The sequence below is a fragment of the Gallibacterium genomosp. 3 genome, assembly GCF_001678475.1.
Lineage (GTDB): Bacteria > Pseudomonadota > Gammaproteobacteria > Enterobacterales > Pasteurellaceae > Gallibacterium > Gallibacterium faecale.
Genome location: NZ_JTJR01000010.1, coordinates 1 through 57,671, shown reverse-complemented (window position 1 = coordinate 57,671; position 57,671 = coordinate 1). Strand labels below are relative to the sequence as shown.

Genomic DNA, 57,671 nt, shown 5'->3' with positions numbered 1-57,671 from the left:
TTTTTAGTAATGAATTACTTCCTTTACAAGTATTACGTCATGTTGGGCTAATTTCCCTCAGCCAGTGTGCAACATTACGCCATACTTTTGTGCAACCAACGTTAGGACGGATTTAATGAAAAGTTTTGATATAGTCATTATTGGTGGTGGTATGGTGGGGCTTGCTTTAGCGCAAGCATTAAAAGACACTACGTGTTCGATTGCGATAGTAGAAGCGAAACAACCGCAATTTCAGCTAGAACAGATCGCCAACCGCGTCAGTGCATTAAATCTTTCTTCGGAAGCAATGTTACGCCAATTTGGTGTGTGGCAACAGATTCAAGATTGGCGAGCAACAGCTTATGCCAAAATGCAGGTGTGGGAAAAAGATAGCTTTGCACGGATTGAATTAGATACGCAAAACTTAGGTATCAGTCATCTTGGACATATCGTAGAAAATCCAATTATTCGTCAGGTATTATATCAATCGGTATTACAACAGCCGAACGCAGAGTTTGTATTAGCCACTCCAATAGCACTGGGCGTCAATGAACAAAATGCCGTATTAACCTTAGCTAATGGCGAAATCCTCGTCGCAAAATTGGTAGTTGGTGCAGATGGTGCAAACTCTTGGTTACGAGAGCAGATGAAAATTCCATTAAATTTTCGGGATTACCAACATTCTGCTTTAGTGTGTAATGTCGAAACGACTGAACCTCACCAACAGATATGCCGACAAATTTTTGCCCCAGATTCAATCTTAGCCTTTTTACCTTTACATCAACCTAATTTAAGCTCGATTGTTTGGTCGCAGGATCCAATTAAAGCTAAGACGTTGGCTGAATGTGATGAAGAGAGTTTTAACCGTCAATTAGCGACAGCATTTGATACTCAATTAGGAGTGTGTCGAGTAGTGAGTGCACGTCATGTTTATCCATTGCGAGCGAGATTTGCACGCGATTTTATTCAGCAACGTATCGCCTTAATTGGTGATGCTGCCCATACTATCCATCCATTGGCGGGATTAGGTGTTAATCTTGGCTTTATGGATGCATTAGCGTTAGCACAAGAAATTGAAACTAACTTAGCACAAGATAAAGATATCGGTGCTTATCGTCATTTACGTCATTATGAACGTTGGCGGAAAACAGAGGCGATGAAAATGTTGGTGGCAATGCAAGGCTTTAAGGATCTTTTCGCTGGCGATTTTCCGTTGAAGAAATTAGTACGTGGCATTGGAATGTCAGTCACAGATAAGTTATTACCAGTAAAACAGCAGTTGATTGCACAAGCGACAGGATTAAGCGGAGATTTACCACAACGTGTTAAACGTTTAGATCTTTTTAGTTTGGAATAACGGTTGCCAACGAAAAAAGATTGATCCACTTCACATTTTTATTGGAATCCATCCCTAGCGGATGGATTTTATCTTGAAACTGCGATGAAAGCTTCTTATCATTAGAAGAAATTTATTTTTTGTGTCTATAAATTATATAATATCTAAAATTCCACAGTCTAAAAGGACAAGTATGCAACCAATCAGCACTATTGATCACCTTGATCAACAAATTTTGCGTGTTTTAACACAAGATGCACGTACACCTTATGCAGAAATGGCAAAAAATTTTGGCGTAAGTCCGGGAACAATTCATGTCCGAGTCGAAAAAATGCGTCAATCCGGAATTATTGAAGGGACCAAAGTTAAAATTAATGAAAGACGACTAGGCTATGATGTTTGTTGTTTTATCGGCATTATTCTAAAAAGTGCAAAAGATTATGAAAAAGTCATTGCTAAGCTGCAAGAATTTGATGAAGTTGTGGAAGCGTATTACACCACAGGAAATTATTCGATTTTTATTAAAGTGATGACTCATACTATCGAAGAGTTACATCACGTATTAGCAACGAAAATTCAGCTAATTGATGAAATTCAATCAACTGAAACCTTAATTTCGATGCAAAATCCTATTCTCCGAGATATAAAACCATAATAAAGGAGGGCATTATGTCGGATGTATTTCACTTAGGTCTTAAAAAAGTGATTTAGACGGAGCGAGTTTAGCGATTGTTCCGGGTGCACCAGAGCGTGTTCCGGTGATTGCTAAATTATTAGATAATCCGAAATTTTTAGTGGCTACCAGAGAATTTACCTCTTGGTTAGGTTATTTAAATGGTAAAGCCGTTGTTGTGTGTTCAACGGGTATTGGCGGACCATCAGTATCGATTGCAGTGGAAGAGCTTGCACAATTAGGTGTAAGAACATTTTTGCGTATCGGTACGACAGGTGCAATTCAGCCAGATATCAATGTTGGTGACGTATTAATTACCACTGGTGCAGTACGTTTAGATGGTGCAAGCCAACACTTTGCACCATTAGAGTACCCAGCAGTTGCGAACTTTGAATGTACCACTGCATTGTATCGTGCTGCACAAGAGTTAAATCCTAATAAGACATATGTTGGGATTATAGCATCATCAGATACCTTCTATCCGGGACAAGAACGTTACGATACCTATTCTGGTAAAGTTTGGCGTCGTTTCCAAGGCTCATTAAAACAGTGGCAAGAACTTAATGTGATGAACTTTGAAATGGAATCTGCGACCTTGTTTACTATGTGTTCAGCTTTAGGTTTACGTGCGGGTATGGTTGCGGGCGCGATTGTAAATCGTACTCAACAAGAGATCCCGAATGAAGCTACTATGAAAGCTACCGAAGAAAATGCAGTAAAAATTGTCGTTAAAGCAGCAAGTTATTTACTGTAATCCAATAAAAAATAAGGTTTTGCCTTAGGTAAAACCTTATTTATCTTATAGTAGTTTTTTATCGCTTAATGTGCCTGATCCCAATTATCCCCTGAATTCACTTCCACAATTAAAGGCACAGTCAATTTCACTGCATTTTCCATTACTTGTTTTATTAATGTTTGATATTCAGCGACTTTCTCTTCTTTTACTTCAAATACTAATTCATCGTGAACCTGCATTACCATACGAATGTCCTCTTTATCAGTAATTAAGCGATCGAGATCAATCATTGCTTTTTTGATAATATCCGCTGCGGTACCCTGCATTGGCGCATTAATTGCCACACGTTCTGCGGCTTTACGGCGAATCGCATTACTTGAGGTGATTTCTGGCAAATATAAGCGGCGACCAAGCAATGTTTCTACATAACCTTGTTGTTTCGCTTGTTCTTGAATATCAGACATAAATTGTTTTACACCTGGGTAGCGTTGGAAATAGCGATCAATATACGTTTGGGCTTCGTTACGAGGAATGCCAAGCTGACGTGACAAACCAAAAGCACTCATTCCATAAATTAAACCAAAGTTAATCGCTTTAGCGCTATAGCGTTGTTGAGCCGTTACTTGTTCAATTGGCGTTTCAAACATCTCTGCTGCGGTAGAGCGGTGAACATCTAAACCATGTGAGAAGGCATAAGCTAACCCAGCATCACCAGAGAGGTGAGCCATAATCCGTAACTCAATTTGTGAATAGTCAGCTGCCACCACTTTATAACCTTTTGGTGCAATAAAGGCTTGGCGAATTTTACGTCCATCTTCACTGCGTGTTGGAATATTCTGTAAGTTTGGATCAGAAGAAGATAAACGACCAGTAATGGTAACGGCTTGATGATATGAAGTATGTACTCGCCCTGTATCTGGATCGATCATCTGTGGCAATTTATCGGTATAAGTCGATTTTAATTTGCTGAGACCGCGATGTTCGACCAACAATTTTGGCAAATCGTGTTCATATGCCAACTCTTCTAATACTTCTTCATTAGTTGATGGCGCACCTTTTGGTGTTTTCTTTAATACGGGTAAACCTAATTTTTCAAATAAAATTTCTTGTAATTGCTTAGTTGAAGCAAGGTTAAAAGGTTGGCCAGCTAATTGGTGAGCTTGTTGTTCTAATTGAATTAATCTGGCACTAATTTCTTGAGATTGTTGATAGAGTAAATCGCTATCAATTAACACGCCATGACGTTCCATTCGTGCTAATACTTGTGATAGTGGCAATTCAACATCAGTGAATAACTGTGCCAGTTTAGTTTGCGGTTGTAGCTGTTGCCATAACACTTGATGTAATTTCATTGTAATATCAGCATCTTCTGCCGCATATTCTGCTGCCTTTTCGATCTCAATTTGATCAAAAGTGAGCTGGGTTTTGCCTTTACCTGCAATATCTTCAAAATGAATGGTATCGTGGTTAAGATGGCGTTTAGCCAGATCGTCCATATTATGGCGACCTGTGCTATCAAGCGTATAAGACTCGAGCATTGTATCAAACGCAATTCCCGCTAATTGGATACCGTGGCGTGCCAAAATAGTGACATCATATTTTAGGTTTTGTCCGACTTTTTTAATGGCTGGATTTTCTAGCACATCTTTTAATGTAGTCAGTACCTGATTGATATCTAGTTGTGGTGGGCAATCTAAATAATGATGTTGTAATGGTAAATATGCAGCTTCGCCATTTTCTAACGCAAAAGATAAACCAACTAATTTTGCCTGCATATAATTTAGACTATTGGTTTCTGTATCAATCGCAAATAGCGTAGCATTCGCTAATTTCTGATGCCATTCAGCTAATTGTGATTCGGTTAAAATGGTTTGATAGGCAGAGCGATCAACCTCAACGCTAACTGTATTATGCACAGCAGCTTTTGGCATAGTTGCACTAGCGATTGGTGTCGCCGCAGCTGTATGGCTAGTCTGTTCATCAGATAATAGTTCATTCAGCCAACGTTTAAATTCATAACGACCATAATATTCAATTAATTGATCACGATTCTCAGGGCGTAAGGTTAATTGATCAAAAGTGGTATCTAACACCACGTCCGTTTTAATGGTGGCTAAACGATAGGAAAGATCTGCATCTTGTTTCGCGGCAACTAATTTTTCGGCTAAGGTTTTCGCACCACGCACCGATAAAGAGGCAACTTTATCCAGATTGGCATAAATCGTCTTAATATCACCAATACCTTGTAATAAACCTTGTGCGGTTTTTTCGCCTACACCGGGTACGCCGGGAATGTTATCTGAGCTGTCGCCCATCAGTGCGAGAAAATCAATAATTAACTCTGGTGGTACACCATATTTTTCAATGACACCTTCACGATCTAAGATGGTATTGGTCATAGTATTAATCAGCGTAATGCGATCATCAACCAATTGAGCCATATCTTTATCGCCAGTACTAATTAAAACATCTCGACCTTGTGCGGATGCTTGTTTAGCCAGTGTACCAATCACATCATCTGCCTCAACACCTTCCACAATTAATAATGGTAAGCCTAAGGCTTCAATCATTTGGTGCAAGGGCTGAATTTGTTGGCGTAAATCCTCAGGCATCGGTGGACGGTGGGATTTATATTGTTCAAACATCTCATCACGGAAAGTTTTCCCTTTCGCATCAAAGACCACGGCAATATGGGTAGGTTGTACTTGTTTCAGTAAGCTCTTTAACATATTCAATACGCCATACATCGCTCCAGTAGGTTCGCCTGCAGAGTTGGATAAACCTAAACGGAAGTTAGCATGATAAGCACGATAGAGATAAGATGAACCGTCAACAAGGACGAAAGGATTGTCTGCAATTTGTGGCATAGTGATCTCGATATAGTGATGAAATTATGTTGATTAGTACGCAAGAAAAATCAGGCACTAATCGGATTAATCTAATTCAAAAGGCTTCATTCTAAGGCGTGAGATTGAAAATGCAACCATCAACGTTTTAAAAAAGAAAGAACCCGTTTGGGGACGGGTTCTTGTCTGGGGTGATACACATTACCGTGTATGTCTATTTGGAATTATTTATTTAATTTCGCTTTGTATGTTGGATTCATCAAGTTTTCAACAGAAAGAATATCGTTAAGTTCTTCTTCTGTGAGTAAACCTAATTCAAGTACAACATCTTTCACGCCTTTACCAGTTTTCGCACAAATCTTACCAACTTTATCACCGTTGTGGTGACCAATGAATGGGTTGAGGTAAGTTACAATACCGATAGAGTTAAATACATAGTTTTCACAAACTTCTTTATTTACGGTAATGCCATCTACACATTTATCGCGAAGATTTACGCAAGCATTGGTTAAGATGCTGATAGATTCAAACATCGCTTGACCAATCACAGGTTCCATTACGTTAAGTTGTAATTGACCAGCTTCAGAGGCCATAGTCACAGTAATATCATTACCCATTACTTTAAAACATACTTGGTTTACAACTTCAGGTACAACTGGATTGACTTTCGCTGGCATAATAGAAGAACCAGCTTGTAATTCTGGTAAGTTGATTTCATTTAACCCAGCACGTGGACCAGAAGAGAGTAAACGCAAGTCGTTACATACTTTAGAAAGTTTCACCGCAGTACGTTTTAATGCACCGTGAACCATTACATAAGCACCACAGTCAGACGTTGCTTCAATTAAGTTTTCTGCTTTTACACAAGGTAAACCAGTTACTTTTGCCAAGTTTTCCACAACTAAATCAGTATAGCCTTTTGGTGTATTTAATGCAGTACCGATTGCAGTCGCACCAAGGTTAACTTCTAATAACAATGCAGCAGTTTTGAGTAAGTTTTTAATTTCTTCATCAAGCAATACAGCGAAAGCTTTGAACTCTTGTCCTACTGTCATAGGTACAGCATCTTGTAATTGAGTACGACCCATTTTTAATACATTAGCGAACTCAATAGATTTCTTCTCAAATCCATCGTGTAAATATTGGATTTTATCAATAAGTTTCAAAATGCTGTTGTAAACCGCAATACGGAAACCTGTTGGATAGGTATCGTTAGTTGATTGGCTAGCGTTTACGTGATCCATTGGATCTAAGTATTGATATTCACCTTTTTTGTGGCCTAATTTTTCTAATGCAATGTTAGCAACAACTTCATTAGTATTCATATTCACAGAAGTACCTGCGCCACCTTGGTAAACATCAGATGGGAATTGATCCATACATTTACCTGTTGTAAGGATCTCATCACAAGCAGCCATGATAGCATCAGCAATATTTTGTGGAATTGCACCAAGTTCGCCGTTAGTCATCGCGGTAGCTTTCTTAACCATCACCATACCACGAACAAACTCAGGAATATCAGAGATCGTATTATTAGAAATATTAAAATTTTTGATCGCTCTAAGGGTATGAATTCCCCAATATACATCGGCTGGAATATCTCTTTCACCTAGTAAATCAACTTCTTTACGGAATTCGCTCATAAGACACCTCAATTAATTTAATTTTATAATAAAAATCAAAATGATAAGAAAATAAAAAATCTATTTTTTATCATCGTTTAATAACTTAATTGCCGCCTATTATAGAGAGAGTTTTTCGCAAATTTTGTGATATGGATCATAAAATTAAATTTACCAAATAGGAGTTATTTTTATCTTATTCATTAGTTTTTTTTATAGGTTAAAAAGGCAAAAATTTTTTCTTCTTTTCCCCTTGAAAGCGATTGAGTGATCCCCATTTCTAGAGCCGTTGTCGAAATGGGGTAACCCAAACACATATATTTAGCTAAACATAGATAGGAGTACTTTTATTATGAATATTCGTCCATTACACGACCGTGTAATTTTAAAACGTGAAGAAGTAGAAACCAGATCAGCTGGTGGTATCGTTTTAACTGGTTCAGCAGCACAAAAATCTACGCGTGGTAAAGTGTTAGCCGTAGGTAAAGGTCGTATTTTAGAAAATGGTCAAGTACAACCGCTTGATGTAAAAGTAGGTGATGTAGTGATTTTTAACGACGGATATGGCGTGAAATCAGAAAAAATTGATGGTGAAGAAGTATTAATCATCTCTGAAAGCGACATTTTAGCGATTGTAGAATAATTAGATAGAGAATAAGGAAGCAAAACAATGGCAGCAAAAGACGTAAAATTTGGTAATGACGCACGTGTTAAAATGTTAAAAGGCGTGAACGTATTAGCCGACGCAGTAAAAGTAACATTAGGCCCTAAAGGTCGTAACGTTGTATTAGATAAATCTTTCGGTGCACCAACCATTACTAAAGATGGTGTATCAGTTGCACGTGAAATCGAATTAGAAGATAAATTTGAAAATATGGGTGCACAAATGGTGAAAGAAGTTGCTTCTAAAGCCAATGATGCAGCAGGTGATGGTACAACAACCGCAACTGTATTAGCCCAAGCTATCGTTAATGAAGGTTTAAAAGCTGTTGCCGCAGGTATGAATCCAATGGATTTAAAACGTGGTATTGATAAAGCTGTTGCTGAAGTAGTTGCAGAATTAAAAAATCTTTCTAAACCATGCGAAACTTCAAAAGAAATTGAACAAGTAGGTACAATCTCTGCAAACTCTGATAGCGTAGTAGGACAAATCATTGCTCAAGCAATGGAAAAAGTAGGTAAAGAAGGCGTTATCACTGTTGAAGATGGTACAGGTTTAGAAGATGAATTAGCAGTAGTAGAAGGGATGCAATTCGATCGTGGTTACCTCTCTCCATACTTCATCAATAAACCAGAAACTGCAACAGTAGAATTTGATAGCCCATATATCCTACTTGTTGATAAAAAAGTTTCTAACATTCGTGAAATGTTGCCTGTATTAGAAGCAGTAGCAAAAGCAGGTAAACCATTACTTATCATTGCTGAAGATGTAGAAGGCGAAGCACTTGCAACTTTAGTGGTGAATACAATGCGTGGTATTGTGAAAGTAGCTGCTGTAAAAGCACCGGGCTTTGGTGATCGCCGTAAAGCAATGTTACAAGATATTGCAATCTTAACTGCGGGTACTGTGATTTCTGAAGAAATCGGTATGGAATTAGAAAAAGCAACTTTAGAAGATCTTGGTCAAGCGAAACGTGTTGTAATTTCTAAAGACAATACCACTATCATTGACGGTATTGGTGATGAAGCACAAATCCAAGGTCGCGTTGCGCAAATTCGCCAACAAATCGAAGAATCAACTTCTGATTACGACAAAGAAAAACTTCAAGAACGTGTGGCTAAATTAGCTGGCGGTGTAGCAGTAATTAAAGTCGGTGCTGCAACTGAAGTTGAAATGAAAGAGAAAAAAGCACGTGTAGAAGATGCTTTACACGCAACTCGCGCCGCTGTTGAAGAAGGTATCGTCCCAGGAGGTGGTGTTGCATTAATTCGTGCAGCAAGCAAAGTTGCAGATAAACTTGCAGGCGAAAACGAAGATCAAAATGTAGGTATCAAACTTGCATTACGTGCAATGGAAGCACCATTACGTCAAATTGTGACTAACGCAGGTGAAGAAGCGTCTGTGGTAGCAAGCAAAGTGAAATCAGGTGAAGGTAACTTTGGTTATAACGCAGGTGCAGAAGTTTATGGTGATATGCTTGAAATGGGTATCTTAGATCCAACTAAAGTAACTCGTTCTGCATTACAATTCGCTTCATCAATCGCAGGATTAATGATCACGACTGAATGTATGGTAACTGAATTACCAAAAGATGAAAAAGCGGATTTAGGTGCTGCTGGTATGGGCGGCATGGGAGGAATGGGGGGAATGATGTAATTCATTCACCGGTATCTCCCCTAACCCCTCTTCAGACCTACTGAAGAGGGGTATTTTTTTGTGCTTGATAATTTAGTGGATCACTACAGACTGCAAAATTAGTATACCACTACAGCTAGCCAAAAATCACGAATTGAGCCTTTTTACCAAAAGGTTCCCCTATTCATTTGTAAATGATGGTTAGGGGAGATGCACTTGAAGAGTATTTAGTACATTTTGGTAGGAATAGATGGTTAAAAATAAGTAATTTTGATTAGCTAAAACGATAAACACTGATTAGATACATACCAATGTAGTCTTGCAAAATGATTAATACTGATTAACTAAAATGTTAATACAAGCTAGCCAACAATCACTGGCTGTACCTTTACAGACTAGTCAAAAATCACTAACTGAGCTTTTTCATCAAGAGGTTCCCCTCTTCACTTGTGAAGAGGGAGTAGGGGAGATGTCGAGAGATATAGATAGATTAGAAAAAATTAGCTATATAACTACCAATCAAAAGTGATATTCCTTTTCTACCACGCCTGCAAAATTTTCTGCAATAAAATCAATAAAACTACGTACTTTTGCGCTCATAAATTCTCGATTCATATAGACAGCATAAAGCGTATGATTACGGTTAGCTGGATGGGGAATAATCTGTAACTTGCCATTTCTCACAGCATCATCGCACAAATAACTAGGTAAATAAGCAACACCTTGTCCTGCTAACGCTAATTGATACAGCATTAGGGTATTATCACTGGCAATCGTATCTGTAAAATGATGCTCCAAATGTGTATAAGTCGGCACTAACCCTTTATGCTGATCCCATAATTGTTGTGGCTGCTTCGTAAACTCAGTTAAATATTGTGGGCTAGCTACCCAGTGAAAAGCGATACTTGCAATCGGTTTAACAATTAAATTATCTGATAAATGGGTTGTCACTTTTAATGCTAAATCAAACCCTTGTCCCACTAAATCTGCATGGTGATTGTCTAATGAAAGCTGTAAATTCACTTTAGGATAGCGGCAGCGATACTCTGCTAACAAGTTAGCAAAGGGTTGTGTAGCAAACCAAACGGGCATTGTAATTTTTAATGTTCCTTGCGGATGAATCGTGCCCTGACTTACAATTTGTTTTGCTTCCTCTAAATCATCTAATGCAATAATACAACGTTGATAATATTGTTCGCCCATTTCGGTTAAGCTTAATTTACGGCTAGTTCGATTTAATAACTTCGCTTGTAAGTAATTTTCTAAATGTGATAGATGCTTACTCACCATAGAGGTTGATAAATCCATCTGATCTGCTGCTTTGCTAAAACTACCGCTTTCTACAATCTGGCGAAAAATTCTCATACTTTGTAATGTATCCATTATTGTTTCCCATTAAGAAATAATGCTTTTCCAAAAACAATATCGTTTTCCAATATAGAAATCAATATACTAAGCCACGTTTTCGTTCAGTAATAAGAAAAGGATAACTTATGAGTAGTACAAACAGTTTACCTAGCTATGGATTAGGGTTATTACGTATCGTGGCAGGATACACATTTTTACTACATGGCAGTGCAAAATTATTGGGTTTGCCTCATGTAGCAATGTTTGATGGTTTATCGATTTTTTCTATGATAGGAATTGCTGGTATCCTAGAACTTGTCGGTGGTATTTTATTAGTACTTGGTTTATTTTCCCGAGTTGTAGCTTTCATTTTGTCAGGTGAAATGGCATTTGCTTATTTTATCGGTCACGCTTCCGCTTCAACTTTCTTACTTCCTTTACTGAATGGTGGTGAAGCTGCTGTCTTATTCTGCTTTATCTATCTTTATATTGCAGTAGCGGGTAGTGGCGCTTGGGCTTTAGATAACCTTAGAAATAAACAATAGAAGGAGTTTCTTGATGAGTAATGTTTTAGTATTACGCACCTCTGTAAATGGTGAAAAGAGTTTTTCAAATCAGCTTATTGATCAATTTATTGCAAAAACAAAAGCAAAATGGTCTGAAGTAAACATCGTTGATCGTGATTTAGATGCGAATCCTGTTCCGCTTTTAAATAGTGAAACTGTGGCAGCAATTCGTGCTGGCGTTGCAGATACTGCAGCACAACATGCAGCAATCGCTTTAGCGGATGAATTAATCGCAGAATTAAAAAATGCTGATTACATTGTGTTAGGTTTACCACGTTATAACTTCACAACACCGGCTACCTTTAGAACCTATATTGATTATATTGCTCGTCCACGTGTGACTTTCCAATATGATGAAAATGGTCCAAAAGGTTTATTACCAAATGTGCCTGTATTTGCCTTTGTAACAAGTGGTGGTGAATACGCTGGAACAGAATTTGATACATTAACACCTTGGTTAAAACAAACGCTTGGTTTTGTTGGTTTAAGCAATGTTGATGTGATTCATGTTGAAGGACTTGCTTATAAAGCAGAAGAAGCAGTGGCACAAGCATCTGCAAAAATTGATGAAATTTTAAAATAATTAAAATTCTAGATACCTCAAAAAATTTTAGCGCTCATTTCAAACCTCATACTTTATTTAGTATGAGGTTTTGCTTTAAATCGTTTTCCAATAATCTCTACTAATAGATCAAACACAACTTTTACCCGAGTTGGTGTAATTGTTCTTTGTGGGCGATAAACATATACTGGCCAACGGTACTTTGGTATTTCAGCAAATAATTCAACCAATTCACCATTAGACAAATAGGGATCAACCAACCAATCCACTTGATAACCTATAACCTTTCCAGCCAATATAGCCTGTAAGGTAATTTCTACATCACTACCAATAAACTGTGGGCGATTTGGCGTAAACTGTAAATGTTCATTGAGATACCAACTCCAAACTCGTCCAGTATTACTATCAAAAACAGCCGCTAAAGGGAAATTTTTTTGTAAATCTATAATATCTTTTGGATAGCCATAGTTTGCTAGCAATGTTGGTGTTGCGACAATTTTTTCAGTGACTTCACCGACTTTTCGGGTAATCATTCTGCCATCTGAAAAGTTCCCAATACGGATACCTAAGTCAATTTGTGCTTCAATTGCATTTACTCTAACAGCACTTTGTTGCCAATCAATAATAAGTTCTGGATAAGGTGAGATCGCTTGCAGTAACTCTTGTAGAATATTTTCTTGATCAGGTAATTCCGGCAAAGTAATCCGCACTAATCCTGCCATGTCCTGATTATGTCGTCGCCGAGTCGGAGCGAAGAGCCGTTCTGTTTCCTCTACTAACTGCTTCGCTTGTGGCAAGAATTGCTGACCAAATTCAGTTAATTTAATTTGTCGTGTATTCCGTTGAAATAAAGGTTCACTTAAATGATCTTCTAATTCTGCAATAATGCGTGTAACCACGGGTGGTGAAATTGCTAAACGGTTTGCAGTTTCTTTAAATTGTAACGTTTCTGCCGCGACACAAAATACTTTTAACGCTTCAAGTTTATTTAACATGGTTTCTATCTTAGAAATTATGAAATTCTAATTAATAAATTTTATAGAAATAATAATTATCGTAACATAGCTTTGATTTAACAAGTATCGTTATTTCTCAACTATTTTCTAAGGAGTGAAAATATGACTAAAGCATATGGTGCATATGCCGCCGATAAACCATTAGAACCATTAACAATTACTCGCCGTGCTACTGGACATCACGATGTCAAAATTGACATTGCTTATTGTGGGGTTTGCCATTCTGATTTACATACAGTGCGTTCTGAATGGGCGGGTACGTTATACCCTTGTGTACCAGGACACGAAATTGTCGGTAAAGTGGTTGAAGTTGGGCCACACGTGACTAAATTTAAGGTGGGGGATTTAGTTGGTGTTGGTTGTATGGTGGATAGTTGCCGTGAATGTGATGACTGTAAAGAAGGGCTAGAAAATTACTGTGATCATATGGTTGGTACATATAATGGTCCAACTGAAGATGCCCCAGGTCATACATTGGGTGGCTATTCACAACAAATTGTGGTTGATGAACACTATGTATTAAAAATTAAACACAGTGTAGATCAATTAGCCGCAGTTGCGCCTTTACTTTGTGCGGGCATTACCACTTACTCACCACTTCGTCACTGGAATACTGGACCAGGTAAAAAAGTAGGGGTTGTTGGTATTGGTGGTTTAGGCCATATGGGGATTAAACTTGCTCACGCTATGGGGGCTTATGTAGTTGCTTTCACAACGTCTGAATCTAAGAAAGCGGAAGCACATAAATTAGGTGCTGATGAAGTGGTGATCTCTAAAGATCCAGAACAGATGGCAAAACATTATAAGAGCTTTGACTTTATCTTAAATACGGTTGCTGCTTCTCACAATCTGGATAACTTCACTGCATTGTTAAAACGTGATGGCACAATGACTTTAGTCGGTGTACCAGCAGATCCACATCAATCACCAAATGTGTCGATCTTAATTGGTAAACGTGCTGCAATTGCTGGCTCAATGATTGGTGGTATTGCAGAAACACAAGAAATGTTAGATTTCTGTGCAGAACATAATATTGTTGCAGATATCGAATTAATTAAAGCTGAGCAAATTAATGAAGCTTATGAACGTATGTTAAAAGGTGATGTGAAGTATCGTTTTGTGATCGATAGCAGTACTTTATAATAATTTGGATAACTTATATTCTTCATTATGACAAGAACGGACCTTATGGTCCGTTCATATTTTGAAGTTAAAATTGTCTGTCATTCAGAGTGGACTTTATTCTAAATACTTTTCTAGCTTTTCCACCAAAATAGCCCAGCAATCACAATGGCAAAAATAACCAGCCATACTAACTGAACTTTAGCACTACGCTTATTCAACTCTTGGCGTTCTTGTGTACTTTGCATAATACGTTGTTGATAGATCTGCTTAGCCGCCTCATCATGTAATGGTGTTTGGCAAAATGGGCAGTGCGATAAACTACTATCTACTTTCTTTTCACAATGGGGGCAATTAAGCATTTTTCTTCCTTTATTTCAGTAAAATCACGCCGAGTACTATATCGAAAATTAAATAAATAAATCAATGACTCTCTTTTTTACATAACAATATTTGAAAAAATACAAAAATCGGCTGTTTATTTTATATAAAATTCAACTAAATTCTTTTAATGATAAAAAATTTATTAAAATTTAATAAAAAAGGTAGATAAAAATTATTTTTCCACTATACTAGCTAGAAATAATTCAATTTAAAACAGAGGTTTTTTGTATGTGTGGATTTGTATTTTCTTCTTCAGCGCAGCCTTCAGAGGCATTTAAGCGTAGTTTCGATCATATTTTTCATCGTGGTCCAGATCATCAAGCAGTAATTTGTGCAGATGATGCAACTTGGGGATTTCACCGCTTATCAATTATGGATTTAAGTTCGCAAGGTAATCAGCCATTCCAACACGATGGTATTTCGCTTATTTGTAATGGGGAAGTTTATAACTACACAGAATTGAAAGAATTATTATCTTCAACCTACACTTTCCATTCAGGCAGTGACTGTGAAGTATTGATTCCTCTTTATCAACGTGTTGGCGTTGATGTGATGATGAAGATGCTTGATGCAGAGTTCGCTCTCGTATTAAAAGACAGCAAAACAGGGACTTTAATTGCAGGACGCGATCCGATTGGGATTCGCCCAATGTTTTATGGCTATGATAAAGAAACAGGTAGCATTGCCTTTGCATCTGAAGCGAAAGGATTAATTGATTGGTGTCGTGATATTCACCCATTCCCACCGGGACATTATTACCTAAACGGTGAATTTATTTGTTATAACGACATTGCTGATCCAAAAGTTGTAGTTGATCAAGATCTTGACACCATTACCAGTACATTACGTGCAAAATTAGAAAAAGCTGTGATTAAACGTTTACATTCTGATGCACCTTTAGGTTTCTTATTAAGTGGTGGCTTAGATTCTTCGTTAGTTTGTGCTATTGCACAAAAACATTTAGATAAACCAATTAAAACATTTGCGATTGGTATGGATACCGATCCTATTGACTTAAAGTATGCTAAAGAAGTAGCGGATTATCTTGGTTCTGAGCATACTGAAGTCATTATGACCAAAGATGAAGTGTTAGCTGCATTAGAAAAAGTGATTTGGCATTTAGAAACTTGGGATATTACTACTATTCGTGCAAGTATCGGGATGTATCTTGTATGTAAATATATCCACGAACAAACCAATCTAAAAGTGTTATTAACTGGTGAAGTTAGCGATGAAATCTTTGGTTATAAATATACTGACTTTGCACCAAATGCGGCGGAATTCCAAAAAGAAGCACAAAAACGAATTCGTGAATTATATATGTATGATGTGTTACGTGCTGACCGTTGTCTTGCAGCTAACTCGTTAGAAGCACGCGTTCCATTTGGTGATATTGATTTTGTTGATTACGCTATGAGTGTGAACCCAGAGAAGAAAATGAATGTTTACAACAAGGGTAAATACTTATTACGTAAAGCGTTTGAAGGAACAAATTATTTACCTGATAGTATCCTTTATCGTGAAAAAGCAGCATTTAGTGATGCAGTAGGTCACTCAATGGTAGATCATCTAAAAGCTTTTGCCGAAAGCAAATATAGTGATGAAGATTTAGCGAAAGCGAAAGAAAAATATCCGTATGGTACACCATTCACCAAAGAATCATTACTTTACCGCGATATCTTTGAAAAATTCTATCCGGGACAAAGCCATTGGATTAAAGATTTCTGGATGCCAAATAAAGAATGGGAAGGCTGTAATGTAAACGATCCTAGTGCACGTGTACTAGGCAACTATGGTGATAGTGGTAAATAAATCTAAATATAATCCCTCATTTGTTAATGAGGGATTTTTCAAATTTATTAAATAGCTAAATCTGGCTGATATTGGGCTCGATATTCATTTGGTGTTTGTTGGAATTCTTTTTTAAACACAAAATAGAAATATTGAACTGACGGATAACCGCATACTTCCGCAATCTCTTGAATCGCAATTTGCGTATCACTCAATAACTGTTTCGCTTTATTCATTTTTTCTTCGTGTAAGACTTGGTGAATCGTCTTTCCTGTTTCTGCACGGAAACGATTTTCCAAGTTTGAACGCGAAGCTTTAACATAATCCAGCACTTGTTCGACTTTAATACCTGAACAAGCGTGCAAACGGATATAATGCAACGCTTGAATAACTAATGGATCTTGAATCGAACGATAGTCCGTAGAAGTTCTTGCCTCTACTCTTAATGGCGCAATCAGCAACGGAGTATGCTTAATTGGACGCTGTTCAATCAAGGCGTGTAACAATTTTGCCGCTTGATAGCCCATATTTTTTGTTCCTTGTCGTACAGAGGAGAGTGGAACTCGAGAAAAGGCTTGAATTAACTCTTCATTATCAATTCCAATAATACATAGCTGATCTGGAATAGGAATATCCAATAGATCGCAAGTTTGTAACAGATGCCTTGCTCGTGCATCGGTGACGGCAATAATACCTGTATGTTTAGGCAAAGATAATAACCATTCGCTTAGCTCCTGTTGGGCTTGTTGCCAATTTTCAGCGTGGGTTTCATGCCCTAAATAAATTTCAGGCTGATAATTATTGTTTGCCATAATTCGTTCAAATGCCATTCTCCGTTCGGTTGACCAGTGTTGAAAACCGGGATCGGGCAAACCGTAAAAGGCAAAATGGTTAATTCCTTTACGTTGTAAATGCTCAAAGGCATATTGCAAAATTGCATTATTATCGGTAGCGACATAAGGGATATTCGGTGGGTAATTTTTTTCATCTTGATAAGAGCTACCTACTGCTACCACAGGAATACGGCTATTTAGCAACTCTTTTGCTAATCGAGGATCATCAAAATCAGCAATAATACCATCTAAATTTTGCGGATCTAACGCAAGCTCACGATGTATAAAGTCATCTTCTAAGAATACATTCCAAGAAACTCTAGAGGTTTGAATATATTCGCCAATGCCACTCATCACTTCACGATCGTAAACCTTATTTGCATTAAAAAATAAAGCAATTTGATAATAGGACTTTGACATAATCCCTCCTTTGAGAATACAAAAATGTAAAAATCTAATGAATTAGTTCAGATCACTCCTTGATCTGCTCAACCACACTCACAATCTGCCCATCAGCAGTTCTAGTAATTAAAGATTGTCCAACATTCACTTGTTGCACACTACTTACTACCTGCTGTTCTTCGGTCATTGTCACGGTATAACCACGCTGTAATACTTTTAACGGGCTAACACTGTCTAACCGTCCACTTAATTGAGCAAATTGATAGCGTCGCTGTTGTAATAACCCTTTTAACGCTGCATTTAAACGAAATTGCCACTGCTGTAATGCTTGTCGTTGTAACTGAATATTTGCTGGCAGCGGCACCTGCCATAAACGTTGTTGTAATCGTTGGTGCTGTTGTTTTTGTTGCTGTAAGTAAAGCTGAATACTCTTATATAATCGTGTTTGCAAATAAAGATAATGCTGTTTCTGTAAGGCTAATCGTGCCTGTGGATGTTGATTTTGCAAACGCAAAGTCACTCTTTCCAACCGTTGTTGGCATACAGTAAATAGACGGGAAAAGGCGTTTTCTAAACGTTGCTGTAAATAATCGATCTTTTGCCATAACTCTTTTTGATCTCGGCTTAGAAGTTCTGCTGCGGCAGAAGGCGTTGAGGCGCGTAAATCTGCCACAAAATCTGCAATGGTCACATCGGTTTCATGACCTACTGCACTAATAATTGGAATTGTCGAAGCGAAAATCGCTCTTGCGACAACTTCTTCATTAAAACACCACAGATCTTCTAATGAACCACCACCGCGTCCAACAATTAACACATCACACTCTTGGCGAAGATTCGCAATTTCAATACTGCGAACAATATCCGCTGCGGCGTCTTTCCCTTGTACTAAAGTAGGATAAATAATTACCTCTAGGCTGGGGTTTCTGCGGCGTAAAATCTGTAAGATATCGTGTAAGGCGGCACCACTTGATGAAGTAATCACGCCGATCCGTTGGCAAATTTGTGGTAAAGGTTGTTTCCATTGCTGTGCAAATAGTCCTTCTGCCGCTAACTTCATTTTTAGCCGTTCAAACTCTTGCTGTAATAAGCCTTCTCCCGCAGGCTGCATACTCTCCACAATGATTTGGTAATCACCTCGAGGTTCATACAAGCTGACACTTGCGCGAACTAATACTTGCATTCCATTTTGTGGTTTAAATGCAACGCGTAAATTACGCATTTTAAACATAGCTGCCCGCACCTGAGCATCATTATCTTTTAATGTGAAATACCAATGCCCCGATACAGGTTGTGAAAAATTAGAGATTTCCCCCGTTAGCCACACTGCGCCTAACTCTTGTTCTAATAACGTTTTGGCACAACGGTTTAATTGGCTCACTGATAAAATACTTGGATGATTATCCAGATTCATTAGCATAAATTATTCCGTATCTAGCAATAACCAGCCGTTATCTAACCAATCACATAAGCTATCTAACAGCAAATCTAACGAGGTTTCTTCGCTAACATAATGTTGTAAAGTTTGCCAATCTATGGCGTTACCATCTGCGAATAGGGCTAGCAATTTACGTTCCGTCACATTTAATTCATCAATCCATTCCCCATTAATGAAAATATTTCCATCGGTGGTATAGATCATTTTGCAATTAGCATCTTGATACAAACGATCACCCGCTTGTAACGCTTCCGCTAATTCATCAGGATAAATGCCTTCTTCAGTAGTTAATAAGGAATAACGGCGACTACTTACTGTAGTAGCTACCGCTTGGGTAAACAACGCATCCACTTGATTGGATTCTTGTAATAATGTAATCAGCTGTTGTTTCAAGTTAGCGACATTTTCTGGTGCTAATAATCCGTTTTTTTGCACTATCGGAGATAAACGGAAAGGAATCGCAAAATCGCTACTATTCAGCTGTTCGCTATGATGGACTAATGCTTTACAGAAATTCTCTAAAATATCGCTTGCATTGGGATAACGTAAACCAAAAGAGAAGGTCAAACAGTCACTTTCTGCCACACCATAATGGGATAACCGAGATGGGACATACAATACATCGCCGGGCTGCATTACTTCATCAAGAATTAATTCGCCCATATCATCAAAAATTCGGATCGGTTGATTAGCTTTAAATTCAGTAGAAGGATCGCACCATTTACCTAATTGCCAACGGCGTTCGCCATATCCTTGCACTAAAAACACATCATATTCATCATAATGTTTACCCACGGAACCGCCTTTTGGTGCGAATGACACCATAATATCATCACGTTGCCATTGCGGGATAAAAGCAAATGCCTGCCATAACTTACCTAATTCTGGCGACCATTGCTCTAGGTTTTGTACCAATACAGACCACTTTTCTGGCAAATTTTTAAAATCTTTTGCGGTTAATGGGCTTGTTTTTAATTGCCATTTTTCTTCACCGTTACGTTGATGTGTTTGCACTAAACGTGCTGTTACCTCTTCTTCTTGAGCCAATTCAATAATATCTTGCGGTTCAAACATACCGACAATTTGTGGCAAACCTTGACGTATCAACAATGGCTTTTTTTGCCAATAATCACGTAAAAAGATTTCAGGGGTAATGTCTTTAGGTAAGCAGTATGTGGTCATGATAAATTCCTGATGACTTAGTTATGATTTCGCTTTTTGTTCTTGCTGTTGGGCTGCACGCTTACGGCGAATTTCTTTTGGATCAGCTAATAGTGGACGATAAATTTCCACACGATCACCCTCACGCAAAATATCAGTCAATTTGGCTAAACGGCCAAAAATGCCCACTTTGTTTTCACGTAAGTCTATCTCTTGATAGCGTTGTAATACCCCAGATTGCAAAATTGCAGATTGCACATTACATCCTTCAGGCACACAGATTTTTTTTAAAAAATAGTGTTGTGGTAACGCATAAGTGACTTCGACATTAATTTCTGACATGATAAATCTCCTTAGCACGTTGCTTAAAGGCTTGCACCATTTGTGAGGTTAGTTGTTGGAAAATCTTACCAAACATCTTTTCTACTAACGCATTACTAAATTCAAATTGTAGTTGTAGGCTAATTTGTGAGGAGTATTCATCTAACGGTAAAAAACGCCATTCCCCAGTTAACTGTTTAAATGGTCCTTTTACTAATTGCATCTGAATTGATTGATAAGGTTGCATTGTATTATGAGTAGTAAAAGCCAAACGAATACCTGCTTTACTTACCACTAATTCTGCATCTAATTCATTCCCGTGTTGTTGCAAAGTTTGACTTGCAACACACCCCGGTAAAAATTCAGGATAGCGTTCATATTGATTAACTAATTGATACATTTGTTCTGCACTATGTGGCACTAATGTGGTTTGGGAAACTTTATGCATAATTGTTAGAGGTAAACACAAATGCAGTGTATTATACGCATTTTCACTGGGAATTATAGCGTCAAATAGAGCAATCGCCTTTTACACTGACAGGAATCAATTTAACTTAAACAATGATGAATCAACAACTCTTACAGCAACTTGCAGACGGTAAACCACATTGCTATCAACAACTTAGCCAAACCCTAAATCTTACGGAAGATCAATTACAAAACATCTTAACTGAATTAACTCAACAAGGGATTCAGATTGAACAAACTGAAACAGATTGTATTTGGCAACCGGTGGCGGAATTATTGGATCATATCTACCTACAACAAACACTACCTCATAATCATTTAATTGTGTTGCCTATCATTGATTCTACTAATCAGTATCTACTGGATCATTTGTCACAGCTTCCTAATAACAGTGTTTGTTTAGCGGAGTATCAAACTGCAGGTCGCGGACGTCGTGGGCGTAAATGGATTTCTCCTTTTGCAGGACAAGTAATTGTAAGTTTTTACCATTGCTTTCCACAACACACCCAACTTTCAGGTTTAAGTTTAGCGATTGGGATTGCAGTGGCCCAGGCATTAACCTCTCTCGGTTATCAACAAGTTCAATTAAAATGGCCGAATGATATTTGGTTGGCAGGGAAAAAACTAGGTGGAATTTTAATTGAGATGAAACAAAATCCTACTTCATTTGATTACCAAGTGGTGATTGGATTAGGGTTGAATATTCATCTTCCGTTAGACACTTCGATCGATCAGCCAATTGCTATGTTAAGCCAACAAAAACAAGTAAATCGTAATCAGATCATTGCCCGACTTATTCAACAGATTAATCAAGTTTTATCCCAATTTAGTACACAAGGCTTAACGACTTTGCTCACTGCATGGCAACAATATGACTATTTTTATAAAAAACCAGTTAAATTATTACTTGAGCAACAGCAAATTTGCGGTATTGCGATGGGGATTAATCCGCTTGGAGAGTTACTCTTGCAAACAGAACAAGGGGATATTCAAACTTTTGCTATTGGCGAAATTTCATTAAGGGCTGCTGGGTAGCATCCCCCCCCCCCTCTTCACTTGTGAAGAGGGGGGATGTCGGAAGATGCAGAGATGCCTACACCTCTATAAAATACTCGCTGTCTAATCCTGCCAACGGTAAGGCCGAATTTGGCCAAGCACGTACTAATTGTACTTTCATCAGATCTAACGTATCCAATCCTGGAGTGGTATTTGGCGTATATTGTTGTGCAATCCGAGCTAGCTGGGTTAAGCCAAAACTGGATTCAATGCTTGAGCTAATTACCACAATTAACCCTTGTTGATGTGCCTGTTCAATTAAACTGACACATTTTTCTAACGATCCCACTAATGTTGGCTTAATCACAATCGCTGCAACGTGCGGTTCTGCTTTTACTGTAAACGCTGGATCGCGCACAGTTTCATCCCATGCAATGGCAATCCCAGTTTCAGCAGCAAATTGCAAACTTTCCGTAGGTGTTTTACAAGGTTCTTCAATAAATTGAATTCTGGCACGATGTTCAGGTTTTACATATTTCGCAAACATAGCTGCTTTTGTCGGTGTCCAAGAGCGGTTGGCGTCTAAACGCAATTTTAGATCAGGCACTGCTTCTAGGAACATATCAGCAATTAAACCATCACGATTAGCTTCATATAAACCAACTTTAATTTTGGCAATTTTCTCACCTGGTAGCTGATCTAATTCTTCATATAACTCATCAGGATCACCATAACAAAGTGGAGCTGTATTAAAATTACCCTCTGTAGTGAGTTTATTTTTCATTTCTGCTAAAGCACAACTTAAACCAAATGCCACAGAAGGGTAGCAATTTTCTAATGATAATTTTTCATTACGTGAACGTGCTTGATCCCAAGCATTTAACCATTCAAGTGCTTGTTGTTGTGCTTGGTCTAGTGTTTCTTGACTAAATTCAGGTAAGGGGGCAATTTCGCCCCAACCTTCCGAATTACCACAACGAATCTGTACTAGTAACCCTTCACGTTGCTTTAAAAAGCGGTTACGTAATACAACTTGTGAATCCATAGGAATTTGATAGCGATAAAGTTTATAGCAACGTTCAGTCATAGTTAAATCCTTAAAAATAAGCTTATTATTTTGGTCGTAATAGACGTTTTACCAAAGTGGCGAGTATATCAATTAGGGCAAATAGCGACAATCACCAAACCTAGTACAAACAAGATTAATCAATGATATATCACAAAAAAATACACTTGTTTTTTGCATTTTGCTGATGATCGCAATAAACTTACGCACCGAATTAATAAGCAGAAACTTTTCTTGGCGAATTTAGCCGAAGAAAAGGGTTTTTATTGAAAAAAGATAGGTAAACATTATGCGTGTTGCAGATTTTTATTTTGATCTTCCTGATGAATTAATTGCACGCTATCCACAAAAAGAGAGAACTGCCAGTCGATTATTAAAATTAGATGGAAACAGTGGCGAATTCTCACATCACCATTTTAAAGATGTACTCTCTTTTGTGAATCCGGGAGATTTATTAGTTTTTAATAATACTCGTGTCATTCCAGCTCGAATCTATGGTAGAAAAAGTAGTGGTGGAAAATTAGAAGTTCTGATTGAACGTGTATTAGATGATAAAAGCTGTTTGGCTCACGTCCGAGCGTCAAAAGCACCTAAAGAAGGCAGCGAGCTGATTTTAGGGGAAGATAAACTTGGTGAGGGGAACGGTATTCGAGTACTAATGCTTGGGCGTCAAGAGGCGTTGTTCCACCTACAATTTGATATTGCAGGGTCGCTATTTGATGCTTTGCAACAAATTGGGCATATTCCCCTGCCGCCTTATATTGATCGCCCTGATGAAGATGCGGATCAAGAACGTTATCAAACGGTTTATAGTAAAGTTCCAGGAGCAGTTGCAGCACCAACAGCCGGATTACATTTTGATGATGAGTTATTAGCCGCATTGCGGGAGAAAGGAGTAAATACTGCTTTTGTTACCTTACATGTTGGGGCAGGAACATTCCAACCAGTGCGAGTAGAAAATATTGAAGATCACCATATGCACGCTGAATATGCGGAAGTTCCGCCTGATGTCGTTGATGCTGTGTTAGCAACTAAAGCGGCGGGGAAACGTGTGATTGCCGTTGGTACTACATCTGTAAGATCGTTAGAAAGTGCCGCTTTAGCAGCGGAGCAACATCAAAGTGGCAAATTGTTGGAGCCTTTCTTTGCGGATACCACCATTTTTATTTATCCAGGGAAAAAATTTAGGGTGGTCGATTGCTTAATTACTAACTTTCATTTGCCAGAATCTACCTTGATTATGTTGGTTTCTGCATTTGCGGGTTATGACAATATTATGCGAGCTTATCGCAATGCAGTAGAAAATCGCTATCGCTTTTTTAGTTATGGGGATGCGATGTTTTTAACTAAGAAAAATGATCCTATTTAAAAATGAAATAGGTGATATTTAGCTGCTCTGTTTTTGAGTTGGTCTGTTTAACTTCGAACTGTTTATTCGTTGATGGAGAAAATATGAAATATGAATTAAAAAAGACGGATGGTCGTGCTCGTCGAGGGCAACTGACATTTGAACGTCCACAAGGTACTTTTACTGTTCAAACGCCAGCTTTTATGCCAGTTGGTACTTACGGCACAGTAAAAGGTATGACACCAGAAGAAGTCCGTGCGACAGGGGCAGAAATTTTATTAGGTAATACCTTCCACCTTTGGCTACGCCCGGGACAGGAGATTATGCGTAAACACGGGGATTTGCATGATTTTATGCAATGGCACCGTCCAATCTTAACCGACTCTGGCGGTTTCCAAGTGTTTAGTTTAGGCAAATTACGTAAAATTACTGAAGAAGGGGTAAAATTCCAAAATCCAATTAATGGCGAACGCATCTTCTTATCGCCAGAAAAATCAATGGAAATTCAATATGATCTTGGATCGGATATTGTGATGATCTTTGATGAATGTACGCCTTACCCATCAACATTTGATTACGCTAAAAACTCAATGGAGCTTTCATTACGTTGGGCTAAACGTTGTCGTGATCGCTTTGATCAATTAGGGAATAAAAATGCCTTATTTGGAATTATCCAAGGTGGTGTGCATGAAGAATTACGCCAAGTATCTTTAGATGGGTTATTAGAAATTGGTTTTGATGGCTATGCCGTAGGCGGCTTAGCTGTGGGTGAACCAAAAGAAGATATGCATCGCATTCTTGATTATATTTGTCCGAAGATTCCACAAGATAAACCACGTTATTTAATGGGCGTGGGTAAACCGGAAGATCTAGTTGAAGGGGTAAGACGTGGGATCGATATGTTTGACTGCGTGATGCCAACACGTAATGCACGTAATGGACATCTCTTCGTAACCGATGGTGTGGTAAAAATTCGTAATGCTAAATATCGTGATGATACAACACCGCTAGATCCTGAATGTGATTGCTATACCTGTAAGCACTACACGAAATCTTACCTTTATCATTTGGATAAATGTGGTGAAATTTTGGGTGCAAGATTAAATACCATTCACAATTTGCGTTATTACCAACGTTTAATGGAGCAGATTCGTCAAGCCGTTGAAGAAGATCGCTTTGAGGATTTTGTGAAAGAGTTCTATGCGAGAATTGGTAAGCCAGTTCCGTAGCATCTCCCCCCCCCCCCAGCCCCTCTTCACGAGTGAAGAGGGGAGCCGTTCAGCACTTGAAAAATATTTAGTACATTTTGGCAAGAATAAATGCGTTAAAATACGTAATCTTAATTCGCTAAAATGATAAAAATTGATTAGATAAAACAAAAATGGTTAGTGCATTGTGGTAAAAACGACATCTCCCCCAGCCCCTCTTCACTAGTGAAGAGGGGAGCCGTTCAGCACTTGAAGAATATTTAGTAGATTTTGGTAAGAACAGATGCGTTAAAAATACGTAATCTTGATTCGCTAAAAGGATAAACACTGATTAGATACACACCAATGTAACATTGCAAAAATGATTAATACCGATTAACTAAAACGTTAATACAAGCTAGCCAAAAATCACTGGTTAAGCCTTTACAGACTAGCCAAAAATCACGAACTAAGCCTTTTCACCGAAAGATTCCCCTCTTCACTTGTGAAGAGGGGGTAGGGGAGATGCCGAGATTTCTCTCTTCACTAGTGAAGAGGGGTTAGGGGAGATGAGAAATACTAAGCCTCTAATGTTTTTGGCTTAATTACTGCATAAAGTACACCAGTCACTAAACTACCTGCAGCGATTGCAACAAGGTAAGTTAATACAGGTTGAATTGCGCCTGGAATCGCTAATACAAAGATCCCGCCGTGAGGTGCCATAAGTTGCACACCAAAGACCATAGATAATGCACCTGTTAATGCACCACCTAACATACAGCTTGGAATGACACGCATTGGGTCACGTGCTGCAAATGGAATCGCCCCTTCAGAGATAAAACATAGACCAAGAATGAAAGATGCTTTACCACCTTCTAATTCGTTTGCAGTGAATTTTTTACGCGCGATAAAGGTCGCAATACCCATACCAAGTGCTGGTACCATTCCAGCAGCCATAATTGCTGCCATTGGTAAGTAAGAAGATGAAGCCAATAAACCTACACCAAAAGTATAAGCCGCTTTGTTAATTGGACCACCTAAGTCAAAGCACATCATTGCACCAAGGATAATACCAAGTACAACTGCACTACCAGATTGCATTCCTTTTAAGAATTCAGTCATACTGTTCATTACCCAAGCAACAGGCTCACCAACGATATAAATCATAATTAAGCCCACTAACAGAGTAGAGAGGAATGGGATAATTAAGATTGGTTTAAGAGCATTCATTGTTTGTGGCAATTTAATATGATCATTAATCGCTTTAGCAATATAACCTGCTAAGAAACCAGAAATGATACCGCCTAAGAAACCTGCACCGAGGGAGCTTGCTAACATACCACCAACAAGACCTGGTGTTAGTCCTGGACGGTCAGCGATAGAGTAAGCGATATAACCAGAAAGAATCGGGATCATTAATGCGAAGGCGCTACCACCACCAATTTTCATTAAAGCAGCAGCTAACGTACCTTCCTGTTTAAAGGCTTCAATACCAAAGATGAAAGATAAAGCGATAATTAAACCACCTGCAACCACCATTGGTAACATATGGGATACCCCTGTCATTAGGTGACTATAAATACCTTTTTTCTCACCTTTGTCTTGGCTTTCTGCTTTTTCAGCCGCTTTTACTTCTTGTTTATGGTGATATGGTTTTGCTTCTTTGAATGCTTTATTGAATTCTTGGGCAGTTTTCTTTAAAGCTAAACCAGTTGAAGTGTGATACATCAATTTGCCATCAAATTTACTGAGATCAACGTCAATATCAGTAGCGATAAAGGCTAAATCTGCCGCTGCAACATCTTCTGCAGAGATTAAGTTGCTTGCACCTACTTGACCACGTGTTTCAACTTTGACATTCCAGCCTTGTTTTTGACAATAAGTTGAAATTGCTTCTGCTGCCATAAAGGTATGGGCTACACCAGTTGGGCAAGCGGTAACAGCAACAATATTGAGTGGACGATCTTTGCTAATCACTTCATTAGTTGTTGTATGATTTTCTGCGGCTTGATAAGGCGTCGCATTAGTTAATGCTTGTTGTAATGTATTTTCTGGCGCATTGAATGCCTGATCAAAAGTGGTTAAATACACTTTTTTACCAGCGAATGCGGCATTGTGGCTAAGTTGCTGACCTAAAACGATAACCAGTTCTGCATCTTGAGCTTGATCGACAACTTAATGATTTTGTTGAGTAGCTGCTTTTGCTACCATTTGTTTTAATAAGAATAACGTTGCATTGCCACGTTTTTCTTGTGAATGGAGATAGATATTCATTAATTATTCCTCAATTTTGGTAATCTTAACTTGATCGATTAATTGGTTTAACGCTTGTTTATCGGCTACACCGACATTACTTTGAGCAACCGCCATCGCAGAAACGGCAGAGGCAAAGCGTAATGTTTGTTCTTGTGAAAGCTGTTGCTGGGTACCATAAATTAAGCCCGCTACCATAGAATCACCAGCACCTACTGTACTGACGACATTGGTACATTTTGGTGGTTGAGCTTTCAATACGCCTTGATCACTAATCCATAATGATCCTTCTGCCCCCATAGAAATAATCACATTCGCAATTCCTTCAGCTTTTAGCTGTTTTGCAGCAGCAATAATTTCAGAAAGCGAGTTGAGTGGTTTACCAATCCAGGCTTCTAATTCACGGTGATTGGGTTTAACTAACCAAGGTGTGGCTTTTAATCCAGCGGTAAGTGCAGCATTACTACTGTCTAATACTACTTTAGTTTGTTGTCCTAATGCTTTTAGCCATGATTTAAAGGCTTCTGTATCTACCCCTTTTGGTAAACTGCCACAGACTGCAACTAAATCATATTGTTTGGACCAAGCTAAAGAGTCGGTAACAAAACGTTGCCAATCTTCAGCAGGCACTTGATAACCTAAGAAATTAAGATCAGTGACATCTGCTTCTGTTTCAGTAATTTTGACATTAATGCGAGTTTTACCAGCAACACGTTGGAAACGATCTTCTAAGCCAAGCTGTTGGAAAAGTTGGATAAAGTCGCCTTGATTATCTTCACCAAGGAAACCACTTACAGTGACGGGCAGATCTAAATCATGTAAGACTTTAGCTACATTGATCCCTTTCCCAGCAGGATAGATCCCTAAAGTTTCTACGGTATTCACTTCACCAAGTTGGATTCTTGGTAAGCGACCCACTAAATCAAATGCAGTATTTAAGGTAATGGTAGCAATACGAGGCATATTATTCTCCTAAGCCAGCGTTAATTGCTTCGCCAATTCCTTTCAATGCTTGTTCCGCATCTTCACCTTCAGCAACAAAGCATAGGCGTTGACCCTTAGTTGTTCCTAAACCTACTACTTTCATTAAACTTTTTGCATTAACAAATGCAGTATCACGATCGAGATTTTTTACTTGAATGGTTGATTTGTATTTTTTCACTTCGTTAATCAATACAGCAGATGGGCGAGCGTGTAAACCGTGTTCATTTTTAACCACAAAAGTAGCTTCTAGTTGTCCAGCTGTTGCATGAGATTCTGCTGCTGGAGCGGCTTGATTAGCTGTTGGTGCTACTGTTTCAGTTACAGTAACTTGTTCACCTTGTAAAGCGGCTTTAATTTGTTCTGCATTTCCAGTTAATAAAACTTGTTGGCATTGTGGATTGAGTAAGTTCGCTAATACGGTATCAACTTTTTGATCGATACTAGCCACAGTCACCAACGCATTGATTTGTTTATTGTTGTGTTGGAATGCTTGTTTTGGACGAGCAACTGCCACAGCATTTTTGCTATTACCTGCTACGCTATCATTTACCCAGATACCATTGCCTAATGGTAATGCAGCAGATGCAATGACTTCGCTAACAAATTGTGCATCAACAGCGGCGGCTTCTTGTAATTTGCCTGCATTAATTGCAGTTAAGGTCAATAAGCTGCTGGTATCAATATCTAAGGAGATGAACGCAGTATCTACGATATTGCCATTAAAGAGGGAGATGAATTGTTGTGGATCAGTGGTTTTTGCTAATTTTTCAGCAATCTCTTCATCACCTAATAGATGGGTTAATTGGCGTAAGATAGCGAGATGTTCATCTGATTTTGCTGCAATTCCAATCACCAAATAAGCAATATTGTCATCACTCCATTTGACCCCGTTAGGGAATTGGAAAATTTGTACACCCGTTTGTTTTACTAGGTGGCGAGTATCCAATGTTCCGTGTGGAATAGCGATACCATTACCTAAAAAAGTGGATGTTTGTTGTTCACGTGCCAGCATACCTTGTAGATAGCCTTCTTCAACTAAGCCTTTGTTGATGAATGCTTGTGCTACAGCAGTAATCGCTTGTTGTTTATCATCAGCTTTTTCACCTAGATGGATGTCGTTTTCGATAAGATTAAACACGAGGACTCCTTAGATTTTGGTTGGTCAAATAAAAAATCGGCTAATTTTAACCCAATTTATTTTATAAAGAAAAATAAATCTATCTTTAGTAGAAAGTTTTTAGAAATAAGTCAAAAAAAAGTGTTTTACTGTACTAAGGTTTAAGTAATGATAATAAATATTAATTAGATTTTATTTATTTGTTATTTATTGCTTGTAAAATTATTACAAATTATTTCTTCATAGATTCTTTATTTGAGATAAAAATTAAATTTGATATCAAGTAGGTAGTTATATTAAAAAAATTGATAATAATCAGTCTTATAGAGAAAATTTTTGATAGAATAAATACACTTCTATATTTGTAGTTAGAAGTAGGATTTATTGTGATTAATTTATAATGAAGTTAACTCTTGGAGTTATTATGTTTCTATTACAGTTTGCACTTGTCTTATTGTGTATTTTAATTGGGGCCCGTATTGGCGGTATTGGTTTAGGTGTTATGGGAGGAGTTGGGTTAGCTATTCTCTCTTTTGGTTTTGATCTTAAGCCGACCAGTCCACCAATTGATGTAATGTTGATGATTATGGCAGTAGTTTCTGCTGCTGCAGCTATGCAGGCTGCTGGCGGTTTAAATTATATGATAAAAGTTGCTACTCGGATTTTACGTAAAAATCCTAAATATATTACTTTTATGGCACCAGCAGTGACATATATATTTACGGTTTTTGCTGGAACAGGACATGTAGCTTATTCTGTTCTTCCAGTTATTGCCGAAGTTAGTCGTCATAATGGAATTAGACCGGAACGTCCTTTATCCATGGCTGTTATTGCATCACAATTTGCAATTGTAGCTAGCCCGATTGCAGCAGCAGTAGTTGCTTGTGTTGCTTATTTAGAACCGCAAGGTATTACCTTAACAGATTTGTTGAGTGTAACAATTCCTGCTACAGTTTTAGGTATCGCTTTGGCTTGCGTATTTGTAAATAAAATGGGGAAAGAGTTAAAAGATGATCCCCATTATCAAGAGTTATTAAAGAATCCTGAATATAGTGAAAACAACGTAGTGACTCTTGCTGAAGAAAATATGGAAGTCACTAAAGAGGCAAAAATTTCTGTGTCATTATTTCTTATTGGTGCTTTATTAGTTGTTTTAATGGGGGCGTTTCCTGGTTTACGACCACAATTTGATGGAAAAGCAATGGGAATGGCTCATACAATAGAAATTATTATGTTAACTATGGGAGCATTAATAATTTTAATTTGTAAGCCTGATGGGAATAAGATTACTCAAGGATCTGTTTTCCATGCTGGTATGCGTGCTATTGTCGCTATTTTTGGTATTGCATGGTTAGGGGATACACTAACAACAGCACATCTTACAGAAGTAAAAGAAGCTGTATCTGGTTTAGTTGAATTTGCACCATGGACATTTGCATTAGCATTATTTGCTCTTTCTGTTCTGGTAAATAGCCAAGGTGCCACAACTGCCGTATTAGTGCCATTAGGAATTTCATTAGGGCTACCTCCATATGTGATTATTGCTACTTTTGTTGCGGTAAATGGTTACTTCTTTATTCCTAATTATGGTCCAATTATTGCTTCTATTGATTTCGATACGACAGGAACAACTCGTATTGGTAAATATATCTTCAATCATAGTTTTATGATTCCAGGATTACTCAGTTTAATTTTTAGTCTTGTTTTTGGCTTTATATTTGCTGGTCTATTTATTTAGTAAGGCTTAATTTCTAATATAAAACAATAAATCCATCTTTCTTAATAGTAAGATGGATTTATGTTATTGGAAGAAAGTTTTAGTCATTATGAGTATATTGGATAGTTTTAATCCAAAAGAAAAAGAACCAATATTGGACGAGTAACAAGAGCAAAATAGCAATTTTACCGAAAATATTCGGGATTGCATAAAATGACAGTGCCATCATTAGAGTAGAGATAGATAAAATAGAAAATTTTGCTTTTTTGGTTAAAGCACGTTGTTCATTAAAGGTTTTTAGATATTTATGATAGATAGTTGTTTGTTTAAACCAACTTTCTAAACGAGATGAACTTTTACCAAAGAAAAAGAGAGTGCAAAGTAGAAATGGTGTGGTTGGTAATACGGGTAGAAAAGCGCCTAAAATACCAAGTCCTAGACAGAGAAAACCAAGAAAAATATAAATGTAGCGTATCATTGTTGTTATCTTATTGAGAAATGTTCTCAATAAGATAACAGTTTTTTTATAGAAAAGGAATATTTTGTGAAGACTAATGTAGAGTAAGTGGGGTAAGTGATATAAAAATATTTGGCGATTGTAGAAACAGGGTTTTTTGCATACAATAGCAAGCCGTTTTTAGCGACAGGGTAATAAATTGTGGCAAAAATAAAATTGATTGTAGGATTAGGCAATCCAGGCAGTAAATATGCTGATACACGCCATAATGCTGGAGAATGGCTAATTGAGCGGATCACTCGCCGTTTTAACTTAACATTGAAAGATGAAAATAAATTCTTTGGCAAAACCGCAATAGCAACAATTTCTGGGCAAGATGTACGCTTGTTAATACCAACGACATTTATGAATTTAAGTGGTAAGTCAGTTGGTGCATTGGCAAGTTTCTATCGGATTTTGCCAGAAGAAATTTTAGTTATTCATGATGAATTAGATCTACCACCCGGTAGTGTGAAGTTAAAACTTAGTGGTGGTCACGGCGGGCATAATGGTCTGAAAGATATTATTGCACAGCTTGCCAATAGCAAAAATTTTTATCGTTTACGGGTTGGTATTGGGCATCCTGGTGATAAGAATTTAGTCGCAAGTTATGTGTTAAGTAAACCATCTCCGCAAGATCAAACTTTGATTGATAAAGCGTTAGATGAAGCCGAAAGTTGTATCGAAATTTTAATTAAAGATGGAATTGATAAGGCGATGAATCGCTTAAATGGATTCCGAGCTTAATTTATAGAAAGGATAATTTATGGGATTTAAATGTGGGATCGTTGGTTTACCGAATGTGGGTAAATCAACACTGTTTAATGCATTAACTAAAGCAGGTATTGAAGCTGCAAACTATCCATTTTGTACAATTGAACCAAATACTGGGGTTGTACCAATGCCGGATAACCGTTTAGATGAATTAGCAAAAATTGTTAATCCACAACGTGTATTACCAACAACTATGGAGTTTGTAGATATTGCTGGGTTAGTGAAAGGGGCATCAAATGGTGAAGGTTTAGGTAATAAATTCCTTGCGAATATTCGTGAAACAGATGCCATCGGTCATGTAGTACGCTGTTTTGAAAATGATGATATTGTACACGTGGCTGGCAAAATTGATCCTGCTGATGATATTGAAGTCATCAATACAGAGTTAGCCTTAGCGGACTTAGAAAGTTGTGAAAAAGCAATTCAACGTTTACAAAAACGTGCGAAAGGTGGCGATAAAGAGGCAAAATTTGAATTGTCGATTATGGAAAAATGCTTACCCGTGCTTGAAAATGCAGGGATGATTCGTTCAATTGGATTAGATAAAGAAGAATTACAAGCAATTAAGAGCTATAACTTCTTAACATTAAAACCAACTATGTATATTGCGAATGTGAATGAAGATGGTTTTGAAAATAATCCTTATCTAGACCGGGTACGTGAGATTGCTGAAAAAGAAGGTGCGGTAGTGGTACCAGTTTGTGCTGCAATTGAGGCTGAAATCGCTGAACTTGAAGACGAAGAGAAACTTGAGTTTTTGCAAGAGCTTGGTTTAGACGAGCCAGGATTAAATCGTGTGATTCGTGCGGGATATAAGTTATTAAATTTACAAACTTATTTTACCGCTGGTGTCAAAGAAGTTCGTGCTTGGACAATTCCAGTTGGTGCGACTGCACCAAAAGCAGCTTCTGTAATTCACACTGACTTTGAAAAAGGGTTTATTCGTGCAGAAGTGATTGGCTATGAGGACTTTGTTCAATTTGGCGGTGAGAATGGTGCGAAAGAAGCGGGTAAATGGCGTTTAGAAGGAAAAGAATATATCGTGCAAGATGGTGATGTGATGCACTTTAGATTTAATGTGTAACCACTGCTTTTTTCGTTAATTATTGTTAGGTTTCGTCCAGAAAAATTTACCTGAGGCGAAACCTAAAATACGATTATCTTGTTACTTTTTAATCAGCGGTTGAATAACTTTCACTAGAGTGAATTGTAAAATCCAACCAATGCCGAAGGCAAAAGCTAAAGTACCAATACCTACCACACCACCAAGACACCAACCTAATACACAGACAAGCGCTTCGATTGAAGTTCTAGCTACTTTATTACGATATCTATGATAATTAAAAACTGCGAAATATAAGTTTTATTAGGAATCTTAATAAATACTTTAGTGGGTTCCCTCTTACACTTGCCCGAATAGGAATAAGATTTTCAGGCAAAAAAAGTGATCATTTTTTGAACGGAGTGAGAAAAACCTCTGTTTTTTGCCGTCCGGAAAATCTTATTGGAATAAGGAGTAGCAAGTGTGCGAGGGCGTGTTTCTTTTGCTTCGTTTCTTTACACGAGTAAAGAAAATGAAGTCGCCCTTTAGGGCGAAACCTAAATCGTAATTAGAGAAAAATATCTAAATAATTATGAAATAGATTGTGCCATCAAACATACAAATGCTGGCGCACCTTAGAGATACGCCAGCAAAACTTAAAGTAAATTACTAATAAAAATTACAATAATAACGAGTGGCACTACATATTTCACATAGTTAAACCACCATCCAGCTAATTTTGAATTTTCACCTAAACGTAATTCTTGTTTTGCTTCATCTTTCATCACATAGCCAACAAAAATGGCACAGAATAGCGCAGTAAGCATAAACAGAATATTGCCACTAACAAAATCAAAAGCATCAAAAATATTTTTGCCAATGATCTGAATATCATGCCATGGACCATAACTTAGAATAGATGGCACATTACCAAGAATAAAGATCACGCCCAATACAATGAGAATTGCCAGGCGACGATTGATCTTCGTTTTTTCTTGGATAGCAGTAATGATCACTTCATAAATAGTGAGTGAAGTTGTCAGAGCTGCAATCAGCAATAAACTAAAGAAAATGATAGCGAAAAATTTTCCTGCCCACATATGAGAAAAAACAATCGGTAAGCTTTGGAATACTAAGGTTGGTCCAGAATTTGGCGCAATACCGAATGTAAAGAGAGATGGAAAGATCATAAATCCTGCAAGCACAGCAATAATCGTATTCACAAAGCCAGTGATGACCGCAGTTTGTACGAGGTTTTCGCCTTTCTTGAGATAACTAGAGAGGGTAACAATAACGCCAAAACCAAGGCTTAATGCAAAGAAAACTTGCCCTAATACAAAGACAAAGAGTTGTGGCGTAATTTTAGAAAAATCAGGTTTGAGGTAGAACACAATTCCTTCCCAAGCGCCTGGGAGTGTAATATTACGCACAACCATACAGATAAGAAAAATAAATAACAATGGCATCAAATACTTAACGGATTTCTCAATCCCATCAATGACCCCTTTAACGAGGATAATGTAATTGACCAAGACAAATAAAAAGGTATAAAAACTGATCGAGATAGGATCATCCATCACCGTAGTTTGGAAAAAGTTTTTAGTGACCTCTGCTGTAATAGGTTGACTAATTTCAAGGCTGCCACTGAATAAGCTCACAATGTAGTTAATCACCCAACCACCTAGCACCATATAATAGGCCATAATACAAAATGCCCCTAAGATACTGAGATAACCAACCAGTTTCCAATATCTTGGAATAGGTTTATTTTGAATTTTTCCACTAAAAGAATCGATAGCATTAACACGAATACGCCGTCCAATAACATTCTCTACAAGAATCATTGGAATCCCAATTAACAGCATCGCAATACAAAATAAAAACACATAAGCACCACCGCCATTTTCGCCTACTAAATAAGGGAAACGCCAAGTAGCACCAAAACCTACTGTTGCCCCAGCAACAGTAAGCACGTAAGTCAGTCGGCTAGACCAAGTTTGTCTTTCAGTTGAGCTTGTCATTTTATTCCTCTCATTAATATTCTGTTTTTTGTTTAAATTCGCAGAGATCTTCAATTAGACAAGCTCCGCAGCGAGGCTTACGTGCGACACAGGTATAGCGTCCATGCAAAATAAGCCAATGATGAACATCTACTTTAAATTCATCTGGCACAACTTTGAGTAATTTTTTCTCTACGGCGATAACATCTTTGCCGGGAGCAAAACCAGTACGGTTAGATACACGAAAAATATGGGTATCAACAGCAATAGTTGGCCAACCAAATGCAGTATTAAGAACGACATTAGCGGTTTTGCGACCAACACCAGCAAGGGCTTCTAATGCTTCTCTTGATTCGGGCACTTGACCTTGATGTTTTTCGACTAGATCACGGCAGGTTTTCATAATATTTTCGGCTTTACTATTATATAAGCCGATCGTTTTGATATAACTTTTTAAGCCCTCTAGACCAAGATCAAGTATAGCTTGTGGCGTATTAGCAACCGGGAAGAGTTTTGCTGTTGCTTTATTGACGCCAACATCAGTGGCTTGAGCAGATAAAATTACTGCAATTAGTAATTCAAAAGGCGAGCTATATTGTAACTCGGTAGTTGGGTGAGGATTTGCTGCACGTAATCGAGTTAAGATCTCAATTCTTTTTTGCTGATTCATGATTTTTTCCGATCAATGATATTTTTAATTGCAAGTAATACGCCTAATCCTAGGAATGCACCTGGTGGGAGAATGGCTAATAGAAAATGGCTATCGGTATGAAATAGAGTAATTTTCAGTGCTTTTGCTGATTCACCAAATAAGTTTTCCATACCACTAAAGAGTGTGCCGTTACCAATGGCTTCACGTAATGCGCCTAGAGCAACTAAGCTGAAAGTCATTCCTAAACCCATAGAAAAACCATCAAACATTGAATGTAATACAGGGTTTTTAGATGCGTAAGCCTCAGCACGCCCAATGACAATACAGTTAGTCACGATCAAAGGAATGAAAATCCCTAATGATTGATAAAGTGAATAGGTATAAGCATTCATAATTAATTGTACGATCGTTACGGTTGAGGCAATGATCATCACATAAATAGGAATACGAATAGCTTTGGGAATGAGATGACGACAAAGTGAAACCACGCTATTAGTGCAAATAAGTACTAACATAGTCGCAAGACCTAATCCTAACGCATTAGCAACAGTATTGGATACTGCCAACAAAGGGCATAATCCTAACAGTTGAACTAATGTGGAGTTATTTTTCCATACGCCTTGCCAAAATAATGTTTTCCAAACCGAAGTTTGTTTATTTTCAGTAGCAAGGTTGTCAATTATTGATGAACCATGATGCATAACGATATTCTCACTATTGGCAAGTAGTAAATTGTTCAGGATTAAACACAAATGGCTGTGCTAAAAACTGGAGTAGTCCTTTTTTTACTGCATTGACTACTGCGCGTGGGGTAATTGTCGCACCAGCAAACTGGTCAAAATCACCACCATCTTTCTTTACTGCCCATTTATCACTTTCTTCAACTTTAAAATGTTTATTGGTAAAAGCATAAATCCAATCAGACAAACGGGTTTCAATTTTATCCCCTAATCCCGGTGTTTCATGATGTTCTAGGATACGTACACCTAAAACTTGTCCAACTGGCGTAACCGCCACCAAAATACGAATATCGCCAGAGTAGCCATCAGGGGCAGTAGTTTCAAACAAATAAGCTGCCACTTTATCTTGTTGTTTTGCTAAATAGAGGCGAGAGATATTCTGTAAACCACTCTTCTCAGTAGGATGATAACAGGCTGTTAATAAATTATTGGTGGCAAAATTTTTAGGTAATACTTCAGCAAGTAATTGGCGTTGATGATTATCCATCGCTTGTTGGATACGCCCTTGAGTGAGTAAATACATTGCTAAAGTAATCAGGGTGCAGATTAAAGCAACCAAGCCTAAAATCAAGGCATAATTGATCGTTGTTCGTTTTATTGTTGCCATTTTCTCTCCTTAACGACCGTATAAGCGTGGTCGAGTGTAGTGATCGATAAGGGGAACACAAATGTTGCTAAGTAACACGGCAAAAGCAACACCATCAGGGTAACCGCCATAAAAACGGATCACGTAGAGTAATGTTCCAACTAACACCCCAAATAATAGTTTTCCTCGAGGTGTAATCGATGCGGTAACTGGGTCAGTGGCAATAAAGAATGCACCAAACATTGTGGCACCAGAGAAGAGTTGCCATAGTGGAGATGGGAACGTTATCGGAGCAATTAACCAAGTTACAGTACTAAATAGGGTTAGGGTGACTAATAAAGCAACTGGAATTTGCCAATGGATCACTTTTTTCCAGATCAGGAATATACCACCCACTAAGAAAGCTAAATTAACTTGCCACCAACCAATTCCCATTGGCACAGTAAAGATTTGTTGCCATTGGCTGTGTTGGAAAATGGGAGAAGCGGCAATATGAGTTAATTCAAGGTGATTTTTTACCCCAGTTTTCACACTATCCAATGGTGTTGCTTGGGTTACACCATCAATGGTTGATGTTAATTGATGTAAGCTATAACCATCGCTGCTAACACCTTGGAAAATTAATAAATAAGCGTCATGGAAGCTAGTAGGCTCAAGTAACAGATGATTAGGTAATGCCCATGCAGTCATTTGTGCAGGGAAAGAAACCAATAAGATTGCATAACCTACCATAGCTGGATTAAAAGGATTTTGTCCTAACCCACCATATACGTGTTTCCCCAAAATAACAGCACAAAATGTACCTAATAAAATAAGCCAATAAGGGGCATAAGGCGGAATAGCTACCGCTAAAATTAATGCGGTTAATACCACGCTTAAATCAGAAAGATCTGTCCAATGTCGCTTTCCACGAAGACGTGTTACTGCCCATTCTAAGAAAATGGCAAAAATAATTGCGAGGCTGATTTGGATGAGTGTTCCAAAACCAAAGTAATAAAGTTGGACAACAATAGCAGGAATCATCGCCACGATAACCCATAACATCACTTTGGTGGTTAAACTGGTGGAATGAACATGAGGTGAACTTACTATTCTAAACATTATTTTGTTTTCCTTCTCGTTCTGCTTTTTTCGCTTTGGCTCGGGCAATCGCCGCTGCAATCGCAGCTTTACGTGGATCGGTTTCAGCGGTTGCACTCGTTTCGCTATTAGTGGTGTTGTCAGCTTGTGGTGCTACTGCGTCAGTTGCTTGTTGTTGTACTTTTTTCGCTTTAGCACGGGCAATCGCTGCCGCAATCACAGCTTTACGTGGATCAGTTTCAGCGGTTGCACTCGTTTCGCTATTAGCGGTATTGCCAGTTTGTGGTGCTACTGCATTAGCTGCTTGCTGTTGTGCTTTTTTCGCTTTAGCACGGGCAATCGCTGCCGCAATCGCAGCTTTACGTGGATCGGTTTCAGCGGTTGCACTTGTTTCGCTATTAGTGGTGTTGTCAGCTTGTGGTGCTACTGCATCGGCTACTTGCTGTTGTGCTTTTTTCGCTTTAGCCCGGGCAATCGCTGCTGCAATCGCAGCTTTACGTGGATCAGTTTCAGCGGTTGCACTCGTTTCACTATTAGCGGTGTTGTCAGCTTGTGGCGCGACTGAATCGGCTGCTTGTTGTTGTGCTTTTTTCGCTTTAGCACGGGCAATCGCTGCTGCAATAGCAGCCTGCTTATCATTAGTAACACTATCAGTTGTGCTCTCCGCCACTTCTGGCTGAGTTGTTTGTGCTTGTTTGGCTAAACGGCGCGCTTTTCTTGCTGCCATAATATCACTGTTATCGGGCAGAAGTTCGCCATTAGCACCTGTAATTGTTCTAATGGTAGGTTTTTCTGGTGTATTGCTTTCTGCTTGTTTTTGACGAATACGTTCTAGTGCAGCTTGAACAGGATCAACACCTTGTTGTTTTGCCATTTCAGCACGGCGAGCTTCAGCGGCTTGTTGGGTACGGCGATCACGTTCTTGTTTTTCCCGTTCCATTCTGGCTTGTTTTGCCTCAAAACGTTGTTTAGCTTCTTCTGCTAGTTTTGCTTTTAAATCAAGTTCGGCAATTTTCGCCTTTTCTTGACGGAAATATTGAATAAGCGGGATATTACTTGGGCAAACATAAGCACAAATACCACACTCAATACAGTCTTTAAGATTGTATTCTTTAGATTTTTGATGATCTTCACTACGCGCAAACCAATAGAGTTGCTGTGGCATTAATTTTAATGGGCAGTGATCAGAGCAGGCTGAACAACGAATACAGTTTCGTTCCGCTGGTGGCGGTTGGTATTCAAAATGATCTGGGGCAATTAAACAGTTAGTGACTTTGGTTACAGGTGAATTTAAATTAGGCAAAATAAAGCCCATCATTGGTCCACCCATAAATACGGGGAAACGCTCATCATATTGATAGCTAGCTTGAGTCAATAAATGATAAATCGGTGTACCAATGCGTACCCAGACATTTTTTGGTTGTGGAATTTTATCACCTGTTAAGGTGACTACACGTTGGATCAGTGGTTCATCATTAATAATCGCTTTTTTTATCGCAAATGCAGTAGCGACGTTATTCATTAATACGCCAATTTGTGAAGAACGCCCATTATTAGGTACTTCTAATCCAGTCAGTACTTGGATAAGTTGTTTCGCTGCACCAGAAGGATATTTAGTTGGGATCACGCGAATTTCAATATCATTCGCACCGTCCAATGCTTGTTGCATTGCTGCCAGAGCTTCTGGTTTGTTATCTTCAATAGCGAGAATAACTTTTTCAGGGCGTAAGATATAACGTAAAATGCGAATACCCTCGACGATATCATGGCTTCGATCTCGCATTAGACGGTCATCACACGTGATATAGGGTTCACATTCTGCACCGTTAATAATCAATAGTTTAACTTTATTTTCTGCACTTGAAATTTTGGAGGCAGTTGGGAAAACGGCCCCACCTAGTCCTGCGATGCCAGCTTGGTAAATTTTTTTAATTAATTGTTCTGGTGGAACGGTGAGAAAATCCTCAATTGGATGGCGTTCACACCATTGATCTTTACCATCTGCTTGTAAAGTAATGGTAGCTTCCATTAAGCCAGATGGATGTGATGAAGCATAATCACCAATGGCGATAATAGTTCCAGAAGTTGGCGCATGAACAGGGAGGGTACGATAGTTTTCACCTTGAGTTAGTGGTTGCCCTTTTAATACATAATCGCCAACTTTAACTAAAAGCTGTCCCGCATTCCCAGCGTGTTGCTTAAGTGGAATGTAATAAGTATCAGGTTGTTTTAACGTGGAAAGCTTTGTGCCGTTTGACTGGTGTTTCATCTCAGGCGGATGGATACCACCAGGAAAATCCCACAACCGATTTTGTTTTATTCGGGTTAATACATCATCTAACATTTTGACTTTCCTAGTTTTTTACCTTAGTTTCCGCAGCAGTCTCTTGCACTTCAACAATAGGGATAATTAGCTTTTGATCATATTTCCAATTCCACGAATCTAAGGTTGGTTTAACTTTTTCCATCGTAATACAGTCGGTTGGACAAGGTGCAACACATAACTCACAACCCGTACAAAGATTAGGAATTACAGTATGTAGCGCTTTATTGGCCCCGATAATGGCATCAACAGGGCAGGCTTGGATACATTTGGTGCAACCAATGCACATCTCTTCATGGATGAAGGCGACTTTAGCAACAGGCTCTTCTTCAAAGACACCTTGTGGTGCTTCAACACCTAATAAATCAGCTAATTTTTCTACTAAAGATTGTCCGCCTGGGACACATTTGGTGATGACATCACCATTAGCAATTGCTTCAGCATAGGGGTGACAACCTGGGTAACCACATTGCCCGCATTGGCTTTGTGGTAGTAAAGCATCAATTTTATCGATAATGGGATCTGATTCGACTTTCAATTTAATAGAGGAAAAGCCAAGAATTGCACCAAAAATTAGTGCTAATAATGCAACACTAATTAAGATCCAGGCATACGGTGATAATGATAACAACCAAGCAGACATCAGACTCTCACTAATCCACTAAAGCCCATAAAGGCGACAGACATTAACCCAGCAGTAATTAAGGCAATAGATGCACCACGAAATGGAAAGGGAACATCAGCTGCTTCGATACGTTCACGCATTGCGGCAAAGAGTACCAAAACTAAAGAAAAACCTAATGCTGCCCCAAAACCATAAATAACGGATTGGATAAAATTATGTGCGAGATTTACATTTAATAATGCAACACCGAGTACCGCACAATTAGTGGTGATTAATGGTAAGAAAATACCTAATAGGCGATAGAGCGTTGGGCTAGTTTTATTAATCACCATTTCAGTAAATTGCACAACAACGGCAATCACCAGGATAAATACCAATGTACGGAGATAGATGGCATTCAGTGGTAATAAAATATAGTGATCCACCAGATAGGCAACAAGAGAAGCCACCGTTAATACAAATGTGGTTGCTAATCCCATACCTACTGCAGTATCAACTTTTTTTGATACCCCCATAAAAGGGCATAACCCAAGGAATTTTACTAGCACAAAGTTATTAATTAGTGCTGTGCTAATAATTAAAAGAATATAACTAATCATTGTCCTATCACCTAAAAATAAGGGTGCTATTATCGTTTTTTCTCAAGCAGAGAACAATAGCTAAATGCTAGTATTTGATCGGTTTTATTGGGAAAAACTTATTGATCATAAGGTGGTAAAATTGGTGGTGGCAAAGGTTCTGGCTTGCCTAAAAAATAAGGCTGCTTACCTAATAGGATATCTAATACCGCTTGTACTCTGGCGAAAAACTCACGAATACGTACCATTGCATATCCCTGCGGATAATCGGCTTCAAAGCAGATCGCATCTAAATCATAGTGTTTGGCAATAAATAAAGCACGTTCACAGTGGAAACGCTGGGTAATAATGGTTAAAGACTGCGCATTAAAAATTTTGTCTGCACGAATAACAGAGTCCAGTGTGCGGAAACCCGCATAATCGAAATACATTGTTTGAGAAGGCACTCCCATTTTGAGGAGGTCTTTAAACATACGTTGTGGTTCATTGTATTGCATAGTCCGATTATCACCACTTAGTAATAAGTAATCTACTTTATGGTGTTTTACTAACTGTTCCGCAGCGGATAGACGGTTATAGTAGAATAAATTTAATGTGTTATTTTTGAAATATTTCGCTGTACCTAATACTAATCCATAAGGGCGATAAGGGAGTTGGTTAATATCATGATAAATTCGATCTCGCACCCAATAACTAATGCCCATATCAATAGAAACTAAGACAACTACGCCGATTGAACATAGAGAAATAAAGATTTTTATTAACTTTTTATAATGCGCACTCCACCATAACTTGCCTAGTGCAAGTATTTTCTGCAAAAAAGGTTTGATAGTGAGTTTGGGCATTTTCTTTCTCTTTTTCATCATAATACGAATTAATGGTAGCACAAATTGAAAGAGAAATCAGATCGCCAGGGGAGAGAAATCTTGTTTTAAAGCCACTATTTCTAGCAATGTGGAACTTGAGAAAAAGCCAATATTATGAAACAATCAACGCCATATTTATCAATGAAATGTTTAATATTTAAGGTTGTCGCTAGTGATCGATTTCGACGGTTATCGTCCTAACGTCGGTATTGTTATTTGTAACCAAAAGGGACAAGTCTTTTGGGCAAAACGTTACAATCAAAATTCTTGGCAATTTCCTCAAGGTGGGATTAATCCACGTGAAACCCCAGAACAGGCAATGTACCGAGAGCTTTTTGAAGAAGTTGGTTTAACCCAAAATGATGTAAAAATTATTTATAGTTCAAAACAGTGGTTGCGTTATAAATTACCTAAACGTCTTATTCGCTTTGATTCTCGACCAGTCTGTATCGGGCAGAAACAACGTTGGTTTTTGCTACAACTCACCAGTCCTGAAAATAAAATCAATGTTAATACAAGTACATCGCCAGAGTTTGATGGATGGCGTTGGGTAAGTTTTTGGTATCCGGTAAGACAAGTCGTATCTTTCAAACGGGATGTATATCGTAAAGTGATGAAGGAATTTGCCTCTGTTTTATTTAATGAGAAAGAGTTAGCTAATCAGGCTAATTCAGTCAATGAAAATAGACGAACTTATACGGAGAAAAAATCAACGTCAGGTAAATACCAAAAACGCCCATTTAATAAAGTAAGGGGTTAAATATGTTCACGGTGTTTTCTATTTGTATCGTTGTCGGAGCATTAGTCGGTTTTCTTGCAGGTCTATTTGGGATTGGTGGTGGGCTGATCATTGTTCCTATTTTAGTGTATTTATTACCAATGGCAGGAGTACCTAATGAGTTAGTGATGTCTTCTGCGTTAGGAACATCTTTCGCAACTATTGTGATAACAGGATTTTCTTCTGCACAACGTCACCACAAATTAGGCAATATCCAATGGGGTGCAGTTAAAATCCTCGCACCTGTGATTATGGTAAGTGTGTTTATTTCAGGATTATTTATTGGCAAATTAGACAAAGCGATTGCCAGTAAAATTTTCGCCTGTTTAGTGGTCTATTTGGCTGCAAAAATGGTGATTTCTATTAAGCCAAGAGAAGTTACCAAAACGCTAACCAAAACAGCGTGTGTAATTGGTGGAGTCTTAATTGGGATTGCGTCTAGTGCAGCGGGAATCGGCGGCGGTGGTTTTATTGTGCCGTTCTTGAATTCTCGTGGGTTAGATATGAGAAAAGCGATAGGTTCATCAGCCTTTTGCGGAATGTTACTAGGTTTGTCTGGTATGTGCAGTTTTATTGTTGGTGGTTGGAATGTCACTAATATGCCAGAATTTTCATTAGGCTATGTTTATTTGCCTGCGGTAGTGGGTATTACATTGACCTCATTTTTCACCTCTAAACTTGGTGCAACAACAACCAATAAATTGCCAGTACCAGTATTAAAACGTTACTTTGCGGCACTTTTGGTTGTGATTGCAATAGATATGTGCTTCAAATAAAAATTAATTAATAAAGGAACGATATGAATACGGAGTTTTTGACTTACCCACAGTTTGATCCTGTTATTTTTTCACTTGGACCGATTGCGTTACGTTGGTATGGCTTAATGTATCTTATTGGTTTCTTATTTGCCCGTTGGCTAGGTATTCGCCGTGTTAAACAAGCGAATAGCGGTTGGACAGTAGATCAATTTGATAATTTACTTTTTAATGGTTTTCTTGGTGTGTTTCTAGGTGGGCGGATTGGTTATGTCCTGTTCTATCAATTTGATCTATTTTTAAGTGATCCAGCCTATTTATTCCGCGTTTGGGAAGGCGGAATGTCTTTCCATGGTGGTTTAATTGGAGTAATCACGGCGATGTGGCTAACTGCAAGAGCGCAAAAACGCCAGTTTTTTGTGGTTGCTGATTTTGTTGCACCATTAATCCCATTCGGTTTAGGGATGGGGCGTATTGGTAATTTTATTAATGATGAATTATGGGGACGCGTAACGGATGTACCTTGGGCGGTACTCTTCCCATCTGGTGGTTATCTTCCTCGCCATCCATCACAACTCTATGAAGCTTTTTTAGAAGGGGTAGTTTTATTTATTATCCTGAATCTATTTATTCGTAAACCACGACCAGCTGCTTCGGTCTCTGGTTTATTTTTATTTTGTTACGGTATATTCCGTTTCATTGTGGAATTTTTCCGTGAACCGGATCCGCAGTTAGGGTTATACTTTGGACACGAAATTTCAATGGGACAGATCCTATCTACCCCAATGATTTTAATTGGTTTAGGGCTAATCTGGTTCGCATATCAACACAAAGGAAAACAACGATGAAAGCATATCTTGAACTGTGTCAGCGTATTATTGATGAAGGACAATGGGTCGAAAATAAACGTACAGGAAAGCGTTGTTTAACAGTGATTAATGCGGACTTAACTTATGATGTGGGGAATAATCAATTTCCATTGATTACCACTCGTAAAAGCTTTTGGAAAGCAGCAATTGCAGAATTATTAGGCTACATCCGTGGTTACCGTAGTGCAGCAGATTTTCGCCGTTTAGGGACAAAAACATGGGATGCAAACGCGAATGAAAATGAAGCTTGGTTGGCTAATCCCTATCGTACTGGGGAAGATGATATGGGACGCGTCTATGGTGTACAAGGACGAGAATGGCGTAAACCTAATGGAGAAAGCGTAGATCAATTAAAGAAAATTGTCGCTAACTTAAGTAAAAAAATTGATGATCGCGGTGAGATCTTAACTTTTTATAATCCAGGGGAAATTGAACAAGGTTGCTTACGTCCATGTATGCACACGCATACTTTCTCACTATTGGGAGATACCCTATATTTGACTAGTTACCAACGTTCTTGTGATGTGCCATTAGGCTTAACTTTTAATCAAGTCCAAGTGTTTACTCTATTAGCGCTGATCGCTCAAATTACTGGGAATAAACCGGGATTAGCATTTCATAAAATTATTAATGCACATATTTATGAAGATCAATTAGATTTAATGCAAAATGTGCAATTAAAACGTGAACCATTACCGTTGCCACAGTTGGAAATTAATCCAGATATTAAAACGTTGGAAGATTTAGAAACCTGGGTAACATTAGAAGATTTTAAAGTTCATAACTATCAATCACATCCGGCAATTAAATACCCATTTTCGGTTTAATTATCATTAAGTCATTCCTCTTTCAGAGATAAAGGGGAATGATGCTTTCAGATTAATTTACGTGAAGCAGCTTAACAAAACCTTAGGTAAAGACTAAGGTTAAGTTGTTATATTTAAGGAATAAATAAATTTAATTACCTACCCTTGCGATAGATCAAAAAAAAGTGAAATGGGTTTTATGGTAAATATTTTTATTTATCAAATACTTACCTCTATTTTCAACTGTTTATTTTGTAATTTTTACTACTAAATGGGTATAAATGAGGTTTAGATAAAAATACCACCTCTTGTCTGCTTATGTTAGAATTCAGCTCCGTTAAATTAATCAAGTCAGCCAGCAGTAAATATATGAATTCAATCAATCAGTTACAGGTAAATGATTTAAGTTGCCAACGAGGAGATCGTATTTTATTTGCTGATCTTAATCTTCAATTTCAAAGTGGTGATTTTGTACAAATTGAAGGTCATAATGGTGTTGGTAAAACGACTTTACTTCGGGCTTTAAGTGGACTTTCTCGTCCGAGAAAAGGCGAAGTTCTTTGGAATAACCAACCGATTTTGCAGCAACAAGATGAATTTAATGCAAATTTGCTATTTTTAGGTCATCAAGCAGGAATTAAACCAGAATTAAGTGCTTGGGAAAATCTTCATTTTTTTCAAAAGACAACAACGAGTCGCCAACAAGCAGAAGTGTTATGGGAAACATTGCAGGTAGTTGGTTTATTAGGTTACGAAGATATTCCAGCCAGTCAGTTGTCTGCTGGGCAGCATAAACGTGTTTCTTTAGCTCGTTTATGGCTTTCGACCGCACCATTATGGATTTTAGACGAACCGTTTAATACGATTGATAAACGTGGTGTACAGGTATTGACGCATTTATTTGAGTTTTATGCAAGTCAAGGTGGTATTGTCATTATTACTAGCCATCAAGATGTACCAAGTGACATTGTGCAAAGAGTGCAATTAGAGAAATATAAATTTATTGAAACAGAATAGAGCAAAATGATTTTTTACGAAATAATCAAACGAGAATTACAGATTGCGATGCGTAAACCCAGTGAGATTTTAAATCCACTGTGTTTTTTTTTAATTGTGATTACGCTTTTTCCGTTGGTTGTTGGACCAGAACCACAATTACTCTCTCGGATTGCTCCCGGTATTGTTTGGGTAGCTGCTTTATTATCTGCTTTACTTTCGTTTGAACGTCTATTTAAAGATGACTATTTAGATGGTTCGTTAGAGCAACTTCTATTATTGCCAATTCCTTTATCGATGACGGCATTAGCGAAAATCTTCTCACATTGGCTATTAACAGGATTTCCGTTGATTTTATTATCACCAATTGCTGGATTATTACTCTCATTAGATATTGAGATATGGTGGGCGTTAGTTCAAACCCTCTTTATTGGTACACCAATTTTAAGTTGCATTGGGGCAGTAGGCGTAGCGTTAACCGTTGGTTTACGTAAAGGCGGCGTATTATTGAGCTTATTGGTGGTGCCATTATTTATTCCAGTTTTAATTTTTACTGCTGCGGTATTAGATTCAGCTGCACTTCATTTAGGTTATGGTGGGCAGTTAGCAATCTTAGCAGCAATGTTGGTGTTGGCTTTAGTAAGTTGTCCGTTTGCGGTTGCTGCAGCACTGAGAGTCAGTTTGCATTAATAAATATAGGGTAAAAGATTATGTGGAAATGGTTGCATCCATACGCAAAACCTGAAACACAATATCGTATTTGTGGAAAGTTAGCTCCGCTGTTTGGAGTTTGTAGTTTGCTGGTATTAATAGTTGCTTTAGTGTGGGGCTTAGCGTTTGCACCAGCTGATTATCAACAAGGAAATAGCTTTCGCATTATGTATATTCATGTACCAACAGCAATTTGGTCAATGGGTATTTATGCTTCAATGGCCGTAGCAGCCCTTGTCGCATTAGTGTGGCAAATTAAACAAGCTAACTTGGCAATGGTCGCCATGGCACCTGTTGGAGCATTATTAACCTTTCTTGCTTTAGTGACAGGTGCTGTATGGGGTAAACCAACTTGGGGAACTTGGTGGGTATGGGATGCTCGCTTAACCTCTGAATTAATTCTGTTATTCCTCTATTTTGGTGTGATTGCGTTATATAGTGCGTTCCAAGATAAAGCAATTGGTGCAAAAGCAGCGGGGATTTTATCCATTGTTGGCGTAATTAATTTGCCGATTATTCATTTCTCTGTGCAGTGGTGGAATACCTTACACCAAGGGGCAAGTATTACTAAGTTTGAGAAACCATCTATTGCAACAGAAATGTTGATCCCACTGTTATTAGCCATTTTAGGCTTTATGTTATTGAGCATTTATTTAAGTATAGTGCGTTATCGTAATGAGCTGCTTAATGCGGATAAGAAACGAGCTTGGGTACAGGCGTTAGCACAAAAAAATTAACAAAAGGAATAATAAAATGACACCATTTTTTGATAGTTGGAGTGCCTTTTGGCAAATGGGACAACACGGTTTTTATGTGTGGCTCTCTTATGGAATTTCATTCGTTGCCATTCTTTTGTTAGTTATTACTAGTCATCGTGGTAAAAAGAAAATTTTGTCAGAAGTGAATAAAGAGATGCAACGCCAACAACGAATTAAACAATATAAGACAATGGAGAACAGTCTATGAACCCACGCCGTAAATCAAGATTGCATTTAGTATTATTTGTGGTAATAGGCATTAGTATTGCTGCTGGGTTAATGTTATATGCATTACGTCAGAATATTGACCTTTTCTATACCCCGAGTGAAGTTATTTATGGCAAAAATAATGATGCAGAACAGAAACCTGAACCGGGCCAACGAATCCGCGTTGGGGGGATGGTTGTAGATGGTTCAGTAGTCCGTGATCCAAATAGTCTAAAGGTGAAATTTAAATTAAATGATATTGGACCGTCAATTGATGTGGAGTATGAGGGAATTTTGCCAGATCTATTCCGTGAGGGACAAGGTATTGTTGCCCAAGGCACCTTAAAAGATCCAACGACTTTAGTGGCTAGTGAAGTATTAGCGAAACATGATGAAAATTATGTACCACCTGAGTTAGGCGAACAGATGAAGAAAGTACATAATCCGATGGGCGTATCAGCTAAAGATCTTACAAGCGAATCTGAGCGTGACAAAATGCAGCTAGAACAACAAAAAACAGAGGAGAAAAAATGATCGCTGAATTAGGGAACTATGCTTTAGCTCTAGCATTAGCGATTGCGATTTTATTGACAATCGTCCCTCTATGGGGAGTACGACAAAATAATCCATTATTAATTGTCTTGGCTAGACCAATGGCATGGGGATTATTTCTGAGCCTATCCTTTGCATTTTTTGGTTTGATGTACTTATTTGCGATCAATGATTTTAGTGTGCAATATGTCGTGAATAACTCAAATAGCCAGCTGCCAATTTATTATCGTTTGTCAGCTGTATGGGGTTCACATGAAGGCTCTCTTCTATTATGGATCTGGTTATTAAGCTGCTGGAGTTTAGCTGTGGCAATTTTTAGCCGTCAGTTACCGCAGGAATCTGTAGCTCGAGTTCTAGCTGTAATGGGAATGATCAGTATTGGCTTTTTAGTCTTTGTGATCTTTGCTTCAAACCCATTTTTACGTACTTTCCCTGACTTTCCGGTTGATGGTAAAGAGTTAAATCCAATGTTGCAGGATATTGGTTTGATTTTCCATCCACCATTATTGTATATGGGGTATGTCGGTTTTTCTGTTGCATTTGCGTTTTCGATTGCTTCCTTAATGAGTGGTAATTTGGATACGGCTTGGGCAAGATGGTCTAGACCTTGGACTTTAGCTGCTTGGTGTTTCCTTACTTTGGGGATCGTATTAGGTTCTTGGTGGGCTTATTATGAACTTGGCTGGGGTGGCTGGTGGTTCTGGGATCCCGTTGAGAACGCTTCATTTATGCCATGGTTAGCAGGAACAGCGTTATTACACTCATTAGCGGTAACCGAGAAACGCGGTAGTTTTAAAGCGTGGACGGTACTTCTAGCGATTTTAGTCTTCTCATTGTGTCTATTAGGAACATTCTTAGTACGTTCAGGCATTTTGGTTTCTGTGCACGCATTTGCATCTGATCCAACACGAGGCTTATTTATTCTTGCTTATTTAGTGGTGGTTATTGGTGGCTCACTCAGTTTATATGCTTATAAAGGTAAAGAGATTCGTTCTCGTGATAACTACCAACGTTATTCCAGAGAGTCTATGTTGTTATTAAATAACGTATTGTTAATGACCGCATTAGCTGTTGTTGTGTTAGGAACGTTATTGCCATTAGTTCATAAGCAGTTAGGCTTAGGATCAATCTCAATTGGTGCGCCGTTCTTTGATCAAATGTTTTTAATTATTATGGTGCCATTCTCGTTGTTGTTGGGAATTGGACCATTAGTGAAATGGCGACGTGATCAATTTTCAGCGATTCGTAAGCCAGTAGTGATTAGTGTTGTCGTGATGGCGCTATTAGGTTTTGCTTTACCATTTGTGATTGCGAATCGTATTACAGTGAGTGTAGTGCTTGGCACAATGATGACCATCATTATTGCCTTATTAAGTTTGTATGAATTACAACAACGTGCTACCCACCGTACTAACTTCTGGCAAGGATTAGGTAAATTATCACGATCACATTGGGGAATGTTCTTAGCACATATTGGCGTTGCAGTGACGGTATTTGGTATTGCATTTAGCCAAAATTTTAGTATTGAGAAAGATGTGCGAATGAATGTGGGCGATAGTGTGAATGTGGCAGGTTATGACTTTAAATTTAGCCAAGTGAAAGAGAGTAATGGACCAAATTATCTCGGTGCTACTGCAGTCATTGAAGTCAGTAATCAGCAAAAATTGATTACAACATTAGCGGCAGAAAAACGTTTTTATCAAGTGAGTCGGATGAGTATGAGTGAAGCTGCTATTGATGGTGGTATTACGAGAGATTTATACGCAGCACTAGGTGAGCGTTTAGATAATGGTGCTTGGGCAGTACGTTTATATTATAAACCGTTTATCCGTTGGATCTGGTTTGGTGGTTTGTTGATGGCTCTCGGTGGTGGATTATGTATGTTTGATCGCCGTTATCGTTTCAGTAAATTAATTAAAGGGGTAAATCATGAATAAAAAATTATATCTTCCTTTAATTATCTTTGGTTTGTTTGTTGTTGTGGCTATGGTTGCGTTGATTCGGAATGCTCAAGGCGATGATCCAAAAGCGTTAGAATCTGCATTAGTCGGAAAAGAAGTTCCATTAACTACAACTGCTGTCGATCTGTTTGATCCTCAAAAACAGTATCAAGTCAGCTTATTTAAACAAGGTAAACCATTATTGCTTAATGTTTGGGCAACATGGTGTCCAACCTGTTATGCGGAGCATCAATATTTAAACCAACTGGCAAAACAAGCCATTACCATTATTGGGATCAACTATAAAGATGATCCTGAAAAAGCAAAAAAATGGCTGAGTGATTTAGGTAATCCTTATCAAGAAGTTATTGATGACCAAAAAGGTAGTTTCGGATTAGATCTTGGTGTATATGGGGCACCAGAAACGTTTGTCATTGATTGCCAAGGTATTATCCGTTATCGCCACGCAGGTGATGTGAATCAGCAAGTTTGGCAAGAAAAATTACAACCTCTCTATCAAAAATATGCCGCGGAGGAAGTATGTTCAGCCAAATAAAGAAACTCTTAATGAGTGTATCTATTTTTATGGTGAGTATCTCCAGTCTTGCGGCAATTGAAGTGCTGCATTTTCGTTCCACAGCAGAGGAGCAAACTTATCATCAATTAACCCAAGAACTACGCTGTCCACAATGTCAGAATAATAATATTGCGGATTCTAATGCATTGGTGGCAACTGATATGCGAGCGAAAGTATTAGAGCTTCTGCAACAAGGGAAAACGAAGCAAGAAATTGTCGATTATATGGTTGCTCGTTATGGGAATTTCGTTACTTATGACCCACCATTAACCGCAGGAACCATAATCTTATGGATTGCACCTGTTGCATTATTGTTGGTTGGTATTGTGATTTTATTACGCAGACGCCAATCTTTACCAATAGAACAAACAGAAGAAGACACTTTGAATGCTGAGCAACAAGCACGTTTGCAACAATTATTAGAGAAGGAAAAAGATCAATGAGTTTTTGGTTAAGTGCATTAGGATTAACGTTAGTTATTGCGTTAATTTGCTTTTTTCCGTTATTACGTAAGGTAAATGTGCAAAAAAGTGTGCAACGAGATTCATTTAATAAAGCCTTTTATTTCGATCGGATTAAAGAGATCGAACAAGCTGCAGAACAAGGCTTATTGGATAATGAACAACAATTAAAAACGGAATTACAACAAACCTTACTAAATGATATTCCAAGTCATGCTGTGCCTCAACAGGAGTCACAACAACGTTTTGGCAAAGTTTGGTTTGTAACTGCTTTTTTATTGTTATTTGCGATTGCTGGAGCAAGTTATTTTGCAGTAGGGTCATGGCGGATGCAAGGTATGCTGGAACAGTCATATCAGAAATTGCCTCAATTATTTGAACGTCTGCAAGATGAACAAAAGAAACCTCTTTCCGATAATGAGTTAGAACAATTTATTGTGGCATTACGTCAGGATTTGCAAAAGAATCCAAATAATGCAGAACGCTGGTGGTTATTAGGGCAAATGGGAATGGCAACTGATAAAGCACAATTAGCGATGGACGCTTATGCTAGAGCTTATCAGCTGATGCCTAATGATCCGACCTATAAATTGGCGTATGCGAGAATTTTGATGTTTTCACAAGATCAAAACGATAATAGCAAAGGACGTACATTGTTATCGGAAGTCATTCGTCAAGATCATACTAATTCAGATGCATTGGGTTTATTAGCGTTTGATAGTTTCCAACGTGATGATTTTAAAATGGCAATTGTCAGTTGGAATATGATGTTACAACTATTACCAAAAGATGATCCAAAACGTGCTTTATTGGAACGTAGTATTGATAATGCACGTCAAGAATTACAACGTCAGGAACAAAGCCAGCAGCCACAGAAATAGTGTGTTGATTTAGATAAATATATATAGAGTAGCCCTTTTTCAATGATGACAAAGGGCTATGTTCACAAACTCTAATATCTCAATAGCTTAAGACTTATCCAATATGTTGACTTTTCTTGCATAGAAAAGTATCCGATTCGCAAAATACAAAATAAGTTGTATTTTATTTATAACCATAGACAAGATGAATAGACTGTTGTAGCTTGTTATTTTTATTGCAAACTCACACAGTGGATATCGCCTATTATCAAAGGAGAAATCTATGATCCCAATGCTCGGTATTACTGGATATAGTGGTACAGGAAAAACGACTTTATTAGAAAAATTGTTGCCACTATTGATTGAACAGGGGGTCCGTACAGCGGTAATTAAGCATACTCACCATAATGTGCAATTTGATAAACCAGGGAAAGATAGTTGGCGAATGAAAGAAGCTGGAGCAGCACAGGTAGTTATCACTTGTGATCAACGCTGGGCAATGATGACTGAAACTGAACAACCAGTAACACTGGATTATTTAGCAAAGCAGTTTGATCCAGAACGGGTTGATTTAATTTTAGTTGAAGGTTTTAAACAGGAACCTATCGCTAAAATTATGTTGCATCGTAAAGAGCTGGATAAAGCGTTACCTGAATTTGATCAGCACATTATTGGCTTAGCTTTAGATTACACATTACCATCAATTTCATTACCAATACTTGATATTAACCAACCACAGCAAATTGCTGATTTTATTGTGAAATTTTATCGCCATTTACAGGAAAAATAATAAATATGGCTTCTGAATTAAGTCAAGAATACTGTGGGCTAGCTTGGATTGCGTCATTTGCATTTTTTATGCAAACCTTAGATGTAACCATTTTGAATACGGCATTGCCAATGATTGCCCATGATCTGCATGAATCACCATTAAATATGCAATTAACGGTGATTAGTTATGCTTTAACAGTGGCGCTATTTATGCCGTTAAGTGGTTGGTTGGCAGATCGTTTTGGAACCTTAACTGTGTTTCGTTATTCTGTTTTACTTTTTGTACTAGGCTCGGTTTTTTGTGCTATATCAGGTAGTTTAGATATTCTGATTTTATCACGTGTTATCCAAGGGATCGGCGGCGCAATGATGATGCCGGTTGCTCGGCTTACTTTAATTAAAGCAGTACCAAAAACAGAATTACTTTCAGCTTGGAATTTAATGGCAATGGCAGGATTGACAGGACCTATTTTAGGACCGTTATTAGGGGGATGGTTAGTCACTTATGCTTCTTGGCATTGGATCTTTTTAATTAATATTCCGGTCGGTTTATTAGGGATTTTCTTTGCCCGTTTTTATATGCCTAATTTAATTGGTGCACAAACTAGCTTTGATCGTGTTGGCTTTATTCTTTTTTCTGGGGGGATTGTATTAGCAACGCTTGGCTTAGATTTCGTGGGTGAAGCCAATAGAGATCGAGAATCAGCAACAATGTTTATTTTAATCGGATTATGTTGTTTAGCTTGTTATGTGTTCTATGCAAAAGGAAAACGTAACGTATTATTCCCGCTTTCAGTGTTTTTTAATCGTACATTTACTCTCAGTATGATCGGGAATTTGTTAATTCGTTTATCGGCTTCTGGTGTACCATTTTTATTACCATTAATGTTGCAAATTGGGTTAGGGTATCCAGCGGATCAAGCTGGGATGTTAATGATTCCTTTAGCAGTAAGCTCAATTATTATGAAACCCATCATTACGCGATTATTGGCTAAGTTTGGCTATAAACGGACGTTAATTAGTGCAAGTGTATTGCTGACCTTTGCGGTCATTGGGTTAGGATTAATTGGTTATAGCCAAAATCTGATTTTTAGTATCCTAATTATTATGTTCTATGGTGCTTGTATTTCAATGATATTCTCGAGTGTGAATACGTTGATGGTGAGTGAATTAAAGGATGATCAGGTAAGTGCGGGGACAACATTATTAAGTATTGTGCAACAAATTGGGATAAGTTTAGGAATTGCTGTTGCTTCGGTGGTACTTAATTTATATCATCACCATGCAGCACAAAATGCGTTGTTGCAAAGTTTTAGTAATACTTTCTTTACCTTGTCTGTTTTTGGTGTGTTATCTATGCTGACATTTATCTGTTTAAGAGCAGATGTTGGTGAGTCAATGCATCATAAAGGCAACACAACAGAATAGTTATGCTATTTAGTTATAATGAACTACTTCTAGTTATTTCATTTTTAAAATTAACTGGCTAAGCTATGTCGCAATAATAAGTGCGTGTTCCGATGGGGACGCATCATTAATGACTACGGGGAGTAACCAAAATGAAGTTTAAACAAGTCTTTGCATTAAGTGCAGCTGCTACAGTGTTGTTAAGTACAGCAAGTTTTGCACAAGCAGAAAAAACATTTATTAACTGTACTAGTCGTTATCCGCAAGGTATTAGTCCAGCATTGGTAATGGATGGAATTTCTTATAATGCCAGCTCACAGCAAGTGTATGACCGTTTAATTAACTTTAAACGTGGTTCAACTGAAATCGAACCGGGCTTAGCGGAAAGTTGGGATATTTCAGCAGATGGTTTAACTTATACATTACATTTGCGTAAAGGGGTAAAATTCCATTCAAGTAAGTTGTTTAAACCAACACGTGATTTTAATGCAGATGATGTTGTGTTCTCATTTATGCGTCAGTTAGATCCTAATCATCCTTATCACAATGTTTCTAAAGGAACTTATCCATATTTTAATGCGATGAAATTCCCGCAATTATTGAAATCAGTGAAGAAATTAGATGATTACACAGTAGAAATTACCCTAACGCGTCAAGATGCAACCTTCTTGCCAACCTTAGGAATGGATTTCCTCTCTATTTATTCTGCTGAATACGCAGATCAAATGATGAGTAAAGGTACACCAGAAAAAATTGATACCGATCCAATTGGAACGGGTCCATTTGTATTCGCAGGGGCGAAATTAGATCAAGCATTACGCTATAAAGCCAACCCAGATTATTGGCAAGGTAAAACACCGATTGATACACTCATTTTTAGTATTACGCCAGATGCAACTGCACGTTATGCGAAATTACAAAAAGGTCAATGCGATATGATCGATTTTCCTAATGCTGCAGATTTAGGCAAAATGAAGAAAGATCCGAAAGTACAATTAGTTTCGCAACCAGGATTAAACGTTGCTTATATTGCCTTTAATACAGAAAAAGCACCATTTGATAATGAAAAAGTGCGTCAAGCATTAAATTATGCTGCTGATAAAGCCGCAATTATTGAATCTGTTTATCAAGGTGCAGGTATTGCAGCGAAGAATCCACTACCGCCAACAATTTGGAGCTATAACGATAGTATTCAAGATTATCCATTTGATTTAGAAAAAGCGAAAAAATTATTAGCGGAAGCTGGTTATCCAAATGGCTTTGAAACAGAACTTTGGGTACAACCTGTGGTACGTGCTTCTAACCCAAATCCACGTCGTACAGCAGAAATTTTACAAAATGACTGGGCGAAAATTGGCGTTAAAGCGAAATTAGTCAGCTATGAATGGGGTGATTATATTAAGCGTACTCGCGCAGGAGAATTTACTGCAGGAATTTATGGCTGGTCTGGGGATAATGGGGATCCAGATAACTTCTTATCACCATTATTAAGTTGTGAAAATGCACATAACGGAAGTAACTATTCACGTTGGTGTAACAAGGATTTTGATGCTTTATTAGCTAAGGCGATTGTGACATCTGATAAGAAAGTGCGTACACCGTTATATGAACAAGCACAAGAGATCTTCCATAAAGCTGTACCTTGGATTCCAGTGGCTCACTCAGTAAGTTATACACCGTTAAGTCCACGTGTACGTAATTATGCACAAAGTCCATTTGGGTATAATGCGTTCTATGGTGTGGATGTTGTAGAGTAATTATGGGATTTAGTATGGAGAAGCGGGCAGTTTGCCCGCTTTTCAGACGTCTAACAAACCTAAAAATAATCACAAATCTTAATAAATGTTTAACGGGTTCCCTCTCACACTTGCCCAAATGTAAATAAGATTTTCAG

At 38.1% G+C, this 57,671-nt stretch carries 54 protein-coding genes and 2 pseudogenes (1 of these 56 running past the window's edge); 32 read left to right on the top strand and 24 right to left on the bottom strand.

Features of this window, described 5'->3' with window-relative positions; all coding sequences use genetic code 11:
• The 4 genes and pseudogenes from ubiH to udp all read left to right on the top strand — a co-directional run.
• A protein-coding gene (ubiH, locus tag QV06_RS02765) for a 2-octaprenyl-6-methoxyphenyl hydroxylase (protein WP_065236844.1) crosses the window boundary here: on the top strand, positions 1 to 116 show its 3' portion. It extends 1,075 nt beyond the left edge of the window; 116 of the gene's 1,191 nt are visible here — the last part of the coding sequence; the start codon falls outside the window, past its left edge; the stop codon is at positions 114 to 116.
• A complete protein-coding gene (locus QV06_RS02760) occupies positions 116 to 1,336 on the top strand; it encodes an FAD-dependent monooxygenase (RefSeq protein ID WP_065236843.1) in 1,221 nt (406 codons plus the stop codon). Before ubiH ends, QV06_RS02760 begins: the two co-directional genes overlap by 1 nt.
• Positions 1,337 to 1,517: 181 nt before the next feature.
• On the top strand, positions 1,518 to 1,970 hold the full coding sequence (asnC, locus tag QV06_RS02755; protein WP_156541923.1) for a transcriptional regulator AsnC: 453 nt from the start codon (positions 1,518 to 1,520) through the stop codon (positions 1,968 to 1,970).
• Positions 1,971 to 1,984: 14 nt separating this feature from the next.
• Positions 1,985 to 2,742, top strand: a pseudogene (gene udp / locus QV06_RS02750) (uridine phosphorylase).
• Positions 2,743 to 2,807: 65 nt separating this feature from the next.
• On the opposite strand, the gene polA reads toward udp, so the two are convergent.
• Both polA and aspA read right to left on the bottom strand, forming a co-directional pair.
• The gene (gene polA / locus QV06_RS02745) at positions 2,808 to 5,591 is read right to left on the bottom strand and encodes a DNA polymerase I (protein ID WP_065236842.1); all 2,784 of its coding nucleotides are present in this window, start codon (positions 5,589 to 5,591) and stop codon (positions 2,808 to 2,810) included.
• 203 nt (positions 5,592 to 5,794) lie between these two features.
• Positions 5,795 to 7,213, bottom strand: a complete 1,419-nt coding sequence (gene aspA, locus QV06_RS02740) for an aspartate ammonia-lyase (protein ID WP_065236841.1) — start codon at positions 7,211 to 7,213, stop codon at positions 5,795 to 5,797.
• 331 nt (positions 7,214 to 7,544) lie between these two features.
• Between aspA and QV06_RS02735 the strand changes: the two genes are divergently transcribed.
• The gene (locus QV06_RS02735) at positions 7,545 to 7,835 is read left to right on the top strand and encodes a co-chaperone GroES (protein ID WP_065234389.1); all 291 of its coding nucleotides are present in this window, start codon (positions 7,545 to 7,547) and stop codon (positions 7,833 to 7,835) included.
• A gap of 27 nt (positions 7,836 to 7,862) precedes the next feature.
• The gene (groL, locus tag QV06_RS02730) at positions 7,863 to 9,509 is read left to right on the top strand and encodes a chaperonin GroEL (protein WP_065234388.1); all 1,647 of its coding nucleotides are present in this window, start codon (positions 7,863 to 7,865) and stop codon (positions 9,507 to 9,509) included.
• Between the two features lie 498 nt (positions 9,510 to 10,007).
• Here the strand turns inward: groL and QV06_RS02720 are convergent, their stop codons facing one another.
• The gene (locus QV06_RS02720; RefSeq protein WP_065236839.1) at positions 10,008 to 10,871 is read right to left on the bottom strand and encodes a LysR family transcriptional regulator; all 864 of its coding nucleotides are present in this window, start codon (positions 10,869 to 10,871) and stop codon (positions 10,008 to 10,010) included.
• A gap of 110 nt (positions 10,872 to 10,981) precedes the next feature.
• Here QV06_RS02720 and QV06_RS02715 point away from each other — a divergent pair, with 110 nt between their 5' ends.
• Together QV06_RS02715 and QV06_RS02710 are read left to right on the top strand one after the other, a co-directional pair.
• Positions 10,982 to 11,380, top strand: a complete 399-nt coding sequence (locus tag QV06_RS02715; protein WP_065236838.1) for a DoxX family protein — start codon at positions 10,982 to 10,984, stop codon at positions 11,378 to 11,380.
• 13 nt (positions 11,381 to 11,393) lie between these two features.
• Complete coding sequence (locus tag QV06_RS02710) at positions 11,394 to 11,984, top strand: FMN-dependent NADH-azoreductase (RefSeq protein ID WP_065236837.1); 591 nt, start codon at positions 11,394 to 11,396, stop codon at positions 11,982 to 11,984.
• Between the two features lie 53 nt (positions 11,985 to 12,037).
• On the opposite strand, the gene QV06_RS02705 is transcribed toward QV06_RS02710, so the two are convergent.
• Positions 12,038 to 12,958, bottom strand: a complete 921-nt coding sequence (locus QV06_RS02705) for a LysR family transcriptional regulator (protein WP_065236836.1) — start codon at positions 12,956 to 12,958, stop codon at positions 12,038 to 12,040.
• Between the two features lie 123 nt (positions 12,959 to 13,081).
• Here QV06_RS02705 and QV06_RS02700 point away from each other — a divergent pair, with 123 nt between their 5' ends.
• Positions 13,082 to 14,122 (top strand): NAD(P)-dependent alcohol dehydrogenase, encoded by a 1,041-nt coding sequence (locus tag QV06_RS02700; RefSeq protein ID WP_065236835.1) that lies wholly within the window; start codon positions 13,082 to 13,084, stop codon positions 14,120 to 14,122.
• A gap of 113 nt (positions 14,123 to 14,235) precedes the next feature.
• Here QV06_RS02700 and QV06_RS02695 read toward each other — a convergent pair whose 3' ends face one another.
• On the bottom strand, positions 14,236 to 14,463 hold the full coding sequence (locus tag QV06_RS02695) for a hypothetical protein (RefSeq protein ID WP_065236834.1): 228 nt from the start codon (positions 14,461 to 14,463) through the stop codon (positions 14,236 to 14,238).
• Between the two features lie 250 nt (positions 14,464 to 14,713).
• Between QV06_RS02695 and asnB the strand changes: the two genes are divergently transcribed.
• Complete coding sequence (gene asnB / locus QV06_RS02690) at positions 14,714 to 16,297, top strand: asparagine synthase B (RefSeq protein WP_065236833.1); 1,584 nt, start codon at positions 14,714 to 14,716, stop codon at positions 16,295 to 16,297.
• 47 nt (positions 16,298 to 16,344) lie between these two features.
• Here asnB and QV06_RS02685 read toward each other — a convergent pair whose 3' ends face one another.
• Genes QV06_RS02685 through QV06_RS02665 form a run of 5 tightly spaced genes read right to left on the bottom strand, consistent with a single transcriptional unit; the run spans position 16,345 to position 20,879 of the window.
• Entirely contained in the window at positions 16,345 to 17,529 is a 1,185-nt protein-coding gene (locus QV06_RS02685) for a XylR family transcriptional regulator (protein ID WP_065236832.1), read from the bottom strand.
• A gap of 52 nt (positions 17,530 to 17,581) precedes the next feature.
• Positions 17,582 to 18,931, bottom strand: a complete 1,350-nt coding sequence (gene xseA, locus QV06_RS02680; protein ID WP_432416505.1) for an exodeoxyribonuclease VII large subunit — start codon at positions 18,929 to 18,931, stop codon at positions 17,582 to 17,584.
• 3 nt (positions 18,932 to 18,934) lie between these two features.
• Positions 18,935 to 20,134: a cupin domain-containing protein gene (locus QV06_RS02675; protein ID WP_156541920.1), complete on the bottom strand. Its 1,200-nt coding sequence runs from the start codon at positions 20,132 to 20,134 to the stop codon at positions 18,935 to 18,937.
• Between the two features lie 18 nt (positions 20,135 to 20,152).
• Positions 20,153 to 20,452: an RnfH family protein gene (locus QV06_RS02670; RefSeq protein WP_065236830.1), complete on the bottom strand. Its 300-nt coding sequence runs from the start codon at positions 20,450 to 20,452 to the stop codon at positions 20,153 to 20,155.
• Entirely contained in the window at positions 20,439 to 20,879 is a 441-nt protein-coding gene (locus QV06_RS02665) for a type II toxin-antitoxin system RatA family toxin (RefSeq protein WP_065236829.1), read from the bottom strand. The genes QV06_RS02670 and QV06_RS02665 overlap by 14 nt, the downstream gene beginning before the upstream one ends.
• A 113-nt stretch (positions 20,880 to 20,992) precedes the next feature.
• On the opposite strand from QV06_RS02665, the gene birA reads away from it, so the two are divergent.
• Positions 20,993 to 21,934 carry a bifunctional biotin--[acetyl-CoA-carboxylase] ligase/biotin operon repressor BirA gene (gene birA, locus QV06_RS02660; RefSeq protein WP_245174227.1) on the top strand — a complete coding sequence of 314 codons (942 nt, stop codon included), beginning with the start codon at positions 20,993 to 20,995 and terminating at the stop codon, positions 21,932 to 21,934.
• A gap of 58 nt (positions 21,935 to 21,992) precedes the next feature.
• Here the strand turns inward: birA and menC are convergent, their stop codons facing one another.
• Entirely contained in the window at positions 21,993 to 22,982 is a 990-nt protein-coding gene (gene menC, locus QV06_RS02655) for an o-succinylbenzoate synthase (protein ID WP_065236827.1), read from the bottom strand.
• A 268-nt stretch (positions 22,983 to 23,250) separates the two neighbouring features.
• Here menC and queA point away from each other — a divergent pair, with 268 nt between their 5' ends.
• Together queA and tgt are read left to right on the top strand one after the other, a co-directional pair.
• A complete protein-coding gene (gene queA, locus QV06_RS02650; protein WP_065236826.1) occupies positions 23,251 to 24,330 on the top strand; it encodes a tRNA preQ1(34) S-adenosylmethionine ribosyltransferase-isomerase QueA in 1,080 nt (359 codons plus the stop codon).
• Between the two features lie 83 nt (positions 24,331 to 24,413).
• Entirely contained in the window at positions 24,414 to 25,538 is a 1,125-nt protein-coding gene (gene tgt / locus QV06_RS02645) for a tRNA guanosine(34) transglycosylase Tgt (RefSeq protein ID WP_065236825.1), read from the top strand.
• Between the two features lie 537 nt (positions 25,539 to 26,075).
• Here the strand turns inward: tgt and fruA are convergent.
• From fruA to fruB, 3 genes and pseudogenes are all read right to left on the bottom strand, one after another.
• A pseudogene (gene fruA, locus QV06_RS02640) lies at positions 26,076 to 27,770 on the bottom strand (PTS fructose transporter subunit IIBC).
• A 3-nt stretch (positions 27,771 to 27,773) separates the two neighbouring features.
• Positions 27,774 to 28,712 (bottom strand): 1-phosphofructokinase, encoded by a 939-nt coding sequence (fruK, locus tag QV06_RS02635; RefSeq protein ID WP_065236824.1) that lies wholly within the window; start codon positions 28,710 to 28,712, stop codon positions 27,774 to 27,776.
• 1 nt (position 28,713) lies between these two features.
• Positions 28,714 to 29,871 (bottom strand): fused PTS fructose transporter subunit IIA/HPr protein, encoded by a 1,158-nt coding sequence (gene fruB / locus QV06_RS02630; RefSeq protein WP_065236823.1) that lies wholly within the window; start codon positions 29,869 to 29,871, stop codon positions 28,714 to 28,716.
• A 403-nt stretch (positions 29,872 to 30,274) separates the two neighbouring features.
• On the opposite strand from fruB, the gene QV06_RS02625 reads away from it, so the two are divergent.
• The gene (locus QV06_RS02625; RefSeq protein WP_065236822.1) at positions 30,275 to 31,588 is read left to right on the top strand and encodes an anaerobic C4-dicarboxylate transporter; all 1,314 of its coding nucleotides are present in this window, start codon (positions 30,275 to 30,277) and stop codon (positions 31,586 to 31,588) included.
• Positions 31,589 to 31,667: 79 nt separating this feature from the next.
• Here QV06_RS02625 and QV06_RS02620 read toward each other — a convergent pair whose 3' ends face one another.
• The gene (locus QV06_RS02620) at positions 31,668 to 32,042 is read right to left on the bottom strand and encodes a YbaN family protein (protein ID WP_209435872.1); all 375 of its coding nucleotides are present in this window, start codon (positions 32,040 to 32,042) and stop codon (positions 31,668 to 31,670) included.
• A 183-nt stretch (positions 32,043 to 32,225) separates the two neighbouring features.
• Between QV06_RS02620 and pth the strand changes: the two genes are divergently transcribed.
• Together pth and ychF are read left to right on the top strand one after the other, a co-directional pair.
• Complete coding sequence (gene pth, locus QV06_RS02615) at positions 32,226 to 32,810, top strand: aminoacyl-tRNA hydrolase (protein WP_065236820.1); 585 nt, start codon at positions 32,226 to 32,228, stop codon at positions 32,808 to 32,810.
• A gap of 19 nt (positions 32,811 to 32,829) precedes the next feature.
• Positions 32,830 to 33,921 carry a redox-regulated ATPase YchF gene (gene ychF / locus QV06_RS02610; RefSeq protein WP_065236819.1) on the top strand — a complete coding sequence of 364 codons (1,092 nt, stop codon included), beginning with the start codon at positions 32,830 to 32,832 and terminating at the stop codon, positions 33,919 to 33,921.
• A 614-nt stretch (positions 33,922 to 34,535) separates the two neighbouring features.
• Here the strand turns inward: ychF and QV06_RS02605 are convergent.
• The 9 genes from QV06_RS02605 to QV06_RS02565 all read right to left on the bottom strand — a co-directional run bounded on the left by QV06_RS02605 (position 34,536) and on the right by QV06_RS02565 (position 43,167).
• Complete coding sequence (locus tag QV06_RS02605) at positions 34,536 to 35,900, bottom strand: sodium-dependent transporter (protein WP_065236818.1); 1,365 nt, start codon at positions 35,898 to 35,900, stop codon at positions 34,536 to 34,538.
• A 13-nt stretch (positions 35,901 to 35,913) separates the two neighbouring features.
• The gene (gene nth / locus QV06_RS02600; protein WP_065234969.1) at positions 35,914 to 36,549 is read right to left on the bottom strand and encodes an endonuclease III; all 636 of its coding nucleotides are present in this window, start codon (positions 36,547 to 36,549) and stop codon (positions 35,914 to 35,916) included.
• Entirely contained in the window at positions 36,546 to 37,232 is a 687-nt protein-coding gene (locus tag QV06_RS02595; RefSeq protein ID WP_065236817.1) for an electron transport complex subunit E, read from the bottom strand. Before QV06_RS02595 ends, nth begins: the two co-directional genes overlap by 4 nt.
• A 13-nt stretch (positions 37,233 to 37,245) precedes the next feature.
• Positions 37,246 to 37,878 carry an electron transport complex subunit RsxG gene (rsxG, locus tag QV06_RS02590; RefSeq protein WP_065236816.1) on the bottom strand — a complete coding sequence of 211 codons (633 nt, stop codon included), beginning with the start codon at positions 37,876 to 37,878 and terminating at the stop codon, positions 37,246 to 37,248.
• A gap of 9 nt (positions 37,879 to 37,887) precedes the next feature.
• Positions 37,888 to 38,958 (bottom strand): electron transport complex subunit RsxD, encoded by a 1,071-nt coding sequence (gene rsxD / locus QV06_RS02585; protein WP_065236815.1) that lies wholly within the window; start codon positions 38,956 to 38,958, stop codon positions 37,888 to 37,890.
• Entirely contained in the window at positions 38,951 to 41,281 is a 2,331-nt protein-coding gene (gene rsxC, locus QV06_RS02580) for an electron transport complex subunit RsxC (protein ID WP_065236814.1), read from the bottom strand. The genes rsxD and rsxC overlap by 8 nt, the downstream gene beginning before the upstream one ends.
• Positions 41,282 to 41,291: 10 nt before the next feature.
• Positions 41,292 to 41,903, bottom strand: coding sequence for an electron transport complex subunit RsxB (gene rsxB / locus QV06_RS02575; protein WP_065236813.1), 612 nt, complete (start codon positions 41,901 to 41,903; stop codon positions 41,292 to 41,294).
• Positions 41,903 to 42,484: an electron transport complex subunit RsxA gene (rsxA, locus tag QV06_RS02570; RefSeq protein ID WP_065234975.1), complete on the bottom strand. Its 582-nt coding sequence runs from the start codon at positions 42,482 to 42,484 to the stop codon at positions 41,903 to 41,905. Before rsxA ends, rsxB begins: the two co-directional genes overlap by 1 nt.
• A 98-nt stretch (positions 42,485 to 42,582) precedes the next feature.
• Positions 42,583 to 43,167, bottom strand: a complete 585-nt coding sequence (locus QV06_RS02565) for a SanA/YdcF family protein (protein WP_245174228.1) — start codon at positions 43,165 to 43,167, stop codon at positions 42,583 to 42,585.
• A 334-nt stretch (positions 43,168 to 43,501) separates the two neighbouring features.
• On the opposite strand from QV06_RS02565, the gene rppH reads away from it, so the two are divergent.
• The 16 genes from rppH (at position 43,502) to QV06_RS02485 (ending at position 57,534) form a co-directional block, all read left to right on the top strand.
• A complete protein-coding gene (rppH, locus tag QV06_RS02560; RefSeq protein ID WP_065234976.1) occupies positions 43,502 to 44,089 on the top strand; it encodes an RNA pyrophosphohydrolase in 588 nt (195 codons plus the stop codon).
• A gap of 2 nt (positions 44,090 to 44,091) precedes the next feature.
• Positions 44,092 to 44,883 (top strand): sulfite exporter TauE/SafE family protein, encoded by a 792-nt coding sequence (locus tag QV06_RS02555; protein ID WP_065236812.1) that lies wholly within the window; start codon positions 44,092 to 44,094, stop codon positions 44,881 to 44,883.
• Positions 44,884 to 44,906: 23 nt separating this feature from the next.
• Entirely contained in the window at positions 44,907 to 45,710 is an 804-nt protein-coding gene (gene lgt, locus QV06_RS02550) for a prolipoprotein diacylglyceryl transferase (protein ID WP_065234978.1), read from the top strand.
• Positions 45,707 to 46,558 (top strand): thymidylate synthase, encoded by an 852-nt coding sequence (locus QV06_RS02545; RefSeq protein ID WP_065236811.1) that lies wholly within the window; start codon positions 45,707 to 45,709, stop codon positions 46,556 to 46,558. Before lgt ends, QV06_RS02545 begins: the two co-directional genes overlap by 4 nt.
• Before the next feature lie 348 nt (positions 46,559 to 46,906).
• Entirely contained in the window at positions 46,907 to 47,554 is a 648-nt protein-coding gene (gene ccmA / locus QV06_RS02540; RefSeq protein ID WP_065236810.1) for a cytochrome c biogenesis heme-transporting ATPase CcmA, read from the top strand.
• Positions 47,555 to 47,560: 6 nt separating this feature from the next.
• Positions 47,561 to 48,223, top strand: coding sequence for a heme exporter protein CcmB (ccmB, locus tag QV06_RS02535; RefSeq protein WP_065236809.1), 663 nt, complete (start codon positions 47,561 to 47,563; stop codon positions 48,221 to 48,223).
• 20 nt (positions 48,224 to 48,243) lie between these two features.
• Complete coding sequence (locus QV06_RS02530) at positions 48,244 to 48,981, top strand: heme ABC transporter permease (protein ID WP_065236808.1); 738 nt, start codon at positions 48,244 to 48,246, stop codon at positions 48,979 to 48,981.
• A gap of 16 nt (positions 48,982 to 48,997) precedes the next feature.
• Entirely contained in the window at positions 48,998 to 49,210 is a 213-nt protein-coding gene (gene ccmD / locus QV06_RS02525; protein WP_065236807.1) for a heme exporter protein CcmD, read from the top strand.
• Positions 49,207 to 49,743 carry a cytochrome c maturation protein CcmE gene (ccmE, locus tag QV06_RS02520; RefSeq protein WP_065236806.1) on the top strand — a complete coding sequence of 179 codons (537 nt, stop codon included), beginning with the start codon at positions 49,207 to 49,209 and terminating at the stop codon, positions 49,741 to 49,743. The genes ccmD and ccmE overlap by 4 nt, the downstream gene beginning before the upstream one ends.
• On the top strand, positions 49,740 to 51,698 hold the full coding sequence (locus QV06_RS02515; protein WP_065236805.1) for a heme lyase CcmF/NrfE family subunit: 1,959 nt from the start codon (positions 49,740 to 49,742) through the stop codon (positions 51,696 to 51,698). The genes ccmE and QV06_RS02515 overlap by 4 nt, the downstream gene beginning before the upstream one ends.
• Complete coding sequence (locus tag QV06_RS02510) at positions 51,691 to 52,257, top strand: DsbE family thiol:disulfide interchange protein (RefSeq protein ID WP_065236804.1); 567 nt, start codon at positions 51,691 to 51,693, stop codon at positions 52,255 to 52,257. Before QV06_RS02515 ends, QV06_RS02510 begins: the two co-directional genes overlap by 8 nt.
• Positions 52,254 to 52,721 carry a cytochrome c-type biogenesis protein gene (locus QV06_RS02505; RefSeq protein ID WP_280641922.1) on the top strand — a complete coding sequence of 156 codons (468 nt, stop codon included), beginning with the start codon at positions 52,254 to 52,256 and terminating at the stop codon, positions 52,719 to 52,721. The genes QV06_RS02510 and QV06_RS02505 overlap by 4 nt, the downstream gene beginning before the upstream one ends.
• Positions 52,718 to 53,620 carry a c-type cytochrome biogenesis protein CcmI gene (ccmI, locus tag QV06_RS02500; RefSeq protein WP_065236802.1) on the top strand — a complete coding sequence of 301 codons (903 nt, stop codon included), beginning with the start codon at positions 52,718 to 52,720 and terminating at the stop codon, positions 53,618 to 53,620. The genes QV06_RS02505 and ccmI overlap by 4 nt, the downstream gene beginning before the upstream one ends.
• A gap of 262 nt (positions 53,621 to 53,882) precedes the next feature.
• Positions 53,883 to 54,389, top strand: a complete 507-nt coding sequence (mobB, locus tag QV06_RS02495; protein WP_065236801.1) for a molybdopterin-guanine dinucleotide biosynthesis protein MobB — start codon at positions 53,883 to 53,885, stop codon at positions 54,387 to 54,389.
• A gap of 5 nt (positions 54,390 to 54,394) precedes the next feature.
• On the top strand, positions 54,395 to 55,798 hold the full coding sequence (locus QV06_RS02490; protein WP_065236800.1) for a DHA2 family efflux MFS transporter permease subunit: 1,404 nt from the start codon (positions 54,395 to 54,397) through the stop codon (positions 55,796 to 55,798).
• Positions 55,799 to 55,929: 131 nt separating this feature from the next.
• On the top strand, positions 55,930 to 57,534 hold the full coding sequence (locus tag QV06_RS02485; RefSeq protein ID WP_065236799.1) for an ABC transporter substrate-binding protein: 1,605 nt from the start codon (positions 55,930 to 55,932) through the stop codon (positions 57,532 to 57,534).
• Positions 57,535 to 57,671 lie beyond the last annotated feature (137 nt).

Excerpts from the sequence above, each read along its gene's own strand:
- polA (WP_065236842.1), bottom strand. The coding sequence starts at position 5,591 with ATGCCACAAATTGCAGACAATCCTTTCGTCCTTGTTGACGGTTCATCT.
- QV06_RS02670 (WP_065236830.1), bottom strand. The coding sequence starts at position 20,452 with ATGTCAGAAATTAATGTCGAAGTCACTTATGCGTTACCACAACACTAT.
- ccmA (WP_065236810.1), top strand. The coding sequence starts at position 46,907 with ATGAATTCAATCAATCAGTTACAGGTAAATGATTTAAGTTGCCAACGA.
- tgt (WP_065236825.1), top strand. The coding sequence starts at position 24,414 with ATGAAATATGAATTAAAAAAGACGGATGGTCGTGCTCGTCGAGGGCAA.
- menC (WP_065236827.1), bottom strand. The coding sequence starts at position 22,982 with ATGACTGAACGTTGCTATAAACTTTATCGCTATCAAATTCCTATGGAT.
- QV06_RS02530 (WP_065236808.1), top strand. The coding sequence starts at position 48,244 with ATGTGGAAATGGTTGCATCCATACGCAAAACCTGAAACACAATATCGT.
- QV06_RS02545 (WP_065236811.1), top strand. The coding sequence starts at position 45,707 with ATGAAAGCATATCTTGAACTGTGTCAGCGTATTATTGATGAAGGACAA.
- QV06_RS02720 (WP_065236839.1), bottom strand. The coding sequence starts at position 10,871 with ATGGATACATTACAAAGTATGAGAATTTTTCGCCAGATTGTAGAAAGC.
- fruK (WP_065236824.1), bottom strand. The coding sequence starts at position 28,712 with ATGCCTCGTATTGCTACCATTACCTTAAATACTGCATTTGATTTAGTG.
- queA (WP_065236826.1), top strand. The coding sequence starts at position 23,251 with ATGCGTGTTGCAGATTTTTATTTTGATCTTCCTGATGAATTAATTGCA.
- mobB (WP_065236801.1), top strand. The coding sequence starts at position 53,883 with ATGATCCCAATGCTCGGTATTACTGGATATAGTGGTACAGGAAAAACG.
- ychF (WP_065236819.1), top strand. The coding sequence starts at position 32,830 with ATGGGATTTAAATGTGGGATCGTTGGTTTACCGAATGTGGGTAAATCA.
- QV06_RS02695 (WP_065236834.1), bottom strand. The coding sequence starts at position 14,463 with ATGCTTAATTGCCCCCATTGTGAAAAGAAAGTAGATAGTAGTTTATCG.
- birA (WP_245174227.1), top strand. The coding sequence starts at position 20,993 with ATGATGAATCAACAACTCTTACAGCAACTTGCAGACGGTAAACCACAT.
- groL (WP_065234388.1), top strand. The coding sequence starts at position 7,863 with ATGGCAGCAAAAGACGTAAAATTTGGTAATGACGCACGTGTTAAAATG.
- QV06_RS02490 (WP_065236800.1), top strand. The coding sequence starts at position 54,395 with ATGGCTTCTGAATTAAGTCAAGAATACTGTGGGCTAGCTTGGATTGCG.
- QV06_RS02710 (WP_065236837.1), top strand. The coding sequence starts at position 11,394 with ATGAGTAATGTTTTAGTATTACGCACCTCTGTAAATGGTGAAAAGAGT.
- QV06_RS02605 (WP_065236818.1), bottom strand. The coding sequence starts at position 35,900 with ATGACAAGCTCAACTGAAAGACAAACTTGGTCTAGCCGACTGACTTAC.
- rsxC (WP_065236814.1), bottom strand. The coding sequence starts at position 41,281 with ATGTTAGATGATGTATTAACCCGAATAAAACAAAATCGGTTGTGGGAT.
- ccmE (WP_065236806.1), top strand. The coding sequence starts at position 49,207 with ATGAACCCACGCCGTAAATCAAGATTGCATTTAGTATTATTTGTGGTA.
- rsxG (WP_065236816.1), bottom strand. The coding sequence starts at position 37,878 with ATGGCAACAATAAAACGAACAACGATCAATTATGCCTTGATTTTAGGC.
- QV06_RS02685 (WP_065236832.1), bottom strand. The coding sequence starts at position 17,529 with ATGTCAAAGTCCTATTATCAAATTGCTTTATTTTTTAATGCAAATAAG.
- QV06_RS02625 (WP_065236822.1), top strand. The coding sequence starts at position 30,275 with ATGTTTCTATTACAGTTTGCACTTGTCTTATTGTGTATTTTAATTGGG.
- nth (WP_065234969.1), bottom strand. The coding sequence starts at position 36,549 with ATGAATCAGCAAAAAAGAATTGAGATCTTAACTCGATTACGTGCAGCA.
- QV06_RS02715 (WP_065236838.1), top strand. The coding sequence starts at position 10,982 with ATGAGTAGTACAAACAGTTTACCTAGCTATGGATTAGGGTTATTACGT.
- QV06_RS02705 (WP_065236836.1), bottom strand. The coding sequence starts at position 12,958 with ATGTTAAATAAACTTGAAGCGTTAAAAGTATTTTGTGTCGCGGCAGAA.
- rsxB (WP_065236813.1), bottom strand. The coding sequence starts at position 41,903 with ATGTCTGCTTGGTTGTTATCATTATCACCGTATGCCTGGATCTTAATT.
- rsxD (WP_065236815.1), bottom strand. The coding sequence starts at position 38,958 with ATGTTTAGAATAGTAAGTTCACCTCATGTTCATTCCACCAGTTTAACC.
- xseA (WP_432416505.1), bottom strand. The coding sequence starts at position 18,931 with ATGCTAATGAATCTGGATAATCATCCAAGTATTTTATCAGTGAGCCAA.
- ccmB (WP_065236809.1), top strand. The coding sequence starts at position 47,561 with ATGATTTTTTACGAAATAATCAAACGAGAATTACAGATTGCGATGCGT.
- QV06_RS02510 (WP_065236804.1), top strand. The coding sequence starts at position 51,691 with ATGAATAAAAAATTATATCTTCCTTTAATTATCTTTGGTTTGTTTGTT.
- QV06_RS02565 (WP_245174228.1), bottom strand. The coding sequence starts at position 43,167 with ATGGGCATTAGTTATTGGGTGCGAGATCGAATTTATCATGATATTAAC.
- QV06_RS02595 (WP_065236817.1), bottom strand. The coding sequence starts at position 37,232 with ATGCATCATGGTTCATCAATAATTGACAACCTTGCTACTGAAAATAAA.
- QV06_RS02760 (WP_065236843.1), top strand. The coding sequence starts at position 116 with ATGAAAAGTTTTGATATAGTCATTATTGGTGGTGGTATGGTGGGGCTT.
- rsxA (WP_065234975.1), bottom strand. The coding sequence starts at position 42,484 with ATGATTAGTTATATTCTTTTAATTATTAGCACAGCACTAATTAATAAC.
- QV06_RS02735 (WP_065234389.1), top strand. The coding sequence starts at position 7,545 with ATGAATATTCGTCCATTACACGACCGTGTAATTTTAAAACGTGAAGAA.
- QV06_RS02700 (WP_065236835.1), top strand. The coding sequence starts at position 13,082 with ATGACTAAAGCATATGGTGCATATGCCGCCGATAAACCATTAGAACCA.
- aspA (WP_065236841.1), bottom strand. The coding sequence starts at position 7,213 with ATGAGCGAATTCCGTAAAGAAGTTGATTTACTAGGTGAAAGAGATATT.
- QV06_RS02515 (WP_065236805.1), top strand. The coding sequence starts at position 49,740 with ATGATCGCTGAATTAGGGAACTATGCTTTAGCTCTAGCATTAGCGATT.
- QV06_RS02485 (WP_065236799.1), top strand. The coding sequence starts at position 55,930 with ATGAAGTTTAAACAAGTCTTTGCATTAAGTGCAGCTGCTACAGTGTTG.
- asnB (WP_065236833.1), top strand. The coding sequence starts at position 14,714 with ATGTGTGGATTTGTATTTTCTTCTTCAGCGCAGCCTTCAGAGGCATTT.
- lgt (WP_065234978.1), top strand. The coding sequence starts at position 44,907 with ATGAATACGGAGTTTTTGACTTACCCACAGTTTGATCCTGTTATTTTT.
- QV06_RS02555 (WP_065236812.1), top strand. The coding sequence starts at position 44,092 with ATGTTCACGGTGTTTTCTATTTGTATCGTTGTCGGAGCATTAGTCGGT.
- ccmD (WP_065236807.1), top strand. The coding sequence starts at position 48,998 with ATGACACCATTTTTTGATAGTTGGAGTGCCTTTTGGCAAATGGGACAA.
- QV06_RS02665 (WP_065236829.1), bottom strand. The coding sequence starts at position 20,879 with ATGCATAAAGTTTCCCAAACCACATTAGTGCCACATAGTGCAGAACAA.
- ccmI (WP_065236802.1), top strand. The coding sequence starts at position 52,718 with ATGAGTTTTTGGTTAAGTGCATTAGGATTAACGTTAGTTATTGCGTTA.